This is a genomic window from Modestobacter sp. VKM Ac-2985, assembly GCF_026967925.1.
Classification (GTDB): domain Bacteria; phylum Actinomycetota; class Actinomycetes; order Mycobacteriales; family Geodermatophilaceae; genus Modestobacter.
The window spans coordinates 1,387,894-1,445,564 of sequence record NZ_JAPVBI010000001.1 but is presented as its reverse complement, the minus strand read 5'-3'; the positions used below and the strand labels follow the sequence as shown (position 1 = coordinate 1,445,564).

Annotated in this window: 51 protein-coding genes (1 of these 51 running past the window's edge); 30 read left to right on the top strand and 21 right to left on the bottom strand. The window is 70.0% G+C overall.

What is annotated here, in order from left to right; genetic code table 11:
- From O2V61_RS06815 to O2V61_RS06765, 11 genes are all read left to right on the top strand, one after another.
- On the top strand, window positions 1-3,467 hold the 3' portion of the coding sequence (locus O2V61_RS06815) for a phage tail tape measure protein (RefSeq protein ID WP_442929166.1). It extends 337 nt beyond the left edge of the window; only the last 3,467 of its 3,804 coding nucleotides appear in the window; its start codon lies off the left edge, out of view; it ends in the stop codon at window positions 3,465-3,467.
- A 247-nt stretch (window positions 3,468-3,714) separates the two neighbouring features.
- Window positions 3,715-4,527 (top strand): hypothetical protein, encoded by an 813-nt coding sequence (locus O2V61_RS06810; RefSeq protein ID WP_269182546.1) that lies wholly within the window; start codon window positions 3,715-3,717, stop codon window positions 4,525-4,527.
- Window positions 4,524-5,720 carry a Gp37-like protein gene (locus O2V61_RS06805; protein ID WP_269182545.1) on the top strand — a complete coding sequence of 399 codons (1,197 nt, stop codon included), beginning with the start codon at window positions 4,524-4,526 and terminating at the stop codon, window positions 5,718-5,720. Before O2V61_RS06810 ends, O2V61_RS06805 begins: the two co-directional genes overlap by 4 nt.
- A gap of 1 nt (window position 5,721) precedes the next feature.
- Window positions 5,722-6,726: a hypothetical protein gene (locus tag O2V61_RS06800; RefSeq protein ID WP_269182544.1), complete on the top strand. Its 1,005-nt coding sequence runs from the start codon at window positions 5,722-5,724 to the stop codon at window positions 6,724-6,726.
- Window positions 6,727-6,791: 65 nt separating this feature from the next.
- On the top strand, window positions 6,792-7,757 hold the full coding sequence (locus O2V61_RS06795; RefSeq protein WP_269182543.1) for a hypothetical protein: 966 nt from the start codon (window positions 6,792-6,794) through the stop codon (window positions 7,755-7,757).
- Between the two features lies 1 nt (window position 7,758).
- On the top strand, window positions 7,759-8,229 hold the full coding sequence (locus O2V61_RS06790) for a hypothetical protein (RefSeq protein WP_269182542.1): 471 nt from the start codon (window positions 7,759-7,761) through the stop codon (window positions 8,227-8,229).
- Window positions 8,219-8,581, top strand: a complete 363-nt coding sequence (locus tag O2V61_RS06785) for a hypothetical protein (RefSeq protein WP_269182541.1) — start codon at window positions 8,219-8,221, stop codon at window positions 8,579-8,581. Before O2V61_RS06790 ends, O2V61_RS06785 begins: the two co-directional genes overlap by 11 nt.
- Window positions 8,578-8,895, top strand: coding sequence for a hypothetical protein (locus tag O2V61_RS06780; RefSeq protein WP_269182540.1), 318 nt, complete (start codon window positions 8,578-8,580; stop codon window positions 8,893-8,895). The genes O2V61_RS06785 and O2V61_RS06780 overlap by 4 nt, the downstream gene beginning before the upstream one ends.
- Before the next feature lie 78 nt (window positions 8,896-8,973).
- On the top strand, window positions 8,974-9,531 hold the full coding sequence (locus O2V61_RS06775; RefSeq protein WP_269182539.1) for a phage upper tail fiber protein: 558 nt from the start codon (window positions 8,974-8,976) through the stop codon (window positions 9,529-9,531).
- A gap of 4 nt (window positions 9,532-9,535) precedes the next feature.
- The gene (locus tag O2V61_RS06770; RefSeq protein WP_269182538.1) at window positions 9,536-13,510 is read left to right on the top strand and encodes an alkaline phosphatase D family protein; all 3,975 of its coding nucleotides are present in this window, start codon (window positions 9,536-9,538) and stop codon (window positions 13,508-13,510) included.
- 68 nt (window positions 13,511-13,578) lie between these two features.
- Window positions 13,579-16,677, top strand: coding sequence for a cellulase family glycosylhydrolase (locus O2V61_RS06765; protein ID WP_269182537.1), 3,099 nt, complete (start codon window positions 13,579-13,581; stop codon window positions 16,675-16,677).
- 36 nt (window positions 16,678-16,713) lie between these two features.
- Here the strand turns inward: O2V61_RS06765 and O2V61_RS06760 are convergent, their stop codons facing one another.
- From O2V61_RS06760 to O2V61_RS06745, 4 genes are all read right to left on the bottom strand, one after another.
- Window positions 16,714-17,010: a hypothetical protein gene (locus O2V61_RS06760; protein WP_269182536.1), complete on the bottom strand. Its 297-nt coding sequence runs from the start codon at window positions 17,008-17,010 to the stop codon at window positions 16,714-16,716.
- A 275-nt stretch (window positions 17,011-17,285) separates the two neighbouring features.
- On the bottom strand, window positions 17,286-17,873 hold the full coding sequence (locus O2V61_RS06755) for a hypothetical protein (RefSeq protein ID WP_269182535.1): 588 nt from the start codon (window positions 17,871-17,873) through the stop codon (window positions 17,286-17,288).
- A gap of 65 nt (window positions 17,874-17,938) precedes the next feature.
- On the bottom strand, window positions 17,939-18,175 hold the full coding sequence (locus O2V61_RS06750) for a DUF3263 domain-containing protein (protein WP_269182534.1): 237 nt from the start codon (window positions 18,173-18,175) through the stop codon (window positions 17,939-17,941).
- Window positions 18,176-18,491: 316 nt separating this feature from the next.
- Complete coding sequence (locus O2V61_RS06745) at window positions 18,492-18,983, bottom strand: SRPBCC family protein (protein WP_269182533.1); 492 nt, start codon at window positions 18,981-18,983, stop codon at window positions 18,492-18,494.
- Window positions 18,984-19,232: 249 nt separating this feature from the next.
- On the opposite strand from O2V61_RS06745, the gene O2V61_RS06740 reads away from it, so the two are divergent.
- The gene (locus O2V61_RS06740; RefSeq protein ID WP_269182532.1) at window positions 19,233-20,324 is read left to right on the top strand and encodes a heparin lyase I family protein; all 1,092 of its coding nucleotides are present in this window, start codon (window positions 19,233-19,235) and stop codon (window positions 20,322-20,324) included.
- Between the two features lie 36 nt (window positions 20,325-20,360).
- On the opposite strand, the gene O2V61_RS06735 is transcribed toward O2V61_RS06740, so the two are convergent.
- The 4 genes from O2V61_RS06735 to O2V61_RS06720 are packed head-to-tail and all read right to left on the bottom strand — an operon-like array spanning window position 20,361 to window position 24,308.
- Window positions 20,361-21,197, bottom strand: a complete 837-nt coding sequence (locus O2V61_RS06735; RefSeq protein ID WP_269182531.1) for an ABC transporter ATP-binding protein — start codon at window positions 21,195-21,197, stop codon at window positions 20,361-20,363.
- Window positions 21,194-22,246, bottom strand: a complete 1,053-nt coding sequence (locus tag O2V61_RS06730; RefSeq protein WP_269182530.1) for a FecCD family ABC transporter permease — start codon at window positions 22,244-22,246, stop codon at window positions 21,194-21,196. The genes O2V61_RS06735 and O2V61_RS06730 overlap by 4 nt, the downstream gene beginning before the upstream one ends.
- On the bottom strand, window positions 22,243-23,286 hold the full coding sequence (locus O2V61_RS06725; RefSeq protein WP_269182529.1) for a FecCD family ABC transporter permease: 1,044 nt from the start codon (window positions 23,284-23,286) through the stop codon (window positions 22,243-22,245). Before O2V61_RS06725 ends, O2V61_RS06730 begins: the two co-directional genes overlap by 4 nt.
- On the bottom strand, window positions 23,283-24,308 hold the full coding sequence (locus O2V61_RS06720) for an iron-siderophore ABC transporter substrate-binding protein (protein ID WP_269182528.1): 1,026 nt from the start codon (window positions 24,306-24,308) through the stop codon (window positions 23,283-23,285). Before O2V61_RS06720 ends, O2V61_RS06725 begins: the two co-directional genes overlap by 4 nt.
- Before the next feature lie 142 nt (window positions 24,309-24,450).
- Between O2V61_RS06720 and O2V61_RS06715 the strand changes: the two genes are divergently transcribed.
- From O2V61_RS06715 to O2V61_RS06705, 3 genes are all read left to right on the top strand, one after another.
- Window positions 24,451-24,930 (top strand): DUF2505 domain-containing protein, encoded by a 480-nt coding sequence (locus O2V61_RS06715; RefSeq protein WP_269182527.1) that lies wholly within the window; start codon window positions 24,451-24,453, stop codon window positions 24,928-24,930.
- Between the two features lie 98 nt (window positions 24,931-25,028).
- On the top strand, window positions 25,029-25,421 hold the full coding sequence (locus O2V61_RS06710; RefSeq protein WP_269182526.1) for a hypothetical protein: 393 nt from the start codon (window positions 25,029-25,031) through the stop codon (window positions 25,419-25,421).
- Window positions 25,422-25,470: 49 nt separating this feature from the next.
- Window positions 25,471-25,866: a hypothetical protein gene (locus O2V61_RS06705; RefSeq protein WP_269182525.1), complete on the top strand. Its 396-nt coding sequence runs from the start codon at window positions 25,471-25,473 to the stop codon at window positions 25,864-25,866.
- On the opposite strand, the gene O2V61_RS06700 is transcribed toward O2V61_RS06705, so the two are convergent.
- Entirely contained in the window at window positions 25,854-26,312 is a 459-nt protein-coding gene (locus tag O2V61_RS06700) for a DUF5313 family protein (RefSeq protein WP_269182524.1), read from the bottom strand. The two genes, O2V61_RS06705 and O2V61_RS06700, sit on opposite strands and share 13 nt — an antisense overlap.
- Before the next feature lie 143 nt (window positions 26,313-26,455).
- Between O2V61_RS06700 and O2V61_RS06695 the strand changes: the two genes are divergently transcribed.
- Entirely contained in the window at window positions 26,456-26,998 is a 543-nt protein-coding gene (locus O2V61_RS06695; RefSeq protein WP_269182523.1) for a GAF domain-containing protein, read from the top strand.
- Between the two features lie 16 nt (window positions 26,999-27,014).
- Here O2V61_RS06695 and O2V61_RS06690 read toward each other — a convergent pair whose 3' ends face one another.
- Window positions 27,015-27,797, bottom strand: coding sequence for a hypothetical protein (locus tag O2V61_RS06690; protein ID WP_269182522.1), 783 nt, complete (start codon window positions 27,795-27,797; stop codon window positions 27,015-27,017).
- 63 nt (window positions 27,798-27,860) lie between these two features.
- Between O2V61_RS06690 and O2V61_RS06685 the strand changes: the two genes are divergently transcribed.
- Complete coding sequence (locus O2V61_RS06685; protein ID WP_269182521.1) at window positions 27,861-29,657, top strand: carbon starvation CstA family protein; 1,797 nt, start codon at window positions 27,861-27,863, stop codon at window positions 29,655-29,657.
- Window positions 29,654-30,121 (top strand): hypothetical protein, encoded by a 468-nt coding sequence (locus tag O2V61_RS06680; protein ID WP_269182520.1) that lies wholly within the window; start codon window positions 29,654-29,656, stop codon window positions 30,119-30,121. Before O2V61_RS06685 ends, O2V61_RS06680 begins: the two co-directional genes overlap by 4 nt.
- Here O2V61_RS06680 and O2V61_RS06675 read toward each other — a convergent pair.
- The 3 genes from O2V61_RS06675 to O2V61_RS06665 all read right to left on the bottom strand — a co-directional run bounded on the left by O2V61_RS06675 (window position 30,060) and on the right by O2V61_RS06665 (window position 34,111).
- Window positions 30,060-31,496 carry a M20/M25/M40 family metallo-hydrolase gene (locus O2V61_RS06675; protein ID WP_269182519.1) on the bottom strand — a complete coding sequence of 479 codons (1,437 nt, stop codon included), beginning with the start codon at window positions 31,494-31,496 and terminating at the stop codon, window positions 30,060-30,062. The genes O2V61_RS06680 and O2V61_RS06675 overlap by 62 nt on opposite strands.
- The gene (locus O2V61_RS06670; protein WP_269182518.1) at window positions 31,493-33,004 is read right to left on the bottom strand and encodes an MFS transporter; all 1,512 of its coding nucleotides are present in this window, start codon (window positions 33,002-33,004) and stop codon (window positions 31,493-31,495) included. The genes O2V61_RS06675 and O2V61_RS06670 overlap by 4 nt, the downstream gene beginning before the upstream one ends.
- Window positions 33,005-33,079: 75 nt before the next feature.
- Window positions 33,080-34,111 (bottom strand): potassium channel family protein, encoded by a 1,032-nt coding sequence (locus tag O2V61_RS06665; RefSeq protein WP_269182517.1) that lies wholly within the window; start codon window positions 34,109-34,111, stop codon window positions 33,080-33,082.
- Between the two features lie 212 nt (window positions 34,112-34,323).
- Here O2V61_RS06665 and O2V61_RS06660 point away from each other — a divergent pair, with 212 nt between their 5' ends.
- The gene (locus O2V61_RS06660; protein ID WP_269182516.1) at window positions 34,324-34,833 is read left to right on the top strand and encodes a mycothiol transferase; all 510 of its coding nucleotides are present in this window, start codon (window positions 34,324-34,326) and stop codon (window positions 34,831-34,833) included.
- A 41-nt stretch (window positions 34,834-34,874) separates the two neighbouring features.
- On the top strand, window positions 34,875-36,098 hold the full coding sequence (locus O2V61_RS06655) for an acyl-CoA dehydrogenase family protein (RefSeq protein ID WP_269182515.1): 1,224 nt from the start codon (window positions 34,875-34,877) through the stop codon (window positions 36,096-36,098).
- On the opposite strand, the gene O2V61_RS06650 is transcribed toward O2V61_RS06655, so the two are convergent.
- The gene (locus O2V61_RS06650) at window positions 36,095-36,349 is read right to left on the bottom strand and encodes a hypothetical protein (protein WP_269182514.1); all 255 of its coding nucleotides are present in this window, start codon (window positions 36,347-36,349) and stop codon (window positions 36,095-36,097) included. The two genes, O2V61_RS06655 and O2V61_RS06650, sit on opposite strands and share 4 nt — an antisense overlap.
- Window positions 36,350-36,446: 97 nt before the next feature.
- On the opposite strand from O2V61_RS06650, the gene O2V61_RS06645 reads away from it, so the two are divergent.
- Both O2V61_RS06645 and O2V61_RS06640 read left to right on the top strand, forming a co-directional pair.
- Window positions 36,447-36,749 (top strand): hypothetical protein, encoded by a 303-nt coding sequence (locus O2V61_RS06645; protein WP_269182513.1) that lies wholly within the window; start codon window positions 36,447-36,449, stop codon window positions 36,747-36,749.
- Between the two features lie 136 nt (window positions 36,750-36,885).
- Window positions 36,886-38,496 carry a glycoside hydrolase family 13 protein gene (locus O2V61_RS06640; protein WP_269182512.1) on the top strand — a complete coding sequence of 537 codons (1,611 nt, stop codon included), beginning with the start codon at window positions 36,886-36,888 and terminating at the stop codon, window positions 38,494-38,496.
- Window positions 38,497-38,510: 14 nt separating this feature from the next.
- On the opposite strand, the gene O2V61_RS06635 is transcribed toward O2V61_RS06640, so the two are convergent.
- Window positions 38,511-38,942, bottom strand: coding sequence for an Lrp/AsnC family transcriptional regulator (locus O2V61_RS06635; RefSeq protein ID WP_269182511.1), 432 nt, complete (start codon window positions 38,940-38,942; stop codon window positions 38,511-38,513).
- Window positions 38,943-39,147: 205 nt separating this feature from the next.
- Between O2V61_RS06635 and ctlX the strand changes: the two genes are divergently transcribed.
- Window positions 39,148-40,140, top strand: coding sequence for a citrulline utilization hydrolase CtlX (gene ctlX, locus O2V61_RS06630; protein WP_269182510.1), 993 nt, complete (start codon window positions 39,148-39,150; stop codon window positions 40,138-40,140).
- Between the two features lie 53 nt (window positions 40,141-40,193).
- On the opposite strand, the gene O2V61_RS06625 is transcribed toward ctlX, so the two are convergent.
- From O2V61_RS06625 to O2V61_RS06615, 3 genes are all read right to left on the bottom strand, one after another.
- The gene (locus O2V61_RS06625; RefSeq protein ID WP_269182509.1) at window positions 40,194-41,945 is read right to left on the bottom strand and encodes an FAD-dependent oxidoreductase; all 1,752 of its coding nucleotides are present in this window, start codon (window positions 41,943-41,945) and stop codon (window positions 40,194-40,196) included.
- A 274-nt stretch (window positions 41,946-42,219) separates the two neighbouring features.
- Window positions 42,220-44,748: an excinuclease ABC subunit UvrA gene (locus O2V61_RS06620; RefSeq protein ID WP_269182508.1), complete on the bottom strand. Its 2,529-nt coding sequence runs from the start codon at window positions 44,746-44,748 to the stop codon at window positions 42,220-42,222.
- Window positions 44,749-44,827: 79 nt separating this feature from the next.
- Window positions 44,828-45,805, bottom strand: a complete 978-nt coding sequence (locus O2V61_RS06615) for an AAA family ATPase (RefSeq protein ID WP_269182507.1) — start codon at window positions 45,803-45,805, stop codon at window positions 44,828-44,830.
- An 835-nt stretch (window positions 45,806-46,640) separates the two neighbouring features.
- Between O2V61_RS06615 and O2V61_RS06610 the strand changes: the two genes are divergently transcribed.
- From O2V61_RS06610 to O2V61_RS06590, 5 genes are all read left to right on the top strand, one after another.
- Window positions 46,641-46,937, top strand: a complete 297-nt coding sequence (locus O2V61_RS06610) for a helix-turn-helix domain-containing protein (protein ID WP_269182506.1) — start codon at window positions 46,641-46,643, stop codon at window positions 46,935-46,937.
- On the top strand, window positions 46,934-47,200 hold the full coding sequence (locus O2V61_RS06605) for a helix-turn-helix domain-containing protein (RefSeq protein ID WP_269182505.1): 267 nt from the start codon (window positions 46,934-46,936) through the stop codon (window positions 47,198-47,200). The genes O2V61_RS06610 and O2V61_RS06605 overlap by 4 nt, the downstream gene beginning before the upstream one ends.
- Window positions 47,201-47,504: 304 nt before the next feature.
- Window positions 47,505-47,882, top strand: a complete 378-nt coding sequence (locus O2V61_RS06600) for a hypothetical protein (protein ID WP_269182504.1) — start codon at window positions 47,505-47,507, stop codon at window positions 47,880-47,882.
- 92 nt (window positions 47,883-47,974) lie between these two features.
- On the top strand, window positions 47,975-48,259 hold the full coding sequence (locus tag O2V61_RS06595) for a hypothetical protein (protein ID WP_269182503.1): 285 nt from the start codon (window positions 47,975-47,977) through the stop codon (window positions 48,257-48,259).
- A gap of 628 nt (window positions 48,260-48,887) precedes the next feature.
- Entirely contained in the window at window positions 48,888-49,955 is a 1,068-nt protein-coding gene (locus O2V61_RS06590; RefSeq protein WP_269182502.1) for a hypothetical protein, read from the top strand.
- A gap of 66 nt (window positions 49,956-50,021) precedes the next feature.
- On the opposite strand, the gene O2V61_RS06585 is transcribed toward O2V61_RS06590, so the two are convergent.
- Window positions 50,022-50,297, bottom strand: coding sequence for a hypothetical protein (locus tag O2V61_RS06585; RefSeq protein ID WP_269182501.1), 276 nt, complete (start codon window positions 50,295-50,297; stop codon window positions 50,022-50,024).
- 1,384 nt (window positions 50,298-51,681) lie between these two features.
- Between O2V61_RS06585 and O2V61_RS06580 the strand changes: the two genes are divergently transcribed.
- Together O2V61_RS06580 and O2V61_RS06575 are read left to right on the top strand one after the other, a co-directional pair.
- Entirely contained in the window at window positions 51,682-52,458 is a 777-nt protein-coding gene (locus O2V61_RS06580) for a hypothetical protein (protein WP_269182500.1), read from the top strand.
- A gap of 148 nt (window positions 52,459-52,606) precedes the next feature.
- Window positions 52,607-55,936, top strand: a complete 3,330-nt coding sequence (locus O2V61_RS06575) for an NACHT domain-containing protein (protein WP_269182499.1) — start codon at window positions 52,607-52,609, stop codon at window positions 55,934-55,936.
- Window positions 55,937-56,048: 112 nt separating this feature from the next.
- On the opposite strand, the gene O2V61_RS22420 is transcribed toward O2V61_RS06575, so the two are convergent.
- Both O2V61_RS22420 and O2V61_RS06570 read right to left on the bottom strand, forming a co-directional pair.
- Entirely contained in the window at window positions 56,049-56,252 is a 204-nt protein-coding gene (locus O2V61_RS22420) for a helix-turn-helix domain-containing protein (protein ID WP_442929165.1), read from the bottom strand.
- An 82-nt stretch (window positions 56,253-56,334) separates the two neighbouring features.
- The gene (locus O2V61_RS06570) at window positions 56,335-57,246 is read right to left on the bottom strand and encodes a DUF732 domain-containing protein (protein WP_269182498.1); all 912 of its coding nucleotides are present in this window, start codon (window positions 57,244-57,246) and stop codon (window positions 56,335-56,337) included.
- Window positions 57,247-57,671: the final 425 nt, after the last annotated feature.

Sequence of the window (57,671 nt, the reverse complement as noted above, 5' to 3'; positions counted from 1 at the left end):
TCAGCACCTCCGCCCGCATCCAGCAGTCCGCCATCAACGGGCTCGCCACCTCCAACGGGATGCTCGGCACCAGCCTCACGCCACTCACCGCCGGCCTCGGAGCCGTCGGTCTCGGCCTCGGCTACGCCGCCTTCCGGGGCGCGGAGTTCGGTGCGGCCATGTCCGAGGTGCAGGCCGCCTCCGGTGCCACAGACACCGACATGCAGGCCCTCCGCGAAACCGCCATCACCCTCGGCGCCGACACCAAGTACTCCGGCGAAGAGGCCGCGCAGGGCATCACCGAGATGGCGAAGGCCGGCGTCACCACCACCGACATTATCAACGGCGGACTCAAGGGCGCCCTCGACCTGGCCGCGGCCGGGCAGATGGAGGTCGCGGACGCCGCCGAACTCGGCGCCACCGCCCTCTCGGTGTTCAACCTCGAGGGCGACCAGATGTCCCACGTCGCCGACCTCCTCGCCGCCGGCGCGGGCAAGGCGCAGGGCTCCGTGCACGACATGGGCGCTGCCCTCAACCAGTCCGCGCTCGTCGCCGACCAGGCCGGCCTGTCCATCGAGGACACCGCCGGGGCGCTCGCCATGTTCGCCTCCAACGGCCTCACCGGCTCCGACGCCGGCACCAGCTTCAAGACGATGCTGCAGGCCCTGAACCCGAACTCCGTGGCTGCTGCTGAGGCGATGGAAGCCATCGGCTTCTCCGCCTACGACGCGCAAGGCAACTTCGTTGGCCTGGACTCCGTCGCCGGCCAGCTCAAGGAGGGCCTCGCCGGCCTGACCGTCGAGCAGCAGAACGCCACCCTCAAGACCATCTTCGGGTCCGACGCCGTGCGCGCCGCCTCCGTGCTCTACAAGGAGGGCTCGGCCGGGGTCCAGGAGTGGGCGAACAACGTCAACGACGCCGGCTACGCCTCCGAGTACGCCGCCACCCTGCAGGACAACCTCAAGGGCGACATCGAGAAGCTGGGTGGCGCCTTCGACGCCACCATGACCACCATCGGCGACGGCACCCAGGGCGCCCTGCGCGAGCTCGTGCAGATGATGACGTTCCTGGTGGAGACCGGGGCTGACGTCGTCGGGTTCTTCGCCGGCCTGCCGGGCCCGGTGCAGATCGCGCTGGCCGCGTTCGTCGGGTTCACCGCCCTCCGCGGCCCCCTGGACACCATGTTCACGGGCCTCGCCGGGCGCCTGACCGGCGTCGTCACGGGCATGGGCATGGCGACTGGCGCCACGACCACGTTCACCATCGCCACTCGTGCCGCCCGGACCGCCATGCTCGGGCTGCTCACCGCTGCGGCCCCGTTCGCCGCGATCGCAGCCATCACCTACGGCATCACCGAGATCATCAAGTTCAGCAACGCCGGCGACGACGCGCGGGAGAGCATCGCCGCGATGGGTGACGCCATCGACGAGGCCGACGGCAACGAAGCCATGTTCGCCAACACCACGAGCTCCCTCGACGAGCTGCGCGACAAGGTCGACGAGCTCGGCCCGCACGTCGAGTCCTGGTCGAAGGAGAACCGCAACTGGTTCGAGCAGGCGTTCATCCCCGTCACCGGTGAGGTGCAGGACGCCCGCGAGTCCCTGCAGCTGTACCAGGACAAGCTGGCGGAGCTCGAAGAGGTCGAGGAACGGTACGGGCAGAACATCAACGTCCTGGCCGGGCACTACAAGGCCACCCGCGAGCAGGTCGTCGAGTTCGCCGACGCCCACGGCATCAACCTGGCCGGCTCCCTGCAGGTCACGCAGACCGAGTTCATGCGGGTCGCTGCTGCCACCGGCGAGTTCTCCACCCAGCTCGCTCCCCTGCCGGGCGCGGTCGCCGCCGGCACGGACGCCCTCGCCTTCCTCGGCGACACCTCCAGGATGACCGAGGAGCAGATCGAGTCCGCCACCAAGGCGATCGAGGACTGGCGCGGTGAACTGCAGAAGGTCGGCGAGTCCTTCGTCGAGCCGCTCAGCCTCTACAAGGGGCAGCTGCAGGAGAAGACCGAGGCCGAGCAGGCTCAGGCGCAGGCCACCGCGGACGCGACCGAGGACTCCTCGGACTCGTGGAAGGACTACGTCACCGAGGCCACCGTCTCCCTCGACGAGTGGGCCGCCGAGCTCGAGCAGCAGATCCTCGACCAGGATGCCTGGCGGGAGAACATCGTCCGGATCACCCAGCGCGGTGGCCTGGAGGTGGGGCAGGCGTTCGCCGCCATGGGCGCGGAGGGTGCCTCGCAGACGGCGGCGATGGCGAGCGCCACCGACGAGGACTTCAACCGCATGGCCACGGCCATGGCCGAGGATGCCCGCCGCGGTGGGTCCGATGCTGCCGCCGAGCTGGACACGCAGATGCGGGTCATGGCCGCCGTGGGTGCCGCCGGTGCGAAGGGCACAGCGGAGGGCATCGCAGCTGAGCTGGGTCTCGGTGTCGACACCGTGCGGGGCATCGCCTCGCAGTACGGGGTCGAGCTGGCCGCCGGCATCAACCCCCTCCTCGAGGGCCTCGGCAAGCGGGCTGTGACGCTGCGCGCGCGCGGCGGTGGCATGGCAGGTGGCGCCAACTACGACGTCGGCGGCTACACGGGCGACGGCGACAAGCTGGAGCCCGCCGGCATCGTGCACCGCGGCGAGTACGTGCTCACCAAGGAGGAGACCTCCCGGTTGGGCATCGCCCGGATCGAGGAGTTCGCCAACAACGGGTACGCCGACGGCGGGTTCGTCACTGCTGCCGACGTGCCCCGACCGTCGTCCACCGCCCCGTACAGGATGCCGATCTCCACTGCGGGTGACGCCACCATGCAGAAGGGCTTCGACGAGGTCCGGGCGTGGATGGACGCCAACGTCGGGGCGCTGGGTGCCGGACAGCTGGCAGGCGGCGGGTGGCAGGCCATCTGGAACACCGGCAAGGCCGCGTTCCCGGGCGCTGTCCTCACCTCGGCCTACCGCCCGGGTGACCCCGGGTATCACGGGCGTGGGCTGGCAGCCGACTTCGGTTGGCCTGGGAACTCGAAGCCGCAGCTCCGCGACATCAAGCGCTGGTGGCACGACAAGTACGGCTCCACCCTGGCTGAGCTGATCGGCCCTCGCGGCGACCGCTCGAACATCAAGAACGGCGCCGCCTACCCGTACAGCGCGGGTGTGCAGGCGGACCACGAGGACCACGTGCACGTGGCTGCCCGCGCCAACGGCGGCCCCGTGTGGCCCGGCCAGGACTTCCTGGTTGGGGAGCGTGGTCCGGAGATCGCCCGCTTCGAGGCACCGGCCACGGTGTACCCGACGGGCACCGCACCCGCTGCGATGCCCGGCTACGGCATGGGTGGCGGCATGGGTCTGGACTACGAGCGCCTCGGCGCGATCGTCGCCAGGCACGCGGGCCGGCAGACGTCCATCGCAGTCGACGCACGAGGACTGGGGGCGGACGCTATCGCACGGGCCGTAGTCACCCGCCAGCAGCAACAGGACGCACTGGCGCCAGCATGGTGAGGGGGCGGGGTTGAGCACCTACTTCCTCGCCCCCTCAACCCCCACCCCAACACCGGATCAGCCGGATCAGCCGAATCAGCCCGGCGCACCGATCCAGCCGAGCAGGCCCGGCGTCCGGCCTGTCCGCCCCTTCCAGGAGCGACGCAAGCTGACCCTGGAGTCCCTGGACGGGCAGCGCTCCATCCCCCTCGACGGCGCCACGGGTTGGCGCGCACAGTCCGGCACCACCGGCCTGGAGATGCCACCCATGGACGTGGTCACCAGTGCCGTGCCCGGTGTCGCCGGATCGGTGCTGCAGGATGTGCGGGCGCAGGAACGGCCGGTGTTCGTGCCGGTGCTGGTGCAGGCCCCGACACTGATCGCACACCTGGACCTACTGTCCGGGATCCGCGACCTGGTCGATCCTCTCCGCGGGGAGTTCCGGATCGTGGGCGGCACGTCGCGGGGCGAACGGGAACTGACCGTCGTCTACACGGGCGGGTTGGAAGGCTCCAGTGGGCGGGACGTGTCCGGCGTGTACTGGCGCAAGATCGGCCTGACCGCCACGGCCTGCCAGCCGTTCGCCGCCGCCCGCAAGGACCGGCTCGTGGAGTTCGCCACCGCCGGGGGTGCTGGCCCGTTCCTGGGGTCTGTCGGCGGCACCAACGCGCTGTGGCCCGGGGCGATCGCCTCGTCCGCGGTGATCGGCGAGAACATGCGGGTGCAGGTGACCAGCGAGGTCCCGGTGTACCCGACCGTGGAGCTCGTGGGCCCGATGGACAGCTTCACGGGCACATTGCGCCTGGAGGACTCCACGCTGCCGCCGTTCTTCGGTGGGCAGTCCTGGTCGGTGAGCATCCCGACGGGCGTGCCCGCTGGTTCGACGCTGCGGCTCGTCACGGATCCGCGTGCCCGGTCGATCCGCATGGACGGGCAGCTTGCCGCCGGCCGCGTGGCCCGCGGCTCCACTCTCCGCCCGTTCTACCCGGGGGTGAACGTGCTCGACGTGTCTGCCCCTGGTGGCACAGAGGAGACCCGGGTCCGCATCCGGTGGCGAGAACTGCACCGGTCGATCTGGTGAGCGACTGGCAGATCCACCCACGCAACGCCAACCTGTCGCGCAGCTACGACCCCGTGTCGGGCTGGTCCAGTCTGGTGCTCGTCGAGCGGTACGGACCCCCCGACTCATGGACGATCACCGGCCCCGCTTCTGCACTCTCGGTGTTCCAGCCGGGCATGGGCTGCATCCTCGACCGCGACGGCGAACAGATCACCTCCGGGCAGGTCGCGGGCATCAACCGGTCCGGCGCCGTCGTCGACAACCGGTCCGTGGAGACGATGACCCTCGCCTTCACCTCCGATCTCGGGCCGCTCGGTGACCGCATCGTCCGCCCCACCCCCAGCCAGGCACTCAGCGCGGCGATCAGCACCTTCCCCGCTGCCTACGACCTGCGCACCGGCACCGTCGAAGCCCTCATCCTCGGCTACGTCAACGGCCACATCGGACCCGGGGCGCTCGCCGACCGCCGCCTCTCCCGACTGCGGCTGCCCGCATCCCTTGGCCGCGGCGGCACCACCCAGGTGTCCGGGCGGCTCGACAACCTCGGCGTCCTCGTCACCTCCCTGGCCGAAGCTGGGAACCTGCGGGTCAACGTCCGCCACACCGAAGACGTCGACGGCGCCTGGCTCGACCTCACCATCGACGCCATCCGCGACCTGTCCAACGACGTCCGCTTCGGCACCGCCGACACCACCGCCGCCGGACTCATCACCGAATGGGACTACGACCTCTCCCGGCCCACCTCCACCCGCCCCATGGTCGGCCTCGGCGGGGAACTCGCAGCCCGCGAGTTCCTCGAGCTCCGCGACACCGCAGCCGAAGCACTGTGGTCCGCGGTCGTCGAGACCTTCGTCGACCAGCGGAGCGTCGACCCCGACTCCACCGACAAGCTCGCCGAAGCCACCCGCGCCGGCCAAGAGGCACGCGACGCCGGCAAGGGCCCCACCCGGGTCGCCTTCGTACCCACCCTGGGCCCCGACCTCGAGTACCGGCGGGACGTGCGGGTCGGCGACATCGTCGGCTACGACCTGCCCGGCCTCGACCCCGCCGCGGACAAGATCCGCGAGGCCACCACCACGGTCACCGTCGAGCAGGGCCAGGCCACCGAACGGGTCGCCGTCGTCATCGGCACACCCGACGCGCCCGCCACCCGAACCCAGCAGCAGACCGCGCGCGCTCTGCGGGCCGTCACCGCGATCCAGAGGAGCACATGAAATGACGCAGGTGTCCGCACCCCTCGTGAACGAGCAGTTCACCGACGCAGCGTGGCGGGACCTGTTCGGCGACGAGCCCGGCGTGGTCGGCGACCTCGACGGCACGTCCTACAACATCAACCTGCCGCCCGACTCCAACGTCGCGCTGATCGGCTCACCCACCCAGGACTCGCTGTCCCGCGTCGCCGGGTTCTCCCACAAGATCCCCGCAGGTCAGCTGGAGAGCATCGTCATCCCAGAAGCCCCCGGCAGCACTCGCACCGATCTCGTCGTGGTCCGCTACGACCCGGCCAACAACGACGCGCCCGGGCCTTGCCGCTTGGCGATCGTCACCGGGACCTCTGCCGGGTTCCCGGCCTACGACTCATCCGCCCCCGGCGTAGAAGACCTCCCGCTCTGGGCGGTCACACGGAAGGCCGACGAGGCGCTCTCGCAGGCCACAGTGCGCCGCCTCTACCCGCGGCTCGCCCCCCTCCTCAACCTCCCTCTCGGCGCCCTGCTGCCCACGTCGTCGCCACTGGGCACCCTGGTTCGCCGTGGGCAGCTCACCTACGTGCGCGAGCTCGACACCTCCGGGGTGCCCACCTGGATCCCCGACCGGGGCATGGAACAGATCGACACGCTGTGCGCCCCGGACATCGGCGGCCCCCTCGAGCAGAACTCCCCCCGAGGACTGCACTCCTCGGTGCGGATCAGTCAGCCCTTCGGGCCCGGGGTCCCGTTCCGCGGGGAGATCACCGCGCAGTGCTACGTCGTCGTCCAGGCCGGCAGCGAGATCGGGTTCGCGGCCACCGGCGACCCGAGCGGCCCCACGACCCGGCACGCCCGCTCCCGCAACGACGGCAGCATCGCAGAGCCCCGCACCGTGACCGCGCACGCGCGCATCGACTCCGGCAGCTCCGACGCCTTCAACTTCCAGCCGATCATGCGGCAGCTGTCCGGCACCTCCGAGGTCGTCGCAGAGCCACGGCTGGCGTTCTCCACCGCTCACGTCTGGCCGAAGTAGCCCACCCCCTCAGCACCCGACCACCAGCCGGTGGCCGGGTCGGACCCATGCCCAGGAGGCAACCGATGACGGCCTACCTCATCGCGAACCCGCCGAAGGTCCGGCAGTTCTACGCCACCCGCAACAAACCGCTCACCGGCTGCACCGTCCTGCACACCTCCGAATCGATCATGGACTCGGTGGGTCCGGACACCGGCGCGGAGAACGTCGCCGAGTTCATCCGCACCCGCAGCACCGCCGGGAGCTACCACGACCTCGTGGACTCCGACTCGGTGGTCAACCTCGTCCCGTACGAGTCGGGCGCGTTCCATGACGGCACCGGGTCCAACAACTGGGCGCTGTCGATCTCCTTCGCCTGCGCCACCTCCGACTGGCGGCGCATGACCCCGGAGAAGCGGGCCGCGTTCCTCCGCAACGGCGCCTGTGCGTTCGCCGCCCAGCAGGCGTGGCGCCGCGCCCACGGCTACCCGACCACCGAGCTGCGCCACATCACCAAGGCCCAGTCCGACGCGGGCATGTCCGGCTTCTGCTTCCACGGCGACCGCGACCCCGATCGACGCAGCGACCCCGGCGTCGCCGCTCCCAACCTGTTCCCGTTCGACGAGTTCATCACCCACTGCCGTGCCGCCCTGGCCGGCGACCTCGAGGAGGACTTCATGGCCACCATGAGCGACAGCGAGAAGGCCGAGCTGCTGAACTTCGTCCGGCGCGGCCCGATCGCCGTCTGGGACGACCTGAACGGCAACCCGCTGATCATCGAGCGGAACAGCGGGCAGCCGCGTGAGGCCCGCGGGGTCCTCGGCGACGTGTACGTGCACACCGTGGCCCTGATCAACATGGTGCAGGAGCTCGTGGGCCGGCCGGGCGCCGATATCGACGAGGAGGCGCTGGCCGTCTCGCTGGCACCGCTGCTCACGAAGGCCACCGCCACCCTCTCCGACGCCGACCTGGCTGCGGTGGCGACGGCAGTCACCGACGAGCAGGACCGCCGCGCCCGTGACGGCAACCCCGTCACCGGGCCCGTCTCCTGAGGTGACCCTGCACGGCGGCCACGAGATCAGCTGGTTCGCCCGCACCTTCCCAGTGCCAGCCCCTTCGTGGGTGGCGCCCGGGCTGACCCTGTCCCTCGTCATCGGGGCCGCCGGCCGGGCACAGGACTACCTGACCCGGTCGGTGTCATCGGACGGCATCACCCGCGGGGTGGAGGTCGCCGGGTTCGCCGTGTGGGGCGGGTTGTTCGCAGCCTTGGCCATCGCCTCTGTCCTGGGTGTGGTCGCCCTCAACGCCGTCGTCCACTCCCGCTGGCCGGTCCTCATCTCCCACGTCTTCGGCGCCGGGGTGCACGTCTCCTACGTGCTGGCCCTCGCTGACGCCGTGGGGGGCAGTGGTCGGGGGCTCGGGGTGGTGATGCCGCCGCTGGCTGCGGCCGCCATTCACCTGGTGTGCGTGGGCCTCTACGTCGGCCCGCGGCCGAGGAAGGTGAAGCCACCCCGTGGGGACTGAGACCGTCGCCCTGTTCACCCAGTTCGGTCCCGGCGTCGCCGTGATGGTGCTGCTGATCGTGCTGCTGGTGAAGCTCCGAGACCGCGTCGGCTCCCGCGTCGATGAGTCCGTCGAGGACTGGATCAACCGGCTGGAGAAGAAGCTCGACGCCGTCGAGAAGGAGCTCCGCGATGAGCGCGAGTCTGGGCGCCGGTACCGGCGGGCCCGGGAGATGTGCGACGCCGAGCACCGCCGCTGGGACTCCCTCGTGCTCCACACCGCGCTGGCCGGCGGGGACGTCGCCAAGCTGCCGGATCCGCCGGCGCTGACCCCACACCCGTCCACGTACGAGCTCGACGAGCCCAAGCCGTGACCGCTCAGGGGCCGCTGTTCCGCGACTACCTGCCCATGCCGCCGCGCCCCACCGTGACCGCCTCAGAGGAGCCCGCAGTGCCGTCGTACCAGATCGCACCCCAGACCCCGGGCGAGCCCGACCACGCCGCACCGCGGCCGCCCCGCCTCGCGCGGGTCCGCAAGGCCATCGTCGCCGGCCTGGGCTTCGGGGCGACCCTCGTCGCCGCCGGTGTACTCGACGACCAGACCGAGGCCATCGTGACCGGCGTCCTGGCGCTCGCCACCGTCCTCGGTATCTACCGGGTGCCCAACGAGCAGAAGCCGGCCTCCTGAGCCGTGCTCGCCGGCGCCCCTGCAGGCGCCCGATCGAACCGCTGACCGCCTCGCTACCGCCTGCTGAGGAGCTCCCCCATGCCCGACTTCACTTTCTCCCCCTCGGCCGTCCTCGTGGAGTCCACCGGGGACTTCGCGATCGGCGCCACCGGGGTGCTGCGCGTCGTCGCCGGCGGCGCCACCGTCCCCGTCTACGACCTCAACGGGTCCGCGCTGCCCAACATCGTCGTCGGGCCGAAGGGCGCGCACCAGGCGTTCAAGGCCGACATCCCCGACGGCATCCTCGACTTCGGGTCGGTGCTGCTGCCGGCCGTGTCGAACGAGTCCCTGACGGCTGCCATCGACGCACAGCAGGCCGCGCAGGCAGCGCAGTCCGCCGCCGAGTCCGCCGCAGCTGCGTCCCTCGGCAAGGCCGACGCGAACCACACCCACGGGCCCACCGCCCTCCAGGGCTCCGGCACGCGCAACAACACGACCTTCTACCGGGGCGACGGCGTGTGGGCTGTTCCCCCGTCCGCGCTCGGCGGCGGCAACGTCATCGGCGACGGCATCCTCAACATCCGCAAGATCAGCCAGGCCAACTACGACGCCCTCGCCACGAAGGACGCCGCCACCCTCTACGTGATCCAGGGCTGACCGGATGGCCATCGCACTCCAGGGCTCCCCGACCACCGCCGAGAACGCCGGCAACTCCGTCACCGGCCTCGTCCCTGGCGGCACCGCTGCTGGTGAGCACCTGCTCGCCCAGGTGTCCGCCGAGATGGCCTCCGCCATCCCCACCCAGACCGGCTGGACGCGGATCGCCACCAGCTTCGAGGGCACCGTCTCCGTCGCCCTGTTCATCCGGCAGGCCACCACCTCCGAGCCCGCCTCCTACACGTTCAGCGGCCTGCCCTTGGGCGGTCACTCCGTGCAGATTGCGCGCGTCTCCGGCATCGACCCGACCAACCCGCTCGACGCGGCCGGGATCAGCTTCGTCACCGGCGGCGCCGCCACCACCATCACCGCCCCCGCGCTGAGCACGGTCACCGCCAGCACCGTCATCCTCTACGGCCTCGGCGTGCAGTCCACCGGGGCGACCCGCACCCTCACCCCACCCGCCGGGGTCGCCCTCGTCGGCAAGGACGACGACGCGACCGCGACCGGCCGGCGCGGGTTCATCTTCGCCACCTCCCAGCCCACCGCCGGCTCCACCCCCACCCGCACCTTCACCTGCACCGCGTCCCTGCCGATGGCCGGGGTCGCGGTGGCCCTTCGCGCTGCCTCCGACGCACCCACCGGCCCCGCCGCGCCCACCGTCAACGCCGGTGCCGACACGACCCTTGTGTCCGGTGAGACGTTCTCCCGCACCGCCACAGAGAACGACAACGGCTCCGAGATCACCGCCCGCTCTTGGACGATCCTGTCCGGACCGATCGGCGCCGGTCAGGTCATCGGCAACTCGGCGACCCTCTCGTTCCAGGTGGTCACGACCGGGACGTACGTCGTCCGGTACTCCGCCACCAACGCGGTCGGCACCAGCAGCGACGACGTCACCGCCACGGTGACCGCCACCAGCGGTGGCGGCACGGCGCTCACCCCATCACTCCTGCACGCCATCAACGGGCGCGCCACCCCTACCCGCTTCTCCGCGGCCGTCGAGTGCGGCAACACCACCAGCGTCCGCATCCAGGCCGCGACCGACACCAGCTTCACCACCGGTCTCGTGACTGGCTCGGCCAGCAGTGCTGTCGTGCGCGGCGGTGTCGGCTGGGCACACCCTGAGGTCTCCGGGCTGGCGCCGCTGACGGACTACTTCTACCGGCTCGGGCTGGCCGACTCCAACGGTGTCGTCACCTGGACCGGGCAGGTCGGCACGTTCTCGACCGGCTCCGTCAACTCAATGGACCACCGACTCGTGTTCGGGTCCTGCCTCAACGGGTCGAGTTCCTCGGCCACGGTGGGCATGGCGACCCGGGGCGCCGACCTCGCGTTCATCACCGGCGACCTGTACTACCGCGACGGCGCCTCGCAGACCGTCGAGTCCTTCCGTGGGTCCGTCCGCACCCAGGTGCGTGCCGCTGATCTGCGGAACCTGCTGCGCAACACGCCGATCTTCGGCTACGTCCCCGATGACCACGACGCGCACACCAACGACGGCACCTACTCCTCCACCCCGACCGGGTGGACGAACTGGAACGCCATGCACCGGGAGATGTTCGCCACCGGCAGCCTCCCGACCGGGCGCGGCTGCTACGAGGCGTTCTCCTGGAAGGGCGTCCGCTACATCCTGCTCGACACCCGCTCCTTCGCCACCCCCGGCTCCACGGTCCTCGGCGCCACCCAGAAGGCGTGGCTGTACAACGAGCTCGACAACTGCCCCGACCGGGCGATCGTCATCGTCCAGGGATCCGTGTGGGCCGGTGGACTCGACGCGGGCGAAGACGGCTGGCTGGGGACCCCCGTCGAGCGCAACGAGATCGCGTCCCGGATCAAGAACTGCGGCACCCCCGCAGCCATCATCGCCGGGGACATGCACGCCCTCGCCGCCAACGACGGCTCCACGTCCCCCGGGAACGTGCCCGTCTTCCAGGCCGCGCCCCTCTACAACTCCACCAGCCACAAGGGCGGGCCCTACACCGCCGGCCCCTACCCGGGTACCGGTGTCACCGCCCAGCAGTACGGGCAGCTGGACATCGCCTTCACCGACACCGCCGTCACCTACAACTTCACCGGCTTCTCCGCTCCCTCCACGGCGCGGATCACCGAGTCCGTCACCTTCGCCTCCGCCGCCCCGGACCCGCAGCCGGAGCCGGACCCGACCGATCCCACCGGCGCCGACGTGCAGAACCTGCACCTGGGGCTCGCACAGATCGTCGGCATCTACATCGGCTCCACGCCGGTGCTCTCCGTGTGGCTGGGCTCAACGCAGGTGTGGGGCGCCGACACCAGCACCCCCACCCAGCCGACCAACCCGACGCCCTCCCCCGAGCAGCTCACCTGGGCGCCGCCGTCCGGGTGGGAGACCTACCCGACCCGCACCGTCACCGCATCCACGTCGCTCACCACCATCAGCGGTTCCGGCGACGTGCGGATCATCCTGCCCAGCACGGTCGCCGCACCCATCACCGTGTCCGGGTTCCGCAACGTCGTCATCATGGGCGGCCACATCAAGGCTCAGCCCGTCTCCCAGCTCGGCGGGGTCGACCAGCGGTGCATCTACGCCACCAACATCAGCGGCATCCTGCACATCGAGGGCGTGCTCCTGGACGGCAACGGTCGCAGCGGCGTGGGCACCGAGGCCGACGCGATCACCGTCAACGGGCCGAACACGATCGTGCAGATCCAGAACGTGCGGGCCGCCGACTTCCGTGGCACCCAGACCGGCAACCACGCCGACATCTTCCAGACGTGGCTGGGCGTCAAGGAGCTGCGGTTCGACAAGCTCACCGGCTCGAGCAACTACCAGGGCATCAAGTTCGAGCTCACCAACACCTTCGTCATCGACAAGGTCACGCTGCGGCGGGTCAACCTGATCGGCAACGACCTGACCCCGACTGACGGTGGCGGCTACTACTTCTGGATGGAGCCCGCCGAGCTCCAGCCCATCGTCTTCGACCAGGTGTGGATCCGGCCGCGCGGCACCCGACCGTTCGGGCAGTCCGTGTGGCCCGGCATCACCAACTCGACCAATGCGGCAGTCATCAACGGCTCCGGCCAGGCGACGTGGCCGACCCGCCCGCAGACCAGTGGGGTCATCAACAACGGCATCCCGCCGGCCGGTGACTTTGTGCCCGCCGGGTCGGTCGGGGTCGGCTACGTGTCCCCCGGATACGTGGGTGATCCGGTCATCACGGAGCCGACGACGACTACGACCACGGGTGGCGCGGGTGGCTCGTTCTCCGACCAGATGTTCGTGACCCACACCGACGCCGCAGGAACCGCCTCCACCGGGCACGTGTTCGCCGCGGGCCTGGACTGGACGCGCCCGGTCGGCCTGCTGGTCTACTGCGACGGGTCCGGAGAGTTCGGGCTGAACAACCCGACCTCGAGCTACCTGCTCGCCGGGGCGAACGGTCTGGTCGCGGTGGCGAAGAAGCACAACCTGCTGCTCGTCACCCCGATGGCCCCCGGCGACGAACTCCCCGACGGTGGCGGCGTCGGCTGGTACATGAACTCCAACGACGGCACCACGGTCGCGCAGAAGATCGCGTGGTCCCGGTCCATCATCGACCGCACCTACGAGCTGTACAACATCGACCTGACCCGGGTCGTGCTCGGCGGCTACAGCAGCGGCGCGCAGTGGCTCACCGAGTTCTTCGGCCCCGCGCACGCCTCGCAGATCATGGACGACGGTGTTGCGGTCGCCATCTCCTACGGCGGCTCCCCGAAGGTCACCGCTCAGCACACCGCGGCCCACAAGGCCGCGGTGCCCTACGTGTGGGACACCGGCGACCAGGACCCCGCGTGGACCGACCAGGCGTCGATCTACGGCGTGAAGGCCGGTTACGACTGGTACACCGCCGCCGGGTTCACCACTCAGCTGCACCTGGTCGCGGGCGAGGACCACTACCGCGACGGCCAGTTCGGTGCCGTCATGGACCGGGAGATCACCGAGCACGTGACACCGGCCTAGCCCACCGCTCACAGGAGCCGACACCCACCCGGGTGGACGGCCCATTCCGTCTGACCTAGGAGCATCCCGTGTCGCAGTTCGTGCTCATGTACCACCCGCAGCTCGGGAACGCCCGCGCCTCGGTGTCCGTGGCGTCGGTCGACGACCACGCGGCGGTCGGGTGGCTCCTGGTCGACGGGGTCACGCCGGCCCCGACCGCCAAGTACCTCACCCCCGCGCTCGGAGACGCCCGCTACGCGAAGATCGGCGAGGCCGGAAGCGGTCTGGACGACGCTGGCATCGCCGCGCTCGTCGCTGACGACGCCACCGACACCGGAACGGCGCTGAAGGCGGCCTCTGTCGCAGCGGTCGAGACCGAGGCGACCGTCGCCCCGACGGGAGCGTGGGACTTCACCCAGGCGCCCACGGTGGCCGGCGTGCCGATCGGCACGGACGGCGGCGCGGCGGTGTCGGACGCCTCGACCACGACCAAGGGCATCGTCGAGCTTGCCACCAACACCGAGACGACGACCGGCACCGACACGAGCCGCGCGGTCACGCCCGCCGGGGTCAAGGCGGTCGTCGACGGGCTCGCCATCCCGGCCGCCTACACCGACGCGGCGGCCGTAGGCGCCGTCGAGGCCGCCACCTCCCTGTCGCTAGGCACCGTCGACTTCCGCGCGGCGCCCACCGTCAACGGCGTCCCCTTCGGATCCACGCCTACCGGCGCCCTCACCTTCGACGACTACACCTACCTGCGCGGCGTCAACACCGCCGGTGGTGGCGGCTCACCCGAAGACGCGACCCGCGTCCCCGGCACCGTCGAGACCGACTACCACTTCAACTCGCAGGCGTTCTACGACTACATCGCCTCCCGCGGCCACACCATCGTGCGCATCGACTTCCTGTGGGAGCGCGTGCAGCCCGTCATGGGCGGCGCCCTGGACGCCACCAAGCTCGCCGAGCTCAAGGACGCCGTGCAGCGCGCCGCCAACTCCGGGCTGCTCGTGCTGCTGGACATGAAGAACTACGGGCGCCGCTGGCTGGCCGACGACACTCAGGTGGTCATGGGCGCCGGCATCACCCCCGCCCAGTTCGCTGACGTGTGGTCCCGCCTCGCCACCGAGTTCGCCAACCAGCCCGCAGCCGCCGCCTACGGCCTCATGAACGAACCCCACGACCTGCCCGGCACCGACACCTGGAAGACCCACAGTCAGGCAGCCGTCACCGCCATCCGGGACACCGGCGACACCCGCCCCATCTTCGTCGCCGGAGACGCCTGGAGCGGCGTCTGGGGCTGGCAGCAGAACAACGGCGACCCCTGGATCACCGACCCCGCCAACAACATCGTCTACGAAGCGCACATGTACCTCGACTCCGACCGGTCGGGTACCTACGAGAACGGCAAGACGTACGCCGGGGAGAACCAGAAGGACATCGACGCCGGCTGGTCCGGTGGCATCACCCAGCGCGTCACCGCCGACGCCAACAACTTCATCACCTGGCTGAGCACCCACAACCAGCGCGGGTTCATCGGCGAGATGGGCTGGCCCAACGACGAGTCCACCGCCGAGTGGAACGCCCTCGGGCAGCTCGCCCTGGACCTCCTCAACGCCGCCGGGATCGGCGTCACCTTCTGGGGCACCGGCGAGTGGATGTCCGGCGACGTCCCGCCGAACAGCTACTACAACCAGGACCTGTACCACCGGGGCGAGCAGGACCCCCAGTCCCAGACGCTGATCGTGGAAGCTGAGGGCAACCAGTCCGTACTGGACCCGTCCGCGTCGACCGGCTACAGCGATGCGGACGCTGTTGCCGCTGTGCAGAACGCCGCCACGCTCAACCTGGGCGACGTCGACTTCGCCAGCGCGCCGACGGTCAACGGTCAGCCGATCAGCAGCGGTGGCACGGTCGCCGCCGCTCTGCCGAACTGGGCGGCCAAGCTCGGCACCGCCCCCGAGACCGCGAAGGTGGCCTTCCTCGGGGACTCCACGTCCGACCCCGGCTTCCAGGAGATCGGGCAGCTCAAGACGCAGCTCGTCAACGTCCACGCCGCGACCAGCGGCGCCCTGGCCGGAGTCGTCGCCGCCAACGTCGAGATGTTCGGCATCGCCGGGCACACCTCGGAGGGCTACTGGGCTGAGGCGACGGTCGGCGGACCGGTCACCACCTTCAGCCCCGACCTGATCGTCTACAGCATGGGCATCAACGACGTCCGCTTCGGGGCCACCACGAGCACCCTCGTGTCCCGGATGATCACCGAGATCGACGCCATCCGGGCCGACCTGCCCAACGTCGACCTGATCCTGCGAATCCCGAACTCGATCTGCACCGACGGCGGCGACGGATCCATCACCAGCGCGCAGGCCCAGCAGTACAGCAACACGATGCGCAACGCCTACCTACAGCTCACCAACCGGTGGGAGCGCTGCGCGGTCTGGAACTCCCAGGACAAGGTGTTCGGACGCCGCTCCCGGACCTTCACTGCGACCGAGGGACTCATGTACGACCAGATCCACCCCTCCGGCGCTGGGATGGAGTGGGTCGCGGACTCCCTCGTCGAGGGCTACCTGGCAACGGCCACCACCACGTCCACCGCACCGCCGGTCGAACCGGAGCCCGAGCCTGAGCCGACCGGGCCGACCATCTACGCCGAGGACGACTTCACCCGCGCCAATTCGGCGTCCCTCGGCAGCGCACCGACCGGTGGAGCCTGGACCACCAAGGGCGACTGGGGCATTGACGCCAACGCCGCCGAGTACCTCGGCACCGGATCGGCGACCGGTCAGTTCCGGCACGCGACGGTGGAGGCTGGTGTCGCGGACTGCGCGGTCGAGGCGACCGTCACCCTCGGCGCGGGTGAGTCCGGCATCTGCTTCCGCATGACCGACGCCGAGAACTACCTGCTCCTGCGGTACGGCGGCAACGCGGCCAACAACTACGAGCTGTTCCGCATCGAGAACGGCGGCGGCTCCCAGCTGGCCTCCATCGCCGCGACCACCCCCGGACTTCCCGCGACGCTGCGGGTCGAACTGTCCGGGTCCACCATCACCCCCTACGTCAACGGCACCGCCCAGACGCCGGTCACCTCGACGTTCAACCAGACCGCCACGCGACACGGCCTGTGGGCCGCCGGCAACGGGACCGGCAACGCCTACGACGACTTCGCGGTCACAGCTCTGGCCTGACCCGAAGGGGGCGCTACGAGCCGGCAGGGCGACCGTTCAGCTTCTCGGCTCGCTCTCGGCGTGCAGGTTCTCCAGCAAGATGCCGCAGGGCGTCGACTGCACCCCGCGGAAGACGGCACCGAGCACCAGGCCGGTCGCAACGACCGGCGGATGCTGCACCAGCCCGTGGATGGCCACCTCTGGGGACTCGCCTCGCGAAGAGACGTTCTGGACATCACGACCCTCGTACTGCTGCCGCAGTGCGTGGATGGCTTCTGCGGCAGTGGCCTTCGTCTGCTCGTCCGTCTCGTCGATCTCGATGTCGACCTGCACCGTCACGCGGAACTTGCTCATGCTCGGGGAGTCTGTACCACGGGGGTCGTGTCGTCGCCCCGCGCGCGGGTTGGGCGACAGGGTCTGTGGCTGTGGACAGGGCTGCTGCCTGTGGACACTGTCCTCGCTCAAGCCCAGTCGTTCGGCAGGCTGGCCCCGTCGGCGAGGTCACCCGCCACCCGGCTACGTCATCCCGCCCCGCGGTCCGGTAGCCGGCCGCTGCAGCGCCACCGACACAACGGAGCCCCGTCCGTCAGCATCCAGCTGGCGGGCGGGGCCTTCGTGCGTTCGCGCGGTCAGACGGAGCAGCGCTCGACGAACATCTCCTGGCTCAGCTCGCGGTCCTGCAGGGCCACCATCGTCGGCCCATCACACACGTACGTCAGCGCATCCACCGTCGTCGAGAACGACGGCAACGACTCCGGCCGCACCGAATCCGTGCCCTCCGGCCCCCAGAACACTGGGGCGAACCCCGCCGCCAGGTCGTAGGCCAGCTCGGGCACGTAAGTGTCGGTGCTGTACGTCGACGTCACGCCCAGCACAAGGCTGAGCGCCTCCGGGTCGAACCGGAACTCCGTCTGCGCCTCGACCAACGAGTTGGACTTGACCAACTCGTTGGACAGGGCCTCCTGGTTGTTGGTGAACACCTGTCCGAAGATCGTCCGCACGAGCGCCTGTTCAGCTTCCGGCGAAAGCGCCGACGTGGAGGCCGGGGTGGGTGTCGACGATGCGGTCGACCTGGGCGTACTGGACGTGGCCGCCGCCGTGGACGTGGTGGCCGGCGCCGAACTGGCCTCGGCGACGCTCTCCTCGTCCTCGCCGGAGCCGCAGCCGGCCAGGCCAAGCAGACCGACGGCGGTCAAGGTCACTGCTGTGCGCTTCATGCGTTCTCCCCCGTGCGTGATGGCCGGACGGTACCGGCCGCTTCCCCGCCCGTGCCTCTACTGCCCTACCTAGACCCGATCGAGCGACGCCGCCGCTCGCGCAGGCGCCGAAGCCGGCCAACGACGACGGGCCGGGCGGCGAGCGCCTCGGGACGATCGAGCAGGGCAGTGACGCGCTGGTAGTGACGCACGGGAGTCGTACCGAAGAGCCGTTCGATCGCCTCGTCCTTCGCCCCCCGGTGTCGCCACCACTGGTCCTCGAAGTCGAGGACGGAGAGCTCTTCAGCGGTCAGGTCAGGCACGGCGGGCGACGGTAGACCGGGGTACCGACAGAACCGGCCCGCTGGCCGCCAGTGGTAGCAGCAGCGGTAGCACCAAGCGCGCACAGCACCGGACGATCCTGGACGGCCCGGGCCGCAGGAAGCCCGGAACGGCGGGGATCTCGCACCGATCTGGACGGGCCTGCACGGCCGGCCGGGCGACTCATAATCCCTGGGTCGTGGGTTCGAGCCCCACCCGCCCCACCACCAGGCAGTACGCGGGTACGGGATCCCGTGACCGGGCGCGCCGAGCAGCCGCTGAACGCCGTCGAAGGTCTTCGTTGCTGACTGCGGCAGATCAGTTCTGCCCTTCGCGGACGTCCTTGCCCCGTTCGGCGAACTCCTTGAAGTCCTGCATGTGCTGTTGCGACTGCTTGCGGAAAGAGCCGGGCATGAGCAGCCCGACCAGTCGCATCAGCAGACCGCTGAACCGGTACTCGCTCTCGCTCTCCCAGAGCGTCGTCCTTGGATCGGCTTCGGTCAGCCGATCGCGCACGACGCTCCACATTCCCGCGCCGACGATCTCGCGGCCGAAGTGGACGACGATCCCCTCGGGGATCCCGTGCAGGTCTGCCGGATCCCGGCGTGTGATCGTCTCGGTGACCTCGATCTCCCGCTGACCCGACTGCATCACGACCCGCGACGTGGTCCCGAGCTGCCCGTGTGTCCCACTCAGCGGTTCGTGCAGCACCAGGCCCCGCAGCCACTTCGGGAAGTGTGCCGGGTCGGCGAGCAGCTGGGCCACGCCCTCCCGCGGCAGGGCGATCTCGATCGAGTTGGTGTGCTTCATGGCGCGCTCCTCAGGTGTGGGACGACATGCCGTTCCTGCTGCTCGTGATGCTCCTCGGCGAGCACGGGCCGCCCCAGCTTGCCGACATGGCGCCCGACCCCCGTCATCGGTGTGGACCGGCACCGAACGGTCCCGCGCCCGTCACCGTCTCACCCCGACGGGGGCTCCGTTTCCTCCCGGACCCAGCCGATACCTCTATCGCCACCCGTCCGGGCGTGGCTCGCCTCCACGCCTGAACAGGACCCCCCGATGTCGCTCTCCCCCACCCGCCGGGCTGCCGTCGCCGGCACGCTCGCGCTGGCCACCCTGCTCACCGGCTCCACCGTCGCGAACGCCGCCCGCGAGGAACGTCCGACCGCCGTCAGCAGCGCTGAGTCCGACGTCCAGGTCACCACCGCGGCCTCGCGCGGCCAAGCCAACAAGAAGCCCAAGGCCACCGAGTCGCCCGCGCCCACCACCAGCGCACCCGTGGAGGAGCCGCCTCCCGCCACGTCGTCTCCGGCGCCCATCGCCACACCCACCGCGACACCGGAGCCGGAGCCGACACCGACACCGACTCCCGAGCCGACACCAGAGCCGACCCCCGAGCCAGCGCCGGAGCCGACCGTCGAACCGCAGCCGGCCACCGGTGGCCGTGGGCCCGCCGGGAACACCGTGCTCTGGTCCGACGACTTCGAGCGCGGCCTGGACTGCGGCGTGTGGGTGCACGTCCAGAACCACGAGACCGCGGCGTCGTCCAGCCTGTGCCCCGGGTGGGCGGCCGAGGGCTCGCCCACCCGCACGACCTTCCCCACCATCGACGGGAACCGGGTCGCCCGGTTCGAGCTGCGCCAGGGCGACCGGTCCGCGGGCGGAGAGCGCTCCGAGCTGTCCCCCTCCTCCGCCGACAGGTCGGCCACCGCCCTCACCGAGGGGTTCGAGGGCTGGTTCCAGCAGCGGCTCATGGTCGACCCGTCCATGCAGCAGGAGCAGAACGGCCGGTTCTACATCCTGACCCAGTGGCACACCGGGATCTCCTCCCCCGCCATCACCCTCGGCCTGTCCGACGACAACGACCTGCTGTTCCGCGTCGGCATGGAGGGCAAGAGCCAGGTCCTGGTGCCCGCCGGCGAGTTCCAGCTCGGCGAGTGGTTCGACGTCAACGTGCACTTCGTGATGTCCAACGACCCGGCCACCGGCGGCGCCGAGGCGTGGGTCGACGGGGTGCAGCGCGCCGGCTGGCAGTACGGCCGCACGATGATGGACTCCGGGTCCTACCTGAAGATCGGCCAGTACCGCGACTCGCAGGCCGCCACCGGGATCACCTACGTCGACGACGTCGTGCTCTCCACCAACCGCTGACGACCGCCGCCCCTGCCCACCGACGAGCCCGGCGGGTCAGCTCCCGGGAGTGCCCTGCAGGACGTCGGCCCGCGGGGCGGTGTGGTGGCGGCCCATCGGCAGCATCAGCGGCTTGCCCGAGGTCGGGTCGACGATCACCTGGCTCTCCAGGCCGAACACCGCCCGCACGCACTCCTCGGTCAGCACGTCCGCCGGCTCCCCCGCCGCGTGGATCCGGCCGCCGGACAGCGCGACCAGGTGGTCGGCGTACCGGGCGGCGAGGTTCAGGTCGTGCAGCACCATCACGATCGTCGTCCCGCGGGCCCGGTTCAGGTCGGTCAGCAGGTCGAGCACCTCGATCTGGTGGGCCACGTCGAGGAAGGTCGTCGGCTCGTCCAGCAGCAGCACGTCCGTCTGCTGGGCCAGCGCCATGGCGATCCACACCCGCTGGCGCTGCCCACCGGAGAGCTCGTCGACGGCCCGGTCGGCCAGCGGCGTCGTCTCGGTCGCGTCGAGCGCGGCCGCCACCGCGGCGTCGTCCGCCGCGCTCCACCGGGAGAACACCCGCTGGTGCGGGTGCCGTCCCCGGCCGACGAGGTCGGCGACCGTGATCCCCTCCGGCGCGATCGGCGACTGCGGCAGCAAGCCCAGCGTCCGGGCCAGCTCCTTGGCCGGCAGCCGGTGGACCGCCTTGCCGTCGAGCAGCACCCGCCCGCCGCGCGGGGCCAGCAGCCGCGACATCGACCGCAGCAGCGTCGACTTCCCGCAGGCGTTCGCCCCGACGACCGCGGTGATCCGCCCCGGCGGCACGAGCAGGTCCAGCCCCTCGATCACGGTGCGGTCGCCGTAGGCCAGCGTGAGGTCCTCGGCTGCCAGGGAGTGGATGGCGGTCACAGGGAGCCTCCGGTGCGGTTGCTGCGGACGATCAGGTAGATGAGGTACGGCGCCCCGAGCACCCCGGTGACCACGCCGACCGGGTAGCGGGTGCCGAACGCGTACTGGCCGCACAGGTCGGCCACGAGCACGAGCAGGGCCCCCACCAGGGCGGCCGGCACGAGCAGCGAGCCGTTCGGCCCCACGAGCCGGGCCGCGATCGGGCCCGCCAGGAAGGACACGAACGCGATCGGACCACAGGCGGCGGTGGCGAAGGCGATCAGGCCCACCGCGGCGACGATCGCGATCACCCGGGTGCGCTCGACACGGACCCCCAGTGCGGAGGCGGTGTCGTCGCCGAGCTGCAGCGCGGAGAGGTTCCGGGTCTGCCCCAACAGCACCGGCCCGAACACCAGCAGCGCGATCAGGGTCGGCACGGTGGCCTCCCAGGTGCTGCCGTTGAGGCTGCCGGTCAGCCAGCGCAGCGCTTCCGCGAAGTCCCAGGCACCGGCCTTCGACAGCACGTAGGAGGTGATGCTCTTGCACATGGCGGCGACGCCGATGCCGATCAGGATCAGCCGGGTCCCGGCGACGCCGTCCTTGAACGCCAGCGTGTAGATCAGCAGCGCCACCCCGAGCGCCGCCACGATGGCGGTGACCGACACCGCCGTACCGGACCAGCCGAGGATCACGATCGCGAAGGCCGCCGCGGCGCTGGCCCCCGAGGTGATGCCGATGACGTCGGGGCTGGCCAGCGGGTTGCGCAGCATCGTCTGGAACGTGACGCCGGCCAGGCCGAAGCTGAGCCCGGCCACCACCGCCAGGACGGCGCGCGGCAGCCGCAACCGCCCGACCGTGAACGAGGCGCCGGGCACGTCGGAGCCCAGGACGACGCGGAGCACGTCCCCCGGCGGGTAGAAGGTCCGCCCGACCATCAGCGTCACCGCGAAGGCGACGACGACGGCGACCGCGAGCACGGTGATCACCAGGCGCCGGCGGGAGGCACGGCGGACCCGCCCGCGGGCGACGGTGTCGACGGTCGAGGGCGGTGGCGAGACGACGGCGGTCACAGTTCGCGCACCTTCTGCCGGCGGACGATCGCGATGAAGAACGGAGCCCCGATGAGGGCGGTGAGGATGCCGACGTCCAGCTCGGTCGGGCGGGCCACGATGCGGCCGAGCACGTCGGCGCCGGTCAGCAGGCAGGCGCCGACGATCGCGGAGAAGGGCAGCAGCCACCGGTGGTCCACGCCCACCAGGAGCCGGCACAGGTGCGGGACGACGAGCCCGACGAACCCGATCGGCCCGGCGACCGCGGTGGCGGCGCCGCAGAGCAGGACGGAGCCCAGCGCGGCCACACCCCGGGCCAGCGCCACGCGCTCCCCCAGGCCGGCGGCGAGCTCGTCGCCCAGGGCGAGTGAGTTCAGGCTGCGCGCGGACACCAGGCTCACGGCGAGGCCCACGAGGAGGAACGGCGCCACGGTGCCGATGCCGGTGAAGGTGGCGCCACCGACGCCGCCGATCTCCCAGGACACGACGTTCTCCACGATGTCCCCGCGGGGCAGGGCGATCGCGGTGATGAAGGAGGTGAGCGCGGCCGAGGTGGCCGCCCCGGCCAGGGCCAGTTTGAGCGGCGTCGCCCCGCCCCGGCCCAGCGAGCCCACGGCGTAGACGAAGACCGCAGCGACCGCGGCGCCGACGATCGCCGTCCAGACGATGGCGGTCGCGGAGAACAGGCCGAACCAGGCGATGCCGGCGACCACCGCGAGCGAGGCGCCCATGTTGATCCCGAGCACCCCGGGGTCGGCCAGCGGGTTGCGGGTGACGCCCTGCATGACCGCACCGGAGAGCCCCAGCGCGGCGCCGACGACGACCGCCAGGACCGTGCGCGGGATCCGCTTGGTCACCGCGGCCTCGCCCATGGTCTCCGCGGAGCCACCGAGGGCCGCCAGGATCTCCGACCAGCCGACGTCCCGGGAGCCGATCGCGACGGAGGCGCCCATCAGGGCGACCAGCAGCCCGACCACGACCAGCAGCCAGAGGAACCGGACCGGCCCCGGGCGCCGCGCGGGGGCGGCGTCCGGGGCCGGGGCAGGCCGGACCGAGGTCATGCTGCCTTGTCAGCAGCCTCGGCGAGCATGGCGACGTAGTCCTCGAGCACCCAGGAGATGGCCAGCGGCGTCGGGTTCGCCGCCGTGCCCAGCGGGGTGTCCGGGAGCAGCACGATCGCACCGTTCGCGACCGCCGGGATCTGCGACAGCAGCGGGTCGGCGTTCAGCGCGTCGACCAGCTCCTGGCCGCCGTAGGTCACGATGATGTCGACGTCGTCGAAGACGTCGACCTGCTCGGCGCTGACCGTCCCGGAGAACTGCTCACTGTCGGTGGAGGCCGCCGCCACGCTGGACGGGGTGGACAGCCCGAGGTCGGTGAAGAAGGCGCTGCGGGTGTCGAACGGGGTGTAGTAGCTGACCTCGCTCAGGTCGGACGTGTCCACGTGGGTGAGGAACATCGTGGACTTGCCCTCGAGCTCGGGGTGCTCGGCGACGGTGTCGGTGATGTCCTGCTCGATGTCGGCGATGAGCTCGTCACCCTCCTCGGCCATGCCCATGCCCGCGGCGTTGACCTCGATCATCTCCCGCCACGGCGTCGCCCACGGGGCCTCCGGGTAGGCCACGACCGGAGCGATCTCGCTCAGCGTGTCGTAGTCCTCCTGGGTCAGCCCCGAGTAGGCGGCGAGGATGACGTCGGGGTCGGTGTCGGCGACCGCCTCGAAGTCGATGCCGTCGGTCTCGTCGAACAGCACCGGGGTCTCGCCGCCCAGCTCCTCGAGCCGCTCGGAGACCCACGGCAGCATGCCGTCGCCGTCGTCGTCCCCGAAGTTGGCGGCGGCCATGCCGACCGGGACGACGCCGAGGGCCAGCGGCACCTCGTGGTTGGCCCAGTTGACCGTGGCCACCCGCTCGGGCTCGGCGTCGATCGTGGTCGTCCCGAAGGCGTGCTCGACGGTGATCGGGGTGAAGTCGGCGGCGGCCTCCGTCTCCCCCTCGCCCGCCGAGGACGACGAGCAGGCGGCGAGGCCGCCGGTGAGCAGGGCTGCTGTGGAGACTGCGAGGAGTCTCGAGGCGCGACGCATGGGGTCCTTCCAGGTGGTGGTGCAGCGCTCGCCCGGCGAGCAGCTGAGGTTTGGCTAACACAACTTAGGGTGTGCTTGGTCGGTTGTCGATCACCGGGGGGTTCGCAGGGCGCGGACGGCCCGCACCGCCGACGATGGGGGCGTGCCCATCGACTCCGCCAGCACCTACTCCGCCACCCCGGACGCCGTCCTCGCGCTCCTCACCGACGAGCAGTTCCTGCGCGACCGTGCCGACGCCCTGGGCGCCCAGGTCCACGAGCTGACCGTGACCGGCACGAGCACCACCACGCGGCTGGCCGCGCCCACCGAGGGCATCCCGCCGGTGTTCGCCCGCTTCGTCGGCTCGTCGGTCTCGGTCGTCGAGCACAGCGACTGGGCCCCCGACGGCGCCGGCGGCCACCGCACCGACCTGGACGTGCGGGCCGAGGTCTTCGGCCGGACCGTCCAGGTCACCGGTGAGCGACGGCTGCTCCCCGAGGGTGCGGGCACCCGCTCGACGGTCACCGGCGACGCCGCGGTCGACGCCCCGCTGATCGGCCGGCAGGCGGAGGGGGCGGTGCGGGAGCTGGTCGCCGTGGTGCTGCGCAAGGAGGACGAGCTGCTCCGCCGTCGGCTGGGGTAGCCCGGCGAACGAGGATGCGAGCCCAGCGGCTCCTCCTTAACATCCCCGCCAGGTGCCGGCTCAGCGCAGGCCGCACCACGACCACCCAGGAGCCAGCCATGACACCCGATGACGACCTGGGTCCCGCCGACCGGCCCCCGCCACCGACGTTCGGGCTGATCCCGGCCGTCGTCGCGCTCGTCCGCCTCCCGTTCGACCTGCTCGTGCTGATCGGCTACACCGTGCGCCAGCTGCCGTTCCTCGTCCAGGACGTGCGCACCACGGCCAACGGCGTCGCGCGCCTGCTCGACCACGGTGAGCGCAGCGGTTCGCTGCGGGAGCTGATCGACTCCCTCGCCCGCGCCGCCCGGGCGGACAGCGCCGGCGCGCTCATCCAGCTGCTGCGCTCCTCCGCCGAGCTGTCCTCTGTGCAGGCCGAGCTCGAGCGCCTCCGCCTCGAGGCAGCTCGGGCGGGGAACCTCGACGTGCTCCGGAGCAGCGGCGGAGGCTGACCGGGACCACGGCGCATGACTGTCGGCGCCTGCCGCCAGGATGGTGGCCATGGTGGCCTTCTTCCTGCCGCGAGCCAGCGACGACGAGCAGGCCGAGCGGCTCTACGACGCGCTGGCCGAGTTCGCCGGCTGCGAGCCGGCGCCGCCCGGGCGGCGGGTGCGGTGGATCGTCTTCACCCAGGACGGCACCGAGTGGGTCGCCGCGGTCGGTGAGGAGCTGCGCGGCCGCCGCACCACCCAGCAGCTGCGCCGCGGGGAGCTGATCGAGCGCACCGAGGAGTTCTCCTCCCCCACCCGGGTGCTCGCCGTCTACCCGGGGACGCCGTTCGTCGTGGTCACCGACGCACAGCCGATCACCGGCACCCCCTCGGAGTGGGCGAACCCCTTCACCGCGCTGCCCGAGCAGGTCGCCTGGTTCGACGCCCCGGGGGCTCAGCGGCCCTGACGCTCCCGGTACCGGGCGGCCCGCTTCTCCGCGGCCGCCCGCCGCCGCGCGGCCTGCTGGGCGTCCCGGCCGACCTGCGCGCGGTCGCGGACCGTCTGCGCGGTGCCGACCGGGTACCCGGCCTTCTTCACCCGGTTCTCGGTCGTCTCGGTCATGTAGGCGAGGGAGAAGATCAGCCCGAGCAGCAGCCCGCCGAGGGCGGTCATGCCGCGGATCCAGAACGGGCCGGGGACGAACAGGAGCACCAGCGCGATCGGCACCGCCATCTGCACCCCTGCCCGCAGCACGTGCCGCCAGCCCCAGCTCGCGGTCGTGGTGTCGTGCAGCACCCAGCTGGCGTGCCGCGCGGGCAGCGCGCCGCCCATCGCGTACCAGAGCCAGCGCGGGAGCCCGGGCCGGACCGGCGCATCGGTGGTCCCGGGCTCACCGGACCTGCTCGTGGCCATGGCCTGCACGGTACCGACACCGCAGCCCCCCGACCGTCGCTAGGAGTAAGCGGACGATCACGCGTAGGCGAGGTCGCGCCGGTACCGGATCTGCGTCGTCTGCGGACGGTGGTTGCCTGCCGGACGAGGCGGATCATCGGGGCATGGTCCAGCTCGTCGTGGACGACGTCGTCCCGTTCGAGAACTGGACGGCGGCTGCCCGCGCCTCCCTCGCCTTCCTGCACCGCACCGTCGGCCTGGACGTCTGGATGGTCACCCACCTCCAGGAACCGGCGCAGGTGGTGCTGTTCTCCCATCCCCAGGAGGTCATCCCGCAGGGCACGGTGGTGCCCTGGGAGCAGAGCTTCTGCCACTCGATGGTGAGCGGCGTCGGCCCCCGGGTCGCCACGGTCGCCGCCGCCACCCCGGCCTACCGCGACCTGATGACCGGGCACGCCGAGCGGGTCGCCGCCTACATCGGCGTCCCGCTGGTCACCCGGGACGGTGCGGTGTTCGGCACCCTGTGCGGCGTGGCCTCCCGCGCACAGCCCCGCGCCCTGACCCGCCACCTGCCGCTGGTGGAGATGAGCGCCCGGATGCTCAGCACCCTGCTGCCCGACCCTCCGCCGGTGCCCACGGCCCACGCACCCAGCACCGACGCACCCAGCACCGACGCACCCAGAACCGACGCACCCAGCACCGGCTGACCCCCCGCGCCTGCGGTCACCGATGACCGGCCGCCCGCAGCGCCTGGCGGCAGCCGCGTTCCAGCGCCCGTTGCCGCCGCACCCGCACACGCAGGCCCGGTACCGGCTCCAGCGCCCGGCGCTCGGCCGGTCGCACCCCGGTGAGCCGGCCGTCGGCACAGTGACCGCTGGTCACGTGCACCGTCCACCGCTCCGCGTCGGGCACGGAGATCTCCTGACCGACCAGCACGGCCGGCCCGCGGGCACCGGGCGGCGCACCGGTCACCTCGAGGGGGTCGGCGTCCCAGTCGGTGACCCGGACGGTGCGCACGTGCAGCCCGTCGTCGTCGACCGCGAGCACCGCGTCGGCCGGGCCGTCCCGCCGCCCGCCGGGGACGACGTCGAGTGGATCGAGCAGCAGGACCAGCCGCGGCAGGTACCACCAGTGCTCCCGGCGCAGCATGGGTGAGTCGGCGAGTGCCCGGGACGGCGGGTGCTTGCGCAGCTCCTGGTCCAGCAGCTGCTCGGTGAACAGGCTGCCGTCGCCGTCCTCGACCAGGGTCAGCCGGCCGGTGGCCACCAGCGGCTGCCAGCCCGGCCCGGCCAGCCGCGGGTCCGACAGCACCAGCGCGGCCTCGCCTCCCGCGGCGGCCGCGTGCGCCGCCTCGACCTGGGCCCAGGGCAGCGCCACCGCCGGCCGGTCCCCCAGCCACAGCGGCACCACGCCGAGCGCGCCCGGTGACCGGCCGTCGGACCGCCACAGGAGCTCGGCCACCCCGGCGGCCCGGACCGCGGTGCTCAGTGCTGTGGTGCTGGTCACAGCAACTGTCTACCCTTCGCCCTGCGGTGGTCGTCCGGCCGCCCAGGACGTGGGGGGTCGACCGTGCCCGCATTCGCCGTGGCCGCCGTCGTCGGGGTGCTGTTCTTCCTCGGCTACCGGTACTACTCGAGCTACCTGGCGCGCAACGTCTACGTGCTGGACCCGGCCTTCCGGACGCCGGCGCACGAGTTCAACGACGGCGTCGACTACGTGCCGACCAACAAGCACGTGCTGTTCGGCCACCACTTCACCTCGGTGGCCGGCGCCGCACCGATCGTCGGCCCGGCGATCGCCGTCTTCTGGGGCTGGGGGCCGGCGCTGGCCTGGATCGTGCTCGGCACGATCTTCGCCGCCGGCGTGCACGACTTCGGGTCGCTCGTGGTGTCGGTGCGGCACAAGGCCAAGAGCATCGGGACGCTGGCCGGAGAGGTGGTCAACGGGCGGGCCCGGATGCTGTTCCTGGCGATCATCTTCTTCCTGCTGACCCTGGTGAACGCCGTCTTCGCGGTGGTCATCGGCAACCTGTTCGTGGCCAACCCCGGCGCGGTCATCCCGATCGTGGTCGAGATCCCGCTGGCCATGGCGATCGGCCAGTACATCTACCGGACCCGCTCCTCGGCGCTGATCCCCTCGATCGTCGGCGTGATCGTGCTCTACGCCCTGATCCTGGTCGGCAACGCCTTCCCGATCGAGCTCGACGGCCTGGCCGAGGCGCTCGGGGTCGAGCAGACCCGCAACGTCTGGGTCGTGCTGCTGTTCGCCTACACCTGGATCGCCTCGCGCATCCCGGTGTGGGTGCTGCTGCAGCCGCGTGACTACATCAACAGCCACCAGCTCTTCATCGCCCTCGCCGTCATCGCCGTCGGCGTGATCGTCGGGATGAACACCATCCAGGCGCCGCTGGTGAACGACGTCCCGGAGGGCGCGCCCAGCTTCTTCCCGTTCCTGTTCATCACCATCGCCTGCGGCGCGATCTCCGGGTTCCACTCCCTCGTCTCCTCGGGGACGACGTCCAAGCAGCTCGACACCGAACCCGACGCCCGCTACGTGGGCTACATGGGCGCGGTCGGCGAGGGCTCGCTGGCCACCGGCGCCGTGCTCGCCGCCACCGCGGGCGTGGCCGCCTCCCAGGCCGAGTGGCAGGCGCTCTACCCCGACTTCGCCACCGCCTCCGGGGGCGCCACCAGCAACTTCGTCAACGGCGTCGCGGTGTTCGCCAACAACATCGGCGTCCCGCTGGACCTGGCCACCATCTTCGCCGCGGTCGTCGTGATCAGCTTCGCCGCGACCACGATGGACACCGGCGTGCGGCTGCAGCGCTACGTCGTGCAGGAGATCGGCGAGATCATCAAGGTCCGGGCGCTGGCCCGGAACCTCACCCTCGCCACCACCGTCGCGGTGCTCATCCCGATGGCGATGGCGCTGCTGCCCGGCGGCGGGGAGGCCGGTTACACCTTCGGCGTCCTCTGGCAGCTGTTCGGGACGACGAACCAGCTGACCGCGGGGCTGGCACTGTCGGTCATCGCGGTGTGGGTGACCCGCCAGGGCCGCAACCCGCTGGCCGTGCTCATCCCGCTGGTCTTCCTGCTGGCGATGACCTCCTGGGCGCTCGTCGTCAACCTGCAGCGCTTCGTCGAGGCCGACAACTGGGTGCTCGCCCCGCTGGACGCGCTGATCTTCATCTTGGCGATCTGGCTGATGGTCGAGGCCGCCATGGCGCTGCGCACGGCGTTCCGGGAGCGTCCGCAGCCCGGCGCCGAGGCGCGGCCCACCTCCGATCCGGCCGTCGCCCGGGCCAACCCGACGTCCCCCACCGACGAGACGGAGCTGGGCCAGACCTCGCGCGACGAACCGCGATGAGGCACCGGGTCGTCCTCGTCCGGGGACCGCGCGCCGCCGCGGGCGGAGGCGGCTGCTGCAGCGGCGCCACCCGTCCCTTCGACTCCGGCGGCGGGCACCGGCACGTGCCCCCGGTCGACGACGTCGGCGCGGTCTACCGGGCGCTGCGCGCGGCGCTCCCCCGCGACGTCGCCGTCGAGGTCGTCTCGCCGACGAACTGGGTGTGGCTGGTCCCGGCCCTGCTGAGCGACGGGCGCCGCCGCGGGCTGCGGGGTGCGGCGCTGTGGCGCTCGGTGCGGGCCGGGATCGTGGTCGAGTCGCTGATCTGCGACGGGGCGGTGCTGGCCTCGGGCTGGCTGCCCGCTCCTGCCGCCGCGGTCGCCGCCGTGGAGGCCGAGCTGGCCGTGGCCGAGCTGGAGCAGGTCACGACCGCTGCAGCAGCTCCCGGTAGAACGCCACCCCGCGCGCCAGCGCCGCCACCGTGAGGTGCTCGTCGGCGGCGTGCAGGGACGCGAGCTGCGCCGAGCTGAGGTCGAAGGGCATGAAGCGGTAGACGCTGTCGCTGATCGTCGCGAAGTGCCGCGCGTCGCTGGCCTGCACCATCAGGTACGGGGTCACCGTGGCCCCCGGGTGCGCCGCCCGGATCGCCGCGGTCAGCGTCGCCCAGGCCTCGTTGTCGGTCCGGGACACCGGCGACGGGTCGTCGGCGCGAGTCGCCAACAGCCGCACGCTCGGGTCGTCGACGACCCGGCGGATGCGGTCGATCGCCGACTCGGCCGTCTCCCCGAGCACCACCCGGACGTTGGCCACCGCGCGGGCCCGGGTCGCGAGCACGTTGGGTGCCCGGCTGCCCTCCAGCTGGGTGATCGCCACCGTCGTCCGGACCAGGGCGCTGGCCTCCCGGCCGGCGCGGGACAGCAGGGGGGCCAGCGCCGGCCGCAGCAGCGCGGCATGCGCGTACAGCGCGCGGTACCCGGCCGAGGCGTGCCGGCCGACGGTGTCGACGAGCGCCAGCACCACGTCGCTGACCCGGGCCGGGAAGGCGTCCTCGTCCAGGCGGACCACTGCTCGGGCCAGCCGGGCAGGTGCGCCGCCGCGGACCGGCGACGACGCGTGCCCACCGGCGTCCTCGGTGGTCAGCTCGAGGTCGACGACCCCCTTCTCGGCGATGCCGACGACGGCGATCGGTCCGGGGACGCCGGGGAAGACGCCGGTGACCACGGCGCCGCCCTCGTCGACGACCGCCCAGGGGGTGATCCCCCGTGCGGCGAGGGTCTCGGCCGCCGTCCGTGCGCCGGTGCCGGCCACCTCCTCGTCATTGCCGAAGGAGAGGTAGACGTCCCGAGCCGGGCGGAAGCCCTCGTGCAGCAGCGACTCCACCGCCTCCAGGACGGCGACCAGGGCGCCCTTGTCGTCGATGGCGCCCCGACCGTGCACGACGCCGTCGATGACCTCCCCCGCGAACGGGTCGTGCGTCCACGCCTGGCCGTCGGCCGGGACGACGTCGTAGTGCGCCATCAGCACCAGGGGCGGGGCGTCGCTGCCGCTGCGCCACCGGAACAGCAGTGCCCCGGTGCCCAGCAGCTCCAGCTCCAGCTCCCGGTGGGTGTGCGGGTAGAGCTCGGCCAGCCGCTCCCGGAAGGTGGTGAAGACCGACTGGTCGGCCTGCTCGGGGTCGCGCCGGGAGACCGTCGGGATGCGGATCAGCTGCGCGAGGTGGTCGGCGGCACGGCAGGCGTCGACGGCGGCGACGTCTGCGGGCGGCACCTCCGGGTGGGCCGGTGGCCGGAAGCGGCGCACCCGGGTGAGGGCGGCGCCGGCTCCCACGGCGGCTCCGGTGGTGAGCAGGGTCCGCTTCATCCAGTTGTCTCCTCCCGGGCCGCAACGGTGCGGTCCTCGGTCTGCGCGGGGTCGGCGAAGGCCAGCCGCGGGACGAACACGAGCGCGACGGCGGCGACCAGCGCCGTGCTGCCGCAGATGGTCCAGACCGTCACGTACCCGGTGAGCGACCCGGCGGTGCCCGCCACCCCGCCGGCCAGCACGGGCGCGCCGGCGGCGAGGACCAGGGCGAACACCGAGGAGGCGAACATGCCGCCGATGACCTTGGTGGTGTTGGTGAGCCCGGTGGCGACGGCGGTGCGGCCGGCCGGGGCGGCCGCTGCGGCGGCGGCGGGCAGGGCCGCGACGAGCGCCCCGGAGCCCAGACCGGCGATCGTCATGCCGGCCAGCACCTGGCCGAGCTGGTCGTGGAAGGGCACCAGCAGCAGGTAGCCGGTGGCGACCAGGGACGCGGCACCGATCAGGGTCAGCCGTGGCGTGGTGAGCCGCGAGGCGTGGGCGAACTGGCTCGCACCGACCAGCATGGAGATCACGTAGGCGCCGATGACCAGCGACACCGAGCTGGTCGTCAGCCCGAGGCCGTAGCCGTAGACGTCCGGGTCGGTGCGGGCGAACGTGGACAGCGGGCCCTGCGCGCCCAGCACGCTGACCCCGAACAGCCCCGCGGTCAGCTGCACCGGCCACATCGCCGAGCTGCGCAGCACGCGGAAGTCGACCAGCGGGTCGGGCTGCCGCAGCTCGTAGCGCACGAACGGCACCACCAGGAGGAGGCCGGCCGCGACCACCAGCCACGGCCAGGCCTGCTCACCGTTGAGCCGGACGAACGTCAGCCCCCCGGTGACCACCAGCAGGATCGCGGTCAGCAGCGCGGCACCGCCGGAGTCGACCACCCCCTGCATCCGGTCGGTCCCCTCCGGCACCAGCCGCCAGACGACCACGACCACCCCGACGACGAGCACGCCGGGGGCCAGCAGCACCAGCCAGAGCGCGTCGCCCAGCAGGCCGCCGATCACCCCGCCGCTGAGCGCGCCCACGATGGCGCCGAGCTGCAGCGCGGCGACGATGAGGCCGGTGGCCCGCCGGGTGCGGGCCGCCGTGTCCGGCAGCCCGCGGGAGCGGCTGTAGATCAGCGCCACCTGCAGCGGCAGCCAGGCCGCGTAGACGCCCTGCACGGCCCAGGCCAGCAGGAACACCGGGAACGTCTGGGCGAACGCCAGCACGATGGTGGCCACCGCGACGACGACCGCCGACCAGAGCAGCATCCGGCGGTGCCCGTGCAGGTCACCGAGCTTGGCCAGCACCGGGACGGCGATCGCGGAGAGCATCAGCTGGCCGGCCTCGAGCCAGTTGACGTCGGCGTCGTTGATCCCCAGGTGCCGGGCGATGTCGGTGAGCAGCGGGATGTAGTAGCCCTGCAGGACGCCGCTGGTGAACTCGACGAACACCAGGTAGCCGACGAGGCCGGCCCCCATCCGGGCCTGCCAGCGCGCCGCCCGACCGCCGGTGCGCTGCGTCGCCGACTGCTGCATCGAGCCCGCTCCTCGCTGTGGTCGGTCCGGGGCGGCCAGCATCGACGAGGTGCTCGGCCGACGCAAACAGCCGGTTCAGCGGGCGGCGAGCAGTTCCCCGGCGTCGATCCGGCGGCGGCCGACGTAGTAGAGCGTCGTCCCGTCGGCCACCGGGGTGTCCCAGGCCGGGCTGACCGTCAGGCCGTCGGGCCCGCGCAGCGCCAGCACCGTCGCGCCGAAGGCCTGCCCGAAGCGCATCTGGCAGTCCCCGAAGGTGCCCAGCCGGTGCCCGGAAGGCAGCCGGACCGAGTAGGTGTTGCCGTGGCCGTGGCTGCTCATCAGGTCGCCGTAGACGTCGGTGAGCCCGGGGTCCAGCGCCTCCTCGGTGATGAGGAAGGGCATGTGCCACTGCACGCAGGCGATCCGGGAGTCGACGTACCGGAGGTTGTCCCGGCGGTCCAGGTCGCGCAGCGCGGCCACCTTGTGCACGTCCGGGGCCGCGTGGTGCACCGCGACCGCGACCGCCAGCGTCTCGTTGTCGTCCCGCCCGTCGATCACCACCACGCGGGCCGCGGCCACGTTGGCCCGGGTCATGACGTCGGCGTGGCTGAGGTCGCCACGGACGAAGGACACCTCGGTGCGTTCCGGCACCGGGTCCTCCGGCACGTCCTCCCAGGCGCACAGCGCGACCCGGCTGCGCCCCTCGGCGGCCAGCTCGGAGAGCATCCGCTCGGTGCGGCCCGGGAAGTACCCCAGCACGACGACGTGATCGGTCAGGTCCAGCTCTTCCACACCCTTCAGGCGCCGGCTGCGGACCGACTGCAGGTAGTCGGCCAGCCGGGTGAACAGCAACGTCAGCGTGACGATGCCACCGATGATCACGTAGGCCCCGACCACGTGGCCGGCGGCGGAGACCGGGAACAGGTCGCCGTAGCCGACCGTGGCGGAGGTGACGACGAAGTACCACCAGTAGTTGGCCGGCGCGACGATGTCGCTGTCGGCCCCCTCCACCAGCGCCATCGCGGGCCAACTCGTCACGAAGACGAAGACCAGGACGGCCAGCGGCAGCCGCCAGCCGCGCAACCGGGCCTGCACCACCCGCGAGAATCGCGAGAACAGGGTGAACACGGGCCTCCTGCCGGGTCGATGTCCCCGGCAACCTAGCGTGCGCCCCGGAGTCGGGTCAGGGTGTCGTCATGACGACACCGGCCGACGACGACCTCCCTGAGCCCCGGGACATCGCCCTGGAGCAGGCCACCCCCGAGCAGGTCGAGCAGCTGGAGGAGGCCAGCGAGCCGCCGGGCGAGTGATCCGCCGGGCGCTCGGGTAGCCCGGCGATCATGGAGAGCCAGGACCTGCTGCTGACTGCGTTCGACAACGTCGAGGAGGCCGTCCGCGGGGCGGTCGAGGGCATCGCCCCCGAGCTGCTGACCGCCCGGATCGACCCGGACGCGAACACGATCGCCTGGCTGGTCTGGCACCTGACCCGGGTGCAGGACGACCACGTGTCGGAGGTCGCCGGGACCGAGCAGGCCTACACCGACGCCGGGTGGCACGACCGGTTCGGGCTGCCGTTCGACCCGGGCGCCATCGGCTACGGGTTCAGCAGTACCGACGTCGCACGCACCCAGGTCACCGACCCGCAACTGCTCCTCGGCTACCACGCCGACGTGCACCGCCGGACCGCCGAGTTCGTGGGCACGCTGACCGCCGCGGACCTCGACCGGGTCGTCGACGAGCGCTGGGACCCGCCGGTGACCCTCGGCGTCCGGCTGCTCAGCGTCGTCGGTGACGACCTCCAGCACGCTGGGCAGGCAGCCCTCCTGCGCGGCTCCCTGGAGCGGCGCTGAGCACACGGCACCGAGTGCCAGCCAGGGGTAGCTTCGCAGCGGTGAGCAACGACGCTTCCTCTGACTTCTACGCCCTCGACGACCTCCTGGAGCCGGAGGAGATCGAGCTGCGGGACCGGGTCCGCGACTTCTGCGCGCGCGAGGTCACGCCGATCATCAACGACTACTGGGAGCGGGCCGAGTTCCCGTTCGAGCTGGTCCCGAAGATGGCCGAGCTGGGCATCGCCGGCGGCACCGTCGCCGGGTACGGCTCCCCCGGGATGAGCGCGGTCGCCGCTGGGCTGGTCGCCGCCGAGTGGGCCCGCGCCGACGGCAGCCTGGGCACCTTCTACGGGGTGCACAGCTTCCTGGCCATGCAGTCGATCGAGCTGCTGGGCGACGAGGAACAGCGCGAGCGGTGGCTGCCGGCGATGGCCCGGATGGAGTTGATCGGCGCGTTCGGCCTCACCGAGCCCGCGCACGGCTCGGACGCCGTCGCCCTGGAGACCAGCGCCCGCCGGGACGGCGACGAGTGGGTGCTCAACGGCGCCAAGAAGTGGATCGGCAACGGCACGATCGCCGACCTGGTGCTCATCTGGGCCCGGGACTCCGACGGTGCGGTCGGCGGGTACGTCGTCCCCAAGGGCTCGATCGGCTGGACCGCCACCCGGATGACCGGGAAGACCGCACTGCGGGCGGTCTGGCAGGCCGAGATCACCCTGGACGAGGTTCGGGTGCCGGCGGAGAACAAGCTGGCCAACTGCCGCTCGTTCAAGGACGTCTCCGTGGTCCTGGACCGCACCCGGTACACCGTGGCCTGGCGGGCACTGGGCATCGCGGAGGCCGCCTACGAGCTGGCGCTGAAGCACACGATGCAGCGTGAGCAGTTCGGCCAGCCGATCGCCGGCTACCAGCTGGTGCAGGAGAAGCTGGCCCGGATGCTGGCCGAGATCACCAGCATGCGGCTGCTGAGCTGGCGGTTGAGCAAGCTCGCCGACGAGGGTCGGATGACCGCAGCCATGGCCTCGATGGCGAAGATGAACAACTGCAAGAAGGCCCGGGCGATCGTGGCCGACGCCCGGGACCTGTTCGGCGGCGACGGGATCCTGCTCGAGCACCACATCGCCCGGCACCACGCCGACATCGAGGCGATCTACACCTTCGAGGGCACCGACCACGTGCAGGCGCTCATCGTGGGCCGGGACATCACCGGGATCTCGGCGATCACCGGTCGTCGGAGCGCTCGCGCCGAGCGGAAGCCGGCGGACACCCCGCAGTCGATCTAGCCGACCTGTCGCAGTGCCGGCGCCGTGAGGCGCCGGCACTCGGCACAGGTGTCGCGGCCCCTGCTCATCCGCTGCCACTGCTGCGAGCCCCAGATCTGCACGATCGACCCACAGACGGCGAGCTCCACCTCCCCGTCGAGCTCCTCGGCGGGCCGGTGCGCCTCGACGGCGTGCCAGGACTTGGGCTGGTCGACCGGCTGGGCCCAGGATCGACGGTCCGGCCGGGCGAATCCGACGGCGTAGCTGTCCACGCTCTTCCTGTGCCCCGCGTCACAGAGGGCCAATCATGGGTGTCCCGCCGTCCCGGCTCCCGCGCTACCGTCGACGACGACTGGAGGGGGTGTCCCGGTGGACCCGGTGAGCCTGGGTGTGGGTGCACTGCTGATCGCCGTCGGTTACGCGGCCGGCCGGCTGGGGCGTCGCCGTCCGACCGGCCCGCCGGTGCCCCAGGCCGTGTGCGCCTGCGGCCACCCGCTGAGCCAGCACGACCCCGAGCGGGGCACGTGCCACTCCGAGATCGCCCGGGACGCCTACACCAAGCGCGGCAAGTGGGCCGGGCACACCTGGGTCGCCTGCAGCTGCCGCCAGTACATCGGCCCGCGGCCGATCGACGAGGTCTTCGCCCCGCGCCTGCTCCCGCCATCGGACTGAGCCCCCCGACCGGCCGGCCCCGGCGCGCCGGGTTGGCGAGATCCGCCAGAGACCGCGGTGGCCCTTCGTGATGCGCGCCACACAGTTCGCCGGCTGAGCTGCCGATGGTGAGGACATGTCACGTCGGCTCGCAACGATGCGGACCTCGACCGAGCAGCAGGTCGCGGCCCAGCGGTCCCCGTCGCCCTGGTGGCGGTCGGCCGTGGTCTACCAGGTCTACCTGCGGTCCTTCGCCGACGGCAACGGCGACGGGATCGGCGACCTGGCCGGCCTGCGCTCCCGGTTGCCCTACCTGTCCTGGCTGGGCGTCGACGCCCTCTGGATCAACCCGCACTACCCCTCCGGTGGGGCCGACGGCGGCTACGACATCTGCGACTACCGGGCGGTCGACCCCGACTACGGCGACGTCGCCGACCTGGAGGCCCTGGTCGCCGACGCCCGGCAGCTCGGGCTGCGCGTCGTCCTCGACGTCGTCCCGAACCACACCTCTGACCAGCACCCCTGGTTCCAGGCCGCACTCGCCGACCCCGACTCCCCCGAGGCCGCCCGGTACCACTTCGCCCCGCCGTCGGAGGAGCCGCCGAACAACTGGCGCTCGCTCTTCGGCGGCCCGGCCTGGTCGCGCACCCCGGACGGCCGCTGGTACCTGCACCTGTTCGCCCCCGAGCAGCCGGACCTGAACTGGCGGGACCCGGCGGTCGCCGCCGACTTCGAGAAGACGCTCCGGTTCTGGCTCGACCGTGGGGTCAGCGGGTTCCGGGTCGACGTCGCCTACGGCCTGTTCAAGGACGCCGGGCTGCGGGACAACCCGGGCGCCTACTCCCCCACCCTGTTCGGCCACGGGCCCGAGCAGGCGATGACCTGGAACCAGCCCGAGGTGCACGACGTGTGGCGCCAGTGGCGGTCGGTCTGCGACGAGTACCCGGACACCATGCTGGTCGGCGAGGTCTGCCTGGCCGACCTGGAGCAGGTCGCGCTGTACTCCCGGCCCGACGAGATGCACCAGTCCTTCTCCTTCCGGCTGCTCAAGTCACCGTGGGACACCGCGGCCTTCGCCGATGGGGTGCAGAGCGCGCTCGACGCCTTCGGTCAGGTCGGCGCCCCGGTCTCCTGGGTGCTCGGCAACCACGACAAGGACCGGCAGGTCACCCGCTTCGGCGGCGGCGCCCTGGGCACCGCCCGCGCCCGGGCCGCCGCGCTGCTGATGCTGGCACTGCCGGGGTCGGCGTACCTGTACGCGGGCGACGAGCTGGGGCTGCCCCAGGCCGTGGTGCCGGACGAGGCGAAGACCGACCCGATCTTCTTCCGCAGCGGCGGCGAGCGCGCCGGCCGCGACGGCTGCCGGGTGCCGATGCCGTGGAACGACTCGGACGGCGTCGGCTTCTCCCCCGACGGCGCGGCCCAGCCGTGGCTGCCCATCCCGGCCGAGTGGAGCGGCTACGCGGTCTCCGGGCAGACCCGGGACGGCGGCTCGATGCTGACCCTCTACCGGCGGGCCCTGGCTCTGCGTGCCGCCCACCCGGCGCTGGGCTCCGGCGAGGCGACGGTGAGCACCCGCGGCGACGTCCTGACCGTCCGCTGTGTCGGGGAGGAGGAGACGGTGCGCTGCGTGGTCAACATGGGCGCGACCACGGTGCTGGTCCGCTCCCGCGGTCAGGTGCTGCTCGCCTCGGCCACCCGGGTGCACGCCTCGGCCGGCAGCATCGCCCTGCCGCCGAACACCGCCGTCTGGCTGACCGAGGACTGATGCGCCGGCCGGGGTCAGCGCAGCACGGAGGACAGCAGCAGGCTGGTCTCGCTGTTGAGGACGCCGTCGATCGACCGGATGCGGCCGAGCAGCCGGTCGAACTCCATCAGGTCACGGGTGCGGACCTCGGCGACGAGGTCCCAGCCGCCGTTGGTGGAGTGCAGCGCGTCGATCTCGGTGAAGCCCCGCAGCCGGCGGATCACCGCGTCCGTCGAGCGGCCCTCCACCTCGATCAGCGTGACCGCCCGGACCTCACCGGCGACCGCGTCCTCCCGCACCCGCACGGTGAAGCCGACGATGACGCCCTCGCCCACCAACCGGTCCATCCGGCTGGTCACCGTGGCCCGGGTGACCCCGAGCCGGCGGGCGATCTCGGCGACGGGCGCCCGACCGTCCTCGCGCAGGACGGCGAGCAGCCGGCGATCGAGGTCGGTGAGCGCAGCCATGCAGAAAGTCCAATCCCAGCGTCAATACTGCTCATCCCAGCACACAGGATCGCACTGAACGTTCGTTGCGGATGCACATCGTCCGTTCCTAGCCTTGAGGTACCGCTGACAGGAAGGCTCGGATGACTGCGCTCGTCGACGTACGCACCACGATCCGCCGGCTCTCCGCCGCACCGATCGCCGTCGTCGTCCCGGTCGGAGCCTGATGGCGGCGCCCGCACAGGCACCGGGTGCCGTCGTGCTCATCCGCCCGCACCACTTCCGGCCCAACGAGCTGACCCGGGTCGACAACGCCTTCCAGTCGCTGCCCGCCGGGCCGGACGCCGTCGGTGTCGCCGCCCGGGCGCGGGACGAGGTGACCCGGCTGGCCGAGGCGCTGGAGGCGGCGGGGGTGGTCGTGCACCTCTTCGACGACCACACACAGGACCGCCCGGACAGCGTCTTCCCGAACAACTGGCTGTCGACCCACCCCGACGGGCGGGTCGCCCTCTACCCGATGTTCGCCGTCAACCGGCGCAGCGAACGACGCGCCGACGTGGTGCAACTGCTCGAGGACCGCTACCGCGTGACGCAGGTCGTGGACTTCTCCGACATGGAGCGGGACGGGCTGTTCCTCGAGTCGACCGGCGCCATGGTGCTCGACCACCGGGAGCGGGTCGCCTACGTCTCCCGCTCCCACCGGGCACATCCCCGGGCGCTGGCGCGGTTCTGCGCGACCTTCGGCTACGAGGCACTGCTGTTCGACACGGCCGACGCCGAGGGCCGGGCGGTCTACCACACCAACGTGCTCATGTCGGTCGGCAGCGCGGTGGCGCTCGTCGGCCTCGGGATGATCAGCACGCCCGTCGACCGGGCCCGGGTGGTCGACCGGCTCACCGCCACGGGGCGGGACGTCGTCGAGCTCTCCGAGCACCAGGTCCGCGAGTTCGCCGGCAACGCCATCGAGCTGACCGGCCGCGACGGACCGGTGCTGGCGCTCTCCGCCCGTGCCGCCGCCAGCCTCACCCCGGCCCAGCGCCGGCGGATCGAGGCGACCACCCAGCTGCTGCCGGTGGCCGTGCCGACGGTCGAGCTGGCGGGCGGGTCGGTGCGCTGCATGATCGCCGGGGTGCACCTCACCCCACGAGCGGCAGACCTCGCACTCGTGCCGCTGTTCGGCTCGGTCCCGGACCTGGTGCGGGTGCCCGTCGCCCCCTGACCCGGTCGTCCGCAGGCTCGTTGCTCCTGCGGACGACCGGGGCACGCGCGGGTTCAGCCCTCCTGGCGGCCGAGCACGGTGCGCAGCGCACCCGCCAGCCAGTCGGAGGCCTGCTGCTCCGACGGCGGCGTGGACGGGTAGCGGGCGGCGACGTACCCGTCCGGCCGGACGAGCAGGACGCCGCCGTCCTCGATCTCCCGCAGGTCGGCCCACGTGCCGTACGGGTCCTCGACGGGCTGACCCGGCCCGATCGAGACGGGGGTGATCGGCAGCCCGAGCTCGTCGCCGAGCGTGCGGGCTGCGGCCAGCCACGCCTCACCGCCGATGCCGGTCACCAGGCTGAACCGTCCCCGGCCCACCAGGTCGAGGGTGGAGATGCGGTGCCCGTCCCGGGTCACCCAGGTGTGCGGGAGCTTGGCGCCGGGCCAGGTGGTCGGCTGGGCGTAGAGCACCGGGTCCCGGCGGTACTCCGGCATCGACGTCCCGTCGCCGACGACCGCCGAACTGGCGTAGCGCTGGTTGTGCTCGACCCCGTGGGCGTCGAACTCGTGCGCCTTGTAGGCGATCGCCTCCCGGAGCGCCGTGCGGATCTTCTCGCCCTCCGGTCCCGGCGACTTCCAGAGCGCGAGCTGGCGCTCCAGTGCCGCTGCCTCGGTGTGCTCCAGGTCGAGCGCGCTGAGGATCCGGCCGGTGTCCGCGATGCTCTGGTTGGCCCGCTCGACGACCTGCCGGGCGATCGGTGCCCGCTCGGCGTCGTAGCTGTCCAGCAGCGACGGGTCCGCTGTCCCGGCCACCACGTGGGCCAGCTTCCAGGCCAGGTTGTAGGAGTCCTGGATGGAGGTGTTCGAGCCCAGGCCGTTGGTCGGTGGGTGGCGGTGGATCGCGTCGCCGGCGCAGAAGACCCGCCCGCGGGCGATGGTGGTGGCGAAGTGGTGGTTCACCGTCCACGGGGAGCGGGACTTCACCCGCATCTCGAAGTCGTCGCTGCCGACGAGCGCGACCGCCAGCTCGCGGACGACCTCGTCGCTGAGGTCGGGTGGGCCGCCGGCGACCTCGTAGCCCCACATGAGCATCCACTCGTTCCAGGGCTTGATCATGCGGAGCACGCCCAGCCCGACGCCCTCGCGCTCGGCCCCCGGCTGCAGCATCCAGTAGAGGACCGAGGGCCGGTGGGCCACGAACCGGGAGAGGTCGGCCTCGAAGACGATGCTCAGCGCGCCACCGACCGCGCCCGGCCCTTCGAACGGCAGGTCGAGGTCCGCGGCCACCTGGCTGCGCGCGCCGTCGGCCCCGACCAGGTACTTCGACCGGACGGTGTACTGGAGGCCGGTCAGCCGGTCCTGCAGGGTCGTCGTGACGCCGTCGTCGTCCTGGACGTGCGAGACGTAGCTCGTGTCGAACCGGACCCGCGCCCCGCGTTCCTGCGCGGCCTGGACCAGGATCGGCTCGGTGATCGTCTGCGGGGCGTCCAGCATCGAGGTCGGGCTCTGCAGCTCGTAGTCGGCGTGCCGCACCGTGTCGGTGCCCCAGGAGGGGATCCGGCCGAGCTCCTCCCCCGCGAGGCTGGTGCAGAAGGTCGTGTTGCCCATGGACTCCCAGGGCGTCGCCTCGCGCATGAGCCGCTCCTCCAGGCCCACGTCCCGCATCACCTCCATCGTGCGCTGGTTGGTGATGTGCGCTCGGGGGGTGTCGGACAGCCGGCCGTACTTGGTGACCAGGAGCGTCGACGTCCCGTACGTGGCGAGGAGCAGCGCTGCCGACGCCCCGGCCGGGCCGGAGCCCACGACCAGGACGTCGGTGGTCACGGCGGGCTCAGCAGGGGTCGATTCCTGCGGTGCTGACAGGGTCATCGAGTTCCTCTCTCGGATGCGGACGGCAGCCGACCGCAACATCGTGGGACGACGCAGCGATCTGGCGGGAACTGTGCCACGGGTCACAAGGGGTCGGTGGCGCTCGCGCGTCGTCCTGGCGCGGCACGAGGGATGGCCCCGGCCCGGTTCTCCGACCTGAGCAGGAGCACTTCACCCGCGAGTCGCCATGACGGTCGTGGCCCGCACGACGAGGAGCGGAGGGCGGGGGTCAGGACGCCGGCAGCCGGGGGGCCAGGAAGCGGGCCGTCCGGCTCTCCGCGGCGGCGGCGACCCGCTCGGGAGGGCCGGCGGCCACGATGCGACCGCCCTGGTCGCCCGCCCCGGGGCCCAGGTCGATGACCCAGTCGGCGCCCGCGACGACGTCCATGTCGTGCTCGACCACCACCACGGTGTTGCCGGCGTCGACGAGCTGGTGCAGGTGGCGCACCAGCAGCTCCACGTCGGCGGGGTGCAGCCCAGTGGTCGGCTCGTCCAGGACGTAGAGGGTGTGCCCGCGGCGGGCCCGCTGCAGTTCGCTGGCCAGCTTCACCCGCTGCGCCTCACCACCGGACAGCTCCGTTGCCGGCTGGCCGAGGCGCAGGTAGCCCAGGCCCACCTCCTGCAGCACCCGCAGGCTGGTGGCCACCGAGGGCAGGTCGGCGAGGAAGTCCGCCGCCGCCTCGACGGTCAGGTCGAGCACCTCGGCGATGTTCTTGCCGCGGTGGGTCACCTGCAGGGTCTCCGGGTCGTACCGCGCACCGGCGCACGTGGGGCAGGGCGAGTAGGTGCTGGGCAGGAACAGCAGCTCGACGGTGACGAACCCCTCGCCCTGGCAGGTCGGGCAGCGCCCCTCGGCCACGTTGAAGGAGAACCGCCCGGCGCTGTAGCCGCGCGCCCGCGCCTCGTCGGTGCCCGCGAACAGCTTGCGCACCGCGTCGAAGAGCCCGGTGTAGGTGGCCAGGTTCGACCGCGGCGTGCGCCCGATGGGCTTCTGGTCGACCCGCACCAGGCGGTCGACGGCGTCCAGCCCCTCGGCCCGCATCGCCGCCCCCTCGGTGTCCTGGACATCGTCGTCGGAGTCGGCGGCAGGGTCGTCAGCGTCGGCCGTCGCAGGTGAGCCGACCTGCCGGGCGACGACGTCGGTGAGCACCTGGCTGACCAGGGTCGACTTCCCCGAGCCGGAGACGCCAGTGACCGCGGTGAAGACGCCCAGCGGGACGTCGGCGTCCACGTCGCGCAGGTTGTGCCGGTCGATGCCGCGCAGCCGCAGCTGCCCGGAGGGCTGCCGCCGCGGCCGGCTCGGCACGGGTGTCCGATCGAAGAGGAAGCGCCGGGTCACCGACTCCTCGACCTCGGCCAGGTCGGCGACCGGACCGCTGTACAGCACCCGGCCGCCCCGCTCCCCGGCGTGCGGGCCGACGTCGACGATCCAGTCCGCCCGGCGGGCCAGCGCCATGTCGTGCTCGATCACGAACAACGAGTTGCCGGCCGCAGTGAGCTGGTCGAGCACCTCCAGCAGCGGCTCGGCGTCGGCCGGGTGCAGCCCCGCCGACGGCTCGTCCAGCACGTAGACCACGCCGAACAGCCCGGACCGCAGTTGGGTGGCGATCCGCAGCCGCTGCAGTTCGCCCGGGGAGAGCGTCGGCGTGGTCCGGTCCAGGCTGAGGTAGCCCAGGCCCAGCCGGGTGAGCACCTCGATCCGGGCGACGAGGTCGGCGGCGATGCGCACCGCGACGTCGGTGGTCTCCCCCGAATCCGCCGCGGCCCACGCGGCGGTGGTGCCGGGAGCCTGCGCGGCCACCCGGAACGTCTCGACCAGCGCGGTCAGCGGCAGCCCGGCCAGCTCGGCGATGCTCTTGCCGGCGAAGGTGACGGCCAGCGACTCGGGACGGAGCCGGCTGCCGCCGCACACCGGGCAGGGCGAGGTGCGGACGTGGCGCAGGACCCGCTGGCGCAGGGTCGGGCTCTTGGAGTTCGCCAGGGTGTGCAGCACCAGGGCCCGCGCGCCGGTGTACCTGCCCTGGTAGTCCCGCTGCACCTGGCCCACCCCGCGGACCGGGTGCACGGTGACCTCGGGCTGCTCGTCGGTGAAGAGGATCCAGTCGCGCTCGGCCTGAGGCAGGTCCCGCCACGGCCGGTCGATGTCGTGGCCGAGCTCGACCAGGATGTCGCGCAGGTTCTTGCCGTGCCAGGCGCCGGGCCAGGAGGCGATCGCGCCGTCCCGGATGCTCAGCGACGGGTCGGGCACGAGGGAGGCCTCGGTGACCAGGTGGACCCGACCGAGGCCGGAGCACTCCCGGCAGGCCCCTACGGAGGTGTTCGGCGAGAAGGCGTCGGAGTCCAGCCGCTCGGTCGTCCCGGGCGGGTACGTGCCGGCGCGGGAGAACAGCATGCGCAGCGAGTTGGACAGCGTCGTCACGGTGCCGACGGTGGAGCGGCTGCTGGGCGCGCCCCGGCTCTGCTGCAGCGCCACGGCGGGCGGCAGCCCGGTGATCTCGTCGACGGCCGGAGCTCCGACCTGCTGGATGAGCCGGCGGGCGTACGGGGCGACGGACTCGAAGTACCGGCGCTGCGCCTCCGCGTAGATCGTGCCGAAGGCCAGCGACGACTTCCCGGAGCCGGAGACGCCGGTGAAGACGACCATCGCGTCCCGGGGCACCTCGACGTCGACGTTGCGCAGGTTGTGCTCGCGTGCACCGCGGACCCGGACGAAGTGATCTGCCTGGTGGACGGCAGCAGGGCCGTGCTCGTCGATCACGGTCACCAGCCTGACGCCGGCTGCCGCTGGGGCCCCGCGCGGGGCATCGACACTGATGCGTTCCGGCTCCGTGCGTCGGCTACTCGCCCAGCGTGTGCGCAGCCTCGGCGATGTCGCTCGCGGTGAGCGTCGACACGTCGGCACGGTCGAGCGCATCCACACTGCGGCCGTCCTCGCTCGTCAGCCGCAGCGCCTGGCGGTTGAGGGCCTGCTCGAACAGCGTGCGAGCGAAGCGCGCGTTACCGGACTCCTGATCCGAGGTGAGGCCGCCGAGGGTGCGGCGGAGCGTCACCTCGGCGCCAGCCTCGAGCACGTACTCGTGCTGAGCCAGGACGTTGGTGAAGATCGCTTCGAGCTCGTCCGTCGAGTAGTCGGGGAACTCGATCTCGCGGGCGAACCGTGAGCGGAGGCCGGGGTTCGAGAGCAGGAACTGCTCCATCAGCCGGGGATAGCCGGCCACGATCACCACCAGACGGTGGCGGTGGTCCTCCATGCGCTTGAGCAGGACCTCGATCGCCTCCGGCCCGAAGTCCAGCCGGCCGTCGCCCTCCGGGGACAGCGAGTACGCCTCGTCGATGAACAGGACGCCGTCGAGCGCCCGGCGGATCACGCGGTCGGTCTTGATCGCGGTCGCACCGACGTACTGCCCGACCAGAGCGGCCCGATCGACCTCCACCAGGTGGCCCTTCTGCAGCAAGCCGACCGCCCGGTACATCTCGGCCAGGAGCCGCGCCACCGTGGTCTTGCCCGTGCCCGGGTTCCCGAGGAACACCAGGTGCTGGGACGTCGCCGCCTCGGGCAGCCCGTGCGCCTTGCGGCGCGCCTGCACCTGGAGGAAGGCGACGAGCGCCCGCACCTGCTCCTTCACCGCCACCAGGCCGACCAGCCCATCGAGCTCCGCCTGCACCACGGACAGCGGCCGAGCTGGCCCCGGGCGGCCGCCGAAGAGGTCACTCACCAGGTCGTCCACGCCCCGCAGACCGGGCCGCGGGAGTTGATCGCTCAGGCGACCGACGGTCTCGCGGAGGTCGTCCAGTGGCTTGCGGTTGGACGCCATGCCGCGAGCCTAAGCGCCTCCGAGACGGAGAGCCCGCCGTGAGTCACCGCCCAGCGGCAGCGGTGGACGGCCCACAGCGCACCTCCGGCCACCGGTGACGAGTGCCCCGAACTGCCGTGCGGAGGAGACAAGAAAACCCCGACCAGCGAAGAATGCTGGTCAGGGCTTGGCCTGCTCCCCCGATAGGACTTGAACCTATAACCCTGCGAATCCTAGAGACTGACAGGTCGATCAACGTCAGTCCAACCGCATTGGGCACTGACCTGCGTGTACGCGCGATCGAGGAACAACGGAGTCAAACGGGCATGGGTACGGCTAGACCGGAATTCCGTCAGTAAGACGTGAGCCGAGCGTGGGCTCACCGGACGGCTCACCATCCCACCGGGCACCGTCGTCCCGCCACCCAGCCACTAAGCGGGGACGTCGCTCCCCGAGCCCTCATCACTCACCCTCTGCCGTCGAGCCGCCTCCCTGTTCCGCAGACGTCGGGCCGTCGCCAACCGGGATGTTGAGACTCCTGAGGCGTTCGGGATTGCTGTGGCGCACGTGACGGAAGGTGATCAAATTTCCACGTTCAGTGATCGGACGTGTATTGTCGTCCACGTCGAGAGCAACCCCACCTGAACCGCCCGGGTGGAGCTGCACACAAGCACGGTCGACGGTGTAAGTGCCCTAAAGCCGCAGTACCTCTGGATGACTACGAAGCGCAGCACGGCGGGAGCGCAAGGCGTAGCAGGCCCGGAGAACCCCACCCATTCAGTTGGGGGGTTCTCTGTGGACTCCGCCTAGCGCGTCGTCAGTAGGGAACCCTCCACGACCTCCGTGGAGGCTCTCCGTGTCCCCTAGCAACACCACCCCCGCCCGCGATGACGGCATCGCGCTCGTCCCCGCCGCGCCTCAGAGCGAGGCGACCGACTACGTCACCACGATCCCGGACCCGGCACCGACCGACGTCCTGTCCGACCGGGAGGCGCACAACTACCTCCGGCTCCGTCCCGGAACCCTCGCCCGGATGCGTATGGAGCGCCGTGGTCCGGCGTGGTCCTACGTGGGGCGGCGCGTGGTCTACCTCCGCGTCGACCTGCTGGCTTATCTGGCCGCCAACCGCGTCAACCCGGTGGGTCAGCTGTGATCGCCCAGCACAGCACCGGACCCGTCCGCGTGTGGCTGGACACGGCAGAGGTCGCCGTCCGCACCCGGACGCCGGAGGCCACGGTCCGGTCCTGGCGTCGCCGTGGGATCGGCCCGGCGTACTGCCGGGTTGGTCGCCGCGTTCTCTACGACATCTACGACGTTGATGACTTCATCCTGACTGGCCGGATGGAGACGACCGGCAGTGTGTTCGCGCCCGGCCCGGAGCGTCCGACCGTGTTCGTGATCGACGGTGCCCTGTGACGGGCGCACCTGAGTCACCTCGACAGGGGAAGCGGTGGGATCAGGTCAAGCGGCGGTGGCTCGCCGTCTTGGACTGCCACACCTGCGCTGCCCAGGCCGCGTGGGCGGCTCAGTGTGGGTACAGCGTCGTCCACCCGCCGTGCGGGTCGTGTCGCACGAAGGTGGCCGCGCTGCCCACTCCCGCCATGAATGGCTGGCGCACGGGTGAGCCCGTCAGCGCCTCTGGAATGACCGCCACGGACGTCCCGATGCCCTCGGACCCGGCAGAGCCCGGGCGGTCACTCACGGGCGGAGAGTGGGCCGCATGACCGCCGATCAGGGACACGCCCGTCCGTGGAACCTGACTCGGTGGGTCGACGTCCTGCCCGGCCATGACCTGGTGCTCACCCGAGCCGACGTCGAGGGAGCACCGGTCGGTGCCGTGTTCAGCATCGAGGCTGACTTCGGATCCGACGGTCACCCGGTGCCCATCTCGGTCGAGCGCCGTTGGGACGGGACGTGGACGGTCCACTCCCGGGCCTACGTCCCCTCCGATGCCCTGGTCGGAGGTAGGGCGACCCCGCGTCGTCGGGTGTTCAGGGAGACCGGCGAGGACGCATCGCCCGTGATCGAGCAGGCGGGCGACCGGGATCGGGTGACCTTCGCCGAGGCAGCCGCGCGCATGGCCAAGGCTCAACGGTGAGCCCGCCACAACGCGGCATCACCTTCGCTACCGGCTCGGAGTGGGGGGCCTATGCCCAACGGGAGATGAGTCGGTGGGCCAAGGACGGTGCGGTGACTCCACTCGCCGTCCGAGTGCTGTTCGCCGCAATGGGACAGCACGACCGGAATGGTCATGCGCGTTTCCGGTCCGGCGAGCTGGCCGACGTGCTCGGCTCCATCGACGTCACGACGGATGAAGTGCGACCGGCCCGACGAGACAGCGTGTCGGACGCCATCAAGGCCGCGAAGCGACTCGGCTACATCACCGACGAGTCCACGGTGCGCTGTCTGGTCCTCAGTCGTCACGTCTTTCAGAAGTCGTGGGGGTCGTCAGACCCGTGTGCTGTCCACGGCTGACGAAATTGGCTCTACCGGCCAACGAGTAAGTCGAAACTTGGCCCGTGAGGCCAAGTCGGTTGGCTCTGCAGGCCAAGTGGTAGTCGGGAAATCCCTGCAATTCCGGGGGATTTCCGGCCTGCCCTCTCTTAGATCATCTAGGCAGCGGCGGAAGGAGGCAGATTCAGGTACAACTCTAGGCCAAGCCAGGTCTAGCGCAGTGGCAATGGCAGGTGGGAGGGCGAAGCCCGACCAAACTCCTAGCCGGACCTGCTCAGTGCTAGACCAGGGCAATGGCAGGTGGGAGGGCGAAGCCCGACCAAACTCCTAGCCGGACCTGTTCAGTGCTAGACCAGCTACACCTAGGGGCAGCGGCCTTCGTCCTTCCGCCGCTGCTCAACATCCCAATTACAGACACCTGCCTGACCGCAGGTCTATTTCGCCTGCCGTTTTCAGGCAGGCCAGGAGAGGAATCCGTGCCCGAGAAGCATCCCGGAGAGATCGACACGACGCGACCAGCAGCCGGAGCCGTAAGGCCAAGACCACTGCCAACCCCAGTGCTGGCACTACTGGCATCAATCCCGCCGCCGCAAAGGCGACGACCACCACCGCCCATCAGGGCAAGACCATCAACAGTGAGGAAGTACCGATGACGACCACCATCCCGACCCCCGCCGAACTGTCCCGGCTCGCATTGGCCGAGGCCCAGAGCACCCACGCCGAGGCATTGACCCTGCACGACCAGCACCAGACCGCCGTCGAGGAACTGCGGGCGTTCTTGACCAGCGGACGGGCCAGCCTCTCCGACTTCGATAGCCACCAGAGCCGGTGGCGGGACATCCACGCCGCCCAGGACGTCGCCGCGCTCCTGGTCACCGGGTGCGAGAACTACGTCAAGCGTGCCGAGCGTGGGCTCATCAACGACGACACCACGGTTGCCGACCTGTTCGCCGACGTCCTGGCCGACGTCTACGGCGGTGAGCTGCTGGTGAGGGTCGTGACCGTCAAGGCTGACGTCAGGCCCAACGACGATGGTTCCCCGGTGCTGTTCATCGTGCAGGAGAAGGCGGGAGAGAACAGGGCGGGCATCTTGTCCGCCAAGCTCTTCCTGACCTACTACCGGGGGGCTCTCCATGCTCCGCTGAACGCTGAGGCCATTCAGGAGGCGTGCAGGGCGCGGAACTACAGCGTTCAGATCGACCCGTGGCCCAGCCAGAAGCACGGCCCCCACTACGAGGACCCGACCGCCGTCAACGTCACGCGCGCATTCATGGCCGTTCCGACGCTCGACGCCGAGCCGACTGACGGGCAGGTCTCCCGGTACGCCAATGTCGTCCGGAACGTTCTCCGCAACGCTGTCACCTTCTACGGTGAGCGGGACGGCGTGCGCCTGATGTACGAGCCCATTGAGGGTGCGGCCGAGTCTGAGACCGTCAGCTACAGGGTGCTGACCAATTCGCAGGGCAAGGGTGACCGTCGCATGACGGTCGAGGTTGTCTGCAAGGTGTGGCCGGACAAGCTGCTGATGGGTCAGCCCGTGGCCGAGATGATGAAGGAGGCTGTTCGGAAGCAGGTCGGCAACATGGCCGACGACCTGGGCCGGGTCGCCGCTATCGACCACTTGGCCGTAGACGTCCCCGACCTCGGGCGACGTTTCGGGAACGCGGACCCATTCGTCGTCACGGCACACCTGGGCTTGATGTACCGGATCGGCTGACGGACTGAGAGACAGCCCAGCGGAGGGGCTTATGCGAACCCCTCCGCTGGGTCCTCGGCGCCGAGCTCACCGCGGATAGATTGCCTCAAGATCGATGCCTTGCTCCCAAGTGTTCTCGATGGGGTTCCAATCCCACCCATCGCCGAAATTGACGAGTTCAGACACGTCGCCACCGACCCATCGATACGGCGCGTCCGGGTTGCCCAGAGACACCGTGCTGCTTTCGCCATTGACGGCATACTCGGCAATGATCGCGCCCTGGTAGAGGTAGTTATCTGACTGCACGACAACGGCAGCCACCTCGGAGTCGATCCCGTTGAGCTTCGCAACGGCTGGCGGCATGGGCAACTCCTCATTGGGGGAAGCGCCGGAGTTATCGCGCAGAGTCGTTTCGCGCGTCCGCGTATCCGTTGTAATGATTAGACCCGGTCCACCGTCTGCCTCATAGTTGCATCGAATGAGCGTGTAGTCATCGCTCGGGAGCTCATCACGAGCGTAGGGTTGCGCTCGTACGCTTGTAACGGTCACTTGGTCCGCGACGCCTGACACCATCCTCAGCGTGCCCCCAGGCCCAAGTGCGTAAATGCCAGGGGTTACTCGAAGCCATTCCGCCCAGTCGTCGCAGTGGTAATAGGCTTCCGAGGCGGGATAGTCGGGTGGAGTCGGTAATTCGGAAGGGGGACCGTCAAAGAACCAAACACCGTAAGCCCAATCGATCTCTAGTTCGACTGCGCCAATCGAATTTGGCTGATCAGTGAACTCGCACTGGACGGCATTATCGGAGCCCTGCACATTGCAATTGCCGGAGTCGGTAATCTCGTTTGAGTCCCCTTGTTCCGCAACCAGCGTTGCAGTCAAGCCCCCTATGGCTACGAGAACTCCGAGACCCGTCCACCCAGGATGCGCCAGCGCCCCATTCCAGAGGCGCGTCCACCACAGCTCCCCGCTCGACTGTGCCAACCGATCGCCCCCGTGTCCTGCCCACACTGCGACTCCGCGAAGCGGCACCACGGATACATGGGCGTTGCGTGTGCGCGAGACGATAAGGCCCGTGCCTGCTTGCTCGGTGTGACCGCGTGGGCCCCTGGTTGGGCAGTAGGGACCGGAGCCTGCGCGCTCGCACTCAAGGTAATCGGCTCGGTACCTTGCGTGAGCCGCGGGGGCCCGAGCTTGTAGGTGGCCACGCAACGATCGGGCCACCTTGAAACTGTGGCGAGTCCTCGGCTGCTAAGACCCGGCGGTAACCAAGACCGGGTACTCAAGGGTCATACCCCCCTGCCATAGGGGTCGCGAGACCATGACTCCTCGGCACATAGCTCCGAAAGCCCAGCGGAGAAAATGTCGGCCTCCGCAGAGCAGTCGGCTCACCTAAGTAGGCCGCCCTCCCAGGTCGATGGCACGACCAGGGACCGACTAGGTGGCTGCTTCCTGGCTCCCGTCAGCCTGACGGGGGGCGGCCTATCTGTCGCATGAGGGGCAGTGGGGGGTTGCACGACCTTTGGGGCAGTCGCCCCCCCCCCTCCGCCACGACGGGGTCGCCGGGCCGCCGAGAACGTTCTGGCCGAGCGGGGCACAGCACGGCGCGACGCGACGCGGTTCTATCGGTAGTTCTGCCCGCGTTTCTGCGCCGCAACTGTCAGTGTCCGGAGCTAGCGTTCCCGATATGTCCCGGATGAGGCGTCGTGCGCTACTCATAGTCTTTGCTCTCGCCTCCGTGGTGATCTTAGTGACCCAGGTGGGACCATTGATCAACAAGGCGCCTACAGGCGGATGGGGAGAGAATGGGCGGGCCTGGGGCGACGACGAATTCTGGATGAGTGTTGTTCTCAGCATGTTCCAAGGGGTTTTCGCTCTGTTGACTGTCGCGGGTGCCGTGTACCTTTATAACCGCGAACGCTCAGACATTCGCCGGGACAAGCTGCAGGAAGAGTATGAGCAGCTCACGCCCAATCTCGCTAGCGACTTGGATGGCTTGCGCGCTCCCGTACTCCTTTTTGGCGACGAGACTCGTTGGTCAACACTAGAAGATTCGCAGCTGCAGGAACTGATGTTAGGCATGCGTCAGCGCCTATCTCGCCTAAGAAAAACCGTCGCAGCATTGGGTTCCTTTCCGAGTGTCACGACGGAAATCCGGCGGGGAAGCGCTGCCACAGGTCAGTATCTTGCGGCGGTCGTTGTGCTGCTAAACACCGCGCGAGAAGATCGGCACGCCTCCGCCTATCAACTCCTGTTCGAAGCGTCACAAGAGTTAGACAGGGCTTTGCGCCAGGCAATCGGAGGACATCAACGTGGCTTCCATGAGGTTAAAGACATAGCCTGGCCGGAGTTAGGCCGCCTACCTAACCGCATCGGCACGCGCGTGTACACGCGGAGTGGCCCTGTATCAGTTGAAGTAATCTTAAGGAACTACATGCGCGATCGGGAGGCAAACCGCCGGGGAGCCCCTCGCCAGGACACGCACCCAACAGAACGCGTGGGCAACGCCGAACCTACGGGCATCTAGCGATCCGTCGCCGCTCTCGACCGACCTAGGCTCGGTCGCACAAGGGCGCGCCCTCGCGAAGGAGTGGCTACACCGCTGCGTGCAAGTCGAGAGGTGGCGAGACTCCCTCGCCGCTAGACTCCACGCGCTGACCGCTCAAAGGAGACACATGCTCCCCGGTATCGAGGCCGCCGCACTCCGAATCGGCATGACGGTTGCCCGGGTATCCGGGACTCGCTGGCTGAAGAACCGGGTAGACACCCAACGCCGCGACCTATCGCTTGCAGAGTTGGCAGTCGCGTCCGGAGCTGACCTAATGCAAGGTCGGAAAGTCGGCCGACAGTTCGATCAGCTGGCAGACGATGTGGCGCAGCGGGTGCTGGCGCTTCTAGAGCATGAATTCAAAGGCGTGCCCGAGAATGAGCGTCTGGCCGCGGTTGATTTAGCAGGTGTGGTTCTCCAAGGTGCTGGACTGGCGGATCGCGACATACTCGCTGCTGACCTCAGCATTCCCGGCCTAACCTCCAATATACTAAAGTCCAACTCAGCGAAGATCCTGAGCGCTGGTCTAAGTCAAGAAGCGCATCAGCTGTTCGTTCACCTACTCCGCGAGAGCATTGCATATGTAGTCGATGCAGTTGGAGCCCTTCCTGAGTTCCAACAACGAGGGACTGCCGAACTACTACGCCGAGATACGCTGATCATCTCCAAGCTCACTGAAGCTCTTGATCGTGGGCCTCAGCGGGACATCGGGCAAATTCAGCGTCAGGATGCAGCCGAGGAGTTCACCTTCAATTATCGTCGGGAGATAGCGCGGAGGCAGGCGCGAATTGAGCTGTTCGGCCTGCCTTCATCGCTATCGCACGAGAGTCATTCGGTCGCATCGTCTTACGTATCCCTAGCGGTGACCCAGGGATCTAGGGAGCGACAGCGAATGTCAGATGACGTGGAGGCCTTGGGCCTCCCCGTTGAGCAAGTCCTAGCTCAAAATCCTCGGCTTTTACTGCTCGGGCCAGCCGGCTCGGGTAAGACCACAATCCTACAATGGCTGGCACTACAAAGCGCCCAGCGGGCTTTTGAATCGCAGCACATCCGCCTTAACTCGACGGTTCCGATCCTTTTGATGCTCAGACAATTGGATCAGGTGCCGCAAATCGCATTGCCCCGACCCGAGGGACTAGTCGATCAGCAGAGCTGGACAATCTCCGCCGACAAACCCCATGACTGGACGCAGCGGCTGCTCGAATCGGGCAAGGCCCTTATCCTGATTGATGGGGTGGATGAACTCCGGGAGTCCGACCGGGGAAGACTTCGCAAATGGGTCGAAGAGATGACGGACGCGTATCCGCTTAATAGGTGGGTAATAACCTCACGGCCTGAGGCTGTACCACCGGACTGGCTTCAAAAGGGCAATTATACGGCGGCGCAGATACTTCCGATGAGTCCCAGTCGAATTCGTAGCTTTGTGAGCAATTGGCACGACGCCGCGAGCGAGTATGCGAGCGATGAAGAGAAGACGGCCCTGCGCACATACGAGCCTCGGCTGATAGCCGCGCTTGACACGACGCCGACACTACGGTCGCTGGCCAACAATCCTCTGTTATGCGCAATGATGTGCGTCCTGCATAAGGATCGCAAGGGTCGCCTTCCCCATAATCGAATGCAGCTGTACCGGATTGCTATGGATATGATGTTGGCCGAGCGCGACGAACAGCGGCAAGTAGCGGCGGCGAGGGAAGCATCGCTTAGCCCGGAACAGCAACTGACGGTCGTCCAAAAGGTTGCCTACTGGTACGTAATAAATGGTCACGTGGAAGCTGACTATGGCGCGGTACTGGAGAAGATCCGTGAGGCTTTACCCTCGCTCGGACGTGAGGTCAGCGAGGCCGAGTCGGTACTCAAACACCTCTTGATCCGGTCAGGACTGCTTCGAAGGGTAGGCCTGAAGAATATTGATTTTCTGCACAAAACGTTCCAGGAGTACCTGGCGGCGAAAGAGGCGGTTGAAAGCGACTGCATAGGGCAGGTGCTACAGAATCTGCTCAACGACAGTTGGCGCGAAGTCGTAATCCTTGCGGTCGGTCATGCGCGACCGGGCGAGCGAAACCTGATTGTCTCCTCAGTATTGGAGCTCGCTGAGGATCAAACCCGGCGTGCGGGGCGTAGAGTAAATGCAGCGTCGCGTGAGACTAAGCGAAAGCTACAGCAGCTCGCGCTCGACTGTCTCGAGACTGCGCAGTCTGGTCTCAGCGAAGACTTGCGCCAACGTGTTCTCTCACACGTGCAGACGATCTTTCCGCCACGAAGTCTCCACGAAGTGGTGACGCTGGCCTCATATGGCGCGCAAGTTATGGGGGTCCTTGAGTCTTACACGGGACGTTTGTCTTCCGCACAGTTAGCGCGGTGCATTAGCCTTGCCGGATCGATCGGCACGGAGCGGGGCTTTGAGCAACTCACCCGTTATGCTGCGGAGGTAAAGACGGCCGAAGGCTGGAATTCCTTGGTCTCTGCGTGGTCCTATTTCCCCCCCGATGAATATGCGGTTAGGGTGCTCAATCAGGCGCCATACACCACGCGACGTCTAATACTTCGCGATTCTAAACTAGGCGTCGCGGCTAACGCAGTCGGAGGAGTGGATTCAGTCACCTGGGACTTGGGGCAGGATGTCGGTCAACTAGAGTTCCTGGCAGATGGTCCACCGGTAGCCCACTTCACGCTCACGAACAATCGTCGGGTAAGAAGGTTGGCGCCTCTGACGCATCAAGATTCGCTTCGGGTGTTGCGGCTAAGGGCATGCTCTAATCTTGCGGATGATTTCGATGGGTCTTGGCCGAGCCTTGCAAAGTTGGAACTGCGACATGTTGATACTCCAGTTCTAGTTCGGCTTCTCGAGCAGTCAGTGGATCGACTCAAGGTTCTCTCCATTGCCGTAGGAACCTGGACGGACGCCGCAGAACTCTGGGCGACGCTCCCGTGGCAGTTCTTGCAGCAAACTGACCTTGAGTACTTAGAACTTGAGGGCGTGCGAGGGTTGAGAACCTTGGCCGAACTTGGTTCCATTCCTTCGTTGAAGCGTTTGCGGATCGCAAGTTGTCCGGATCTGAGTTCGCTTGACCACCTCAGCGGACTGCCTAATCTGGAGATCCTAGAGCTGGATGACTGCGGAAGTTTGTCATTGAACGACTGGTATGGGAACACGTCATTGCGCGGTCTTAGCCTGGTTGACTGTCCTACAGTGCTTGACGCCTCTACGCTCGCGGGTTTCGCAAATCTAAAAGAGCTGGTTGTCAGCGGAAGTGCTTTTAGCAATGGAATGGCACTTAGCAGTCTACCTATATCGCGTCTGCACATCGAGTACACGCACATGGCGTACAGCGATCAAGAAGTTCTCCAAAAACTGTGCGAGAGCAAGGGTGTGGCCTACGAGTTCACTAATCCGACCCGAGAGCGGCGGATCAGTCACACGCTGCGTGTGGGCGGCACCTCTTGGTGGAGGTGACCATGGCCGTTCCGTGGTCGGCTGCTCCGTCTGTAGTGGCCAGACAAGCCTGCGATTTCGGTCAGCGGTAGGGCGTGCGCGTGGGAGTGTCGGACGATTGTGTCGGCCGAACTCAGGATGGGCGCTTATTCTTGATCGCCTCTGTGTCCCGGCCAATGGCGAGACCAGTAGCTCCCACCGGTCGCCGTTCAACTCCGTGCTTATCGAGTATGTTTCGGACGGCCGAATGTGATCGGCCTGTCAGTTCGGCAATCTCGCGAAGGGACCGCCCTGCCGCGTACTCGTCACGCACGAAGGCTTCGACCTCCGCCTGCACGCGGGGATCGGGTCGTGAGACAGCAGTGCCGACGAACTGACTTAGCGTCTGTAACTGTGGTCTTGGCGGGTAGGGCACGACATCAGCCGATTGTGACTTGGCATTGCACAGGCAGCCAGGAAGCGATGCGGTACTCAGCTGACTGCCAGGCGTAGACGCCAGAGATGGTGCCAGCGTCGGTGATGCTCTGGTGCGCAGGCACGTAAAACGGTGCGTGCGTCGAGCTCGACGTCGTTCCCTGGGCGGCGGCCCAGTCCTGTGTGTACTTCTCGGAGACCACGCGGTCTTCCAGAGTCACGATCACGTCATAGTTGGATGTATTGGTGAGCGTGTAGGACCAACGGCCGCTATAGGTTCCGTCATCGCTGAGTATGTCGGCCAACTCTTCATCCCACAAATCGCCATAAATCTCGGCATTCGACTGTCCGGTCAATTGCATTGGACTGACCGTCACAACGATGGGGGCTTCCGGCGGGCACTGCGGGATGACGGGCTGAATTACAACGCCGCCGGTCATGGCTTGGCCGGCGCCCAGGCTGACGAGCTTCTGTGGACAATAGACGCCCGCCGCTGCGACTACGAAAGCGGTCGCGTCTATGGCGTCGATGCCGTTGGACGCAACGGTCGCCACAACTGCGTCGATGTTGCTGCCCCCGTAGCTGCTACAAACATCGCGGCCTAGGGCCGCGAGCTGATGCGCTTTCTCCGCGAGGTCGGTCGGCAGGGTGTATAGATGTCCCGTCAACAGCGACTTTACGGTGTCGAGTGCGGCGACTTCGCTGACGAAAGCAGTGTCCTCGTCTTGCGTCGTGGGGTACCCGGCTGCATGGAATGGCTCAGGAGTTGGCTCAGCCGCTAAGGCGGAGGCCACTACGGGGCCGGGGCTGTAGGGCGCCGAGCTGGACGACGACGTCTCGCCAGCCGATGTGCCCGAGCACGCCGTCAACAAGAGCGACGCAGATAGCCAGTAGGCGGCTGCGATACGGCGACGCATGAGGCTCCTTCGTCAGGGAGCGAAACCGTACAACCGGGGAGCCGGCAATCGTCTGAGCCGTCACTCGTGCGAGTCGAAGCCGGAAGGCCGCGTCGCGAGTCGCCGAGGGGGTGCTGGCAGGGCTGCGCCTGACGGGATGCGGCCATCTTCGATCTTCGATCTAGACATTCAAAGGACCGTCTTGCAGGGGTGCGGGGGCAGTTCCTGCGACCGCTCAGCGCGTGGAGAAGGACCGTGACGGTTTCGGACCCGGCAACGGACACCCGGCAGAGCTGAACGCGGTCAGTCGCGGCGACGATAGGCGGCGCCACCATGAGGCCAGCCGATCAGCGCCCGGGTCGGCGTCAGGGCAGGGCAGAGCCACACGGCAGGGCAGAGCCACACGGCAGGGCAGAGCCACACGGCAGGGCAGAGCCACACGGCAG

What these genes read in the sequence shown, in the direction of transcription:
- O2V61_RS06615 (WP_269182507.1), bottom strand. Translation starts at nt 45,805, where the DNA reads ATGGCGTCCAACCGCAAGCCACTGGACGACCTCCGCGAGACCGTCGGT.
- O2V61_RS06740 (WP_269182532.1), top strand. Translation starts at nt 19,233, where the DNA reads ATGTCGCTCTCCCCCACCCGCCGGGCTGCCGTCGCCGGCACGCTCGCG.
- O2V61_RS06680 (WP_269182520.1), top strand. Translation starts at nt 29,654, where the DNA reads ATGAGGCACCGGGTCGTCCTCGTCCGGGGACCGCGCGCCGCCGCGGGC.
- O2V61_RS06590 (WP_269182502.1), top strand. Translation starts at nt 48,888, where the DNA reads ATGACGACCACCATCCCGACCCCCGCCGAACTGTCCCGGCTCGCATTG.
- O2V61_RS06755 (WP_269182535.1), bottom strand. Translation starts at nt 17,873, where the DNA reads ATGAAGCGCACAGCAGTGACCTTGACCGCCGTCGGTCTGCTTGGCCTG.
- O2V61_RS06640 (WP_269182512.1), top strand. Translation starts at nt 36,886, where the DNA reads ATGCGGACCTCGACCGAGCAGCAGGTCGCGGCCCAGCGGTCCCCGTCG.
- O2V61_RS06700 (WP_269182524.1), bottom strand. Translation starts at nt 26,312, where the DNA reads ATGGCCACGAGCAGGTCCGGTGAGCCCGGGACCACCGATGCGCCGGTC.
- O2V61_RS06725 (WP_269182529.1), bottom strand. Translation starts at nt 23,286, where the DNA reads ATGACCTCGGTCCGGCCTGCCCCGGCCCCGGACGCCGCCCCCGCGCGG.
- O2V61_RS06710 (WP_269182526.1), top strand. Translation starts at nt 25,029, where the DNA reads ATGACACCCGATGACGACCTGGGTCCCGCCGACCGGCCCCCGCCACCG.
- O2V61_RS06795 (WP_269182543.1), top strand. Translation starts at nt 6,792, where the DNA reads ATGACGGCCTACCTCATCGCGAACCCGCCGAAGGTCCGGCAGTTCTAC.
- O2V61_RS06705 (WP_269182525.1), top strand. Translation starts at nt 25,471, where the DNA reads ATGGTGGCCTTCTTCCTGCCGCGAGCCAGCGACGACGAGCAGGCCGAG.
- O2V61_RS06760 (WP_269182536.1), bottom strand. Translation starts at nt 17,010, where the DNA reads ATGAGCAAGTTCCGCGTGACGGTGCAGGTCGACATCGAGATCGACGAG.
- O2V61_RS06675 (WP_269182519.1), bottom strand. Translation starts at nt 31,496, where the DNA reads ATGAAGCGGACCCTGCTCACCACCGGAGCCGCCGTGGGAGCCGGCGCC.
- O2V61_RS06635 (WP_269182511.1), bottom strand. Translation starts at nt 38,942, where the DNA reads ATGGCTGCGCTCACCGACCTCGATCGCCGGCTGCTCGCCGTCCTGCGC.
- O2V61_RS06600 (WP_269182504.1), top strand. Translation starts at nt 47,505, where the DNA reads ATGACCGCCGATCAGGGACACGCCCGTCCGTGGAACCTGACTCGGTGG.
- O2V61_RS06770 (WP_269182538.1), top strand. Translation starts at nt 9,536, where the DNA reads ATGGCCATCGCACTCCAGGGCTCCCCGACCACCGCCGAGAACGCCGGC.
- O2V61_RS06575 (WP_269182499.1), top strand. Translation starts at nt 52,607, where the DNA reads ATGCTCCCCGGTATCGAGGCCGCCGCACTCCGAATCGGCATGACGGTT.
- O2V61_RS06660 (WP_269182516.1), top strand. Translation starts at nt 34,324, where the DNA reads ATGGAGAGCCAGGACCTGCTGCTGACTGCGTTCGACAACGTCGAGGAG.
- O2V61_RS06810 (WP_269182546.1), top strand. Translation starts at nt 3,715, where the DNA reads ATGGACGTGGTCACCAGTGCCGTGCCCGGTGTCGCCGGATCGGTGCTG.
- O2V61_RS06585 (WP_269182501.1), bottom strand. Translation starts at nt 50,297, where the DNA reads ATGCCGCCAGCCGTTGCGAAGCTCAACGGGATCGACTCCGAGGTGGCT.
- O2V61_RS06800 (WP_269182544.1), top strand. Translation starts at nt 5,722, where the DNA reads ATGACGCAGGTGTCCGCACCCCTCGTGAACGAGCAGTTCACCGACGCA.
- O2V61_RS06570 (WP_269182498.1), bottom strand. Translation starts at nt 57,246, where the DNA reads ATGCGTCGCCGTATCGCAGCCGCCTACTGGCTATCTGCGTCGCTCTTG.
- O2V61_RS06775 (WP_269182539.1), top strand. Translation starts at nt 8,974, where the DNA reads ATGCCCGACTTCACTTTCTCCCCCTCGGCCGTCCTCGTGGAGTCCACC.
- O2V61_RS06745 (WP_269182533.1), bottom strand. Translation starts at nt 18,983, where the DNA reads ATGAAGCACACCAACTCGATCGAGATCGCCCTGCCGCGGGAGGGCGTG.
- O2V61_RS06720 (WP_269182528.1), bottom strand. Translation starts at nt 24,308, where the DNA reads ATGCGTCGCGCCTCGAGACTCCTCGCAGTCTCCACAGCAGCCCTGCTC.
- O2V61_RS06695 (WP_269182523.1), top strand. Translation starts at nt 26,456, where the DNA reads ATGGTCCAGCTCGTCGTGGACGACGTCGTCCCGTTCGAGAACTGGACG.
- ctlX (WP_269182510.1), top strand. Translation starts at nt 39,148, where the DNA reads ATGGCGGCGCCCGCACAGGCACCGGGTGCCGTCGTGCTCATCCGCCCG.
- O2V61_RS06670 (WP_269182518.1), bottom strand. Translation starts at nt 33,004, where the DNA reads ATGCAGCAGTCGGCGACGCAGCGCACCGGCGGTCGGGCGGCGCGCTGG.